We start from the raw sequence: 57,209 nt of genomic DNA on the forward strand, positions 1-57,209 counted from the left end.
CACTCGGAGCGGGGCTGATCGGGCCTCGGTTCGCCGATCGCGTGTCAGGTCACCGGATGAAGGGCAGCGGGGGCAGGGTGACACCGTCCGGCAGCCCCACCTCGTAGTCGCCGAGCGATCCCGTGGTGACGATCGCCGCGTTCGCGGCCACCGCCACGCCGCCCGCGGCACCCGGTTCTCCACCGCGACCGTTGGGGGTTGTCGGGCCGGGAGCCGGCGGCGCCTCGGGAACGGCGACCGGGGCGGGCGGCGCCATGGGCATCCCGGGCAGCGGCGGCAGGACCAGCCCGAGGTCCATGACCGACTGCCCGATCATCGGGGCGGCGGCGATCGACCCACCGACGAGGACGACGGGCAGCAGGATCGGCAGTGACCCGACCGCTGAGCCGACAGTCGAACCCAACGGGGCCAGGGATGCGGTTAGGGATCCGACCGGGGCGAGCGAGCCTTCCACGGAACCCGGCTCCAGTGACCCCATCGGGAGAGAACCCTCCACCGAACCGTCGTCGAGCGAGCCGGGCTCCAGCGACCCTTCCAGGGAGCCGTCCAGCGACCCGGCCTCGGAGCCCACCGACAGCGGCGCCAGTGAGGCGGGATCGAGCGACCCCGGCTCCAGCGAACCCTCCAGAGACCCGGCCTCGGAGCCCACCGACAGCGGGGCGAGCGACCCGGCGACCGACGCGAGGGGAAGCTCGAGCGACCCCTCGAGGGAGCCTGCCTCGGACCCCGCCGACAGGGGCTCGAGCGATCCGGGCTCCAAGGACCCGGGCTCCAGGGACCCGGGCTCCAGGGACCCGGGCTCCAGGAAACCCTCCAACGAGCCCTCGTCCAGCGAACCCGGCTCAAGGGACCCCTCGCGCGAACCCTCGTCAGACCCGGCGGACAGCGGCGCGAGCGACGCCGGATCGAGCGACCCCTCGCCCCCCTCCGAACCGAGCGCAAGGAGCACCGTCAACGCCACGAGCGAACCAGCCTGGACGGATCCCGGCTCGAGAGATCCCTCGTCCGAACCCGCCGACAGCGGCTCCAACGATCCCGGCTCCAACGATCCGGGCTCCAGCGATCCGGGCTCCAGCGAACCCTCGAGCGAACCCTCGTCGGACCCGGCGGACAGCGGCGCGAGCGACGCCGGATCCAGGGAACCCGGCTCAAGGGAGCCATCCAACGAACCCTGTCCCAGCGAACCGGGGTCGAGGGAACCGGGCTCGAGGGAACCGGGCTCGAGCGAACCCTCGAGGGACCCCCCTTCTCCGGATCCCGCCGACCCGAGCAACAGCTCGAGATTCAGTCCCAGCCCGAGGTCGAGCGACCCCTCCTGGGCGCCTGCGACCGCCGGGGAGCCGGTTGCCGCGAGAAGGGCCGCGCCGGCAACGGCCGCCGCACGAATGTGTAGTGCACGTTTCGATGACATCTTCGGTCCTCTGTTCGGTCGGTGTCTCCACGCGGGATCGCTAGCACCAATCCCCCTGTCTCATACCCACATCGTGGAAACTCAGGATAGTGTTACGTTCGTCACAGTTCCACCGGTGCGGCGTAGATTTACTCTCGCCGTCGTCGGCCAGCCACCCAGCACCGCCTAGGCTCGGCGGGTGACCACCCCGCCTGACGCCCCGTCTCCCCGGATTCGACCGCTGCGTCGGATGGCGGACGGGACCGTCAAGCAGATCAACCCGTTCACCGGCACCGAGGTGTGGACGGTCCCGGGCCGAGGTAACCGCCCCGTCGACCATCACCCCGGCGAGGTCCGCCCGGTGGACCCGGTGGCCCCCGAGGCCCACTGCGCGTTCTGCGTGTCCCGCCTTCGCGAGACCACCCCCGAGAAGTCCCGCCTTATACGCGCCGGCGACACCTGGACGACGCTCGACCAGGTGGCACCGGACCGACTCGACCTGACGACGCCCGAGTTCCGACTTTTCGGAAACCTCTTCGAGATCGTCTCGCTCGACTACTGGAAAGCGGTCCACGGCTACCGGATCCCGGCCGGGGCCGCCGCGCATCAATCCGCCTACCTCGGGACCGAGGCCGGTGTCGAACACGTCCGTTCGCTGGTCCGGAACCGGATCGCCGCAGCGCAGGGGGATCCGTCGGTCGCCGATGCCATGGGGACCGCGGAACTGGCCGCCCGCTCGGAGAGCTTCTTCGGTGGCTGCCACGACGTCGTGGTGGCCCGACGTCACCTGGTCGACGGGGCCGTCTCCACCGACAGGTACTCCTCGTCGGGGTCCCTCGACCCGGACGAGCACCACCAGTTCATCGCCTTCACCGTCCGCGCCATGCGGAAGCTGTACCTCGACAACCCCCACGCCCGGTACGTGTCGGTGTTCCAGAACTGGTTGCAGCCGGCGGGCGCGTCGTTCGCCCATCTGCACAAGCAGCTCGTGGCGATCGACGAGATCCCCGCGAAGACCGCTCGCGAGGTGGCCGCCCTCGACCGGGAGCCGGACCTCTACGCCACCCTCGGGGTCGGTCTCGCGGTCTCGGAGGGGCTGGTGGTGGCGGCCAACGAGCACGCGGTGGCGGTTGTCGGGGTGGGGCACCGCTATCCCGCCCTCGTCGTCTATTCGCGATCAGCGGCGAGTGATCCGTGGGAACACTCGCCGGAGGAACTGCGCGGGGTCTCCGATCTGCTGCACGCCTGCCACGCCGCCACGGGCCCTCTGGTGCCGACAAACGAGGAGTGGCACACCCGACCGCCGGGGGTCGACGCCCCCATGCCGTGGCGGATCGTGCTCAAGTGGCGGATCTCCACCCCGGCCGGGTTCGAGGGGGCGACAGGGATCCACGTCAACACCATCGACCCGTGGGCCCTGCGCGATCGGGTCGCGCCGCGACTGGAGGAGTTGCGCGCGTCGGGGCTGATCGCCGACATGGCGCTCGGGGACGAGTGCGGGGAGCCGACGATCAGATAGCGCGACGCGCCCGCCCCCGGGGGAGCCCGGCCGCGGTGGCTTCTCGGATGCCCGGTACGGAGGCCGGGATCACCACGGGCCCGGAGAGCGCCGGGTCGAGCAGCATCGCGGTGGGCGTCTCCTCCGAACCCATGTTGATGCTGCGGCAGAGCTCGTAGGCGTCCTCGTCCCGCCAGATGTTGACCCAGTGCACCTCGAGCCCCTCCCGGGCGGCGCGCCGCCGCAGTGCGGAGGAGTACGGACACCCGGGACGCCACAGGACCACCACGGCGTGTTCGGTACAGGCGCTGCGCACCGACTGAAGGGGCTCGTGACCGGTCATCCTGAGCGGGGAGTTCCACAGTGCCACCACGGTGGTGAGCGCCAACACCAGCAGCGCCGGTGCGGCTCCGTGACCGAAACCCACGATGATCCACGCGAGCGCACACCCCACTGCCACGACGGCCACAGGGCCGAACCAGTGGCCGGGGACGATCTCGCGCCCCGCCCGTGCGAAGGGGTGTGTCACGCGCACGACCATACGCGTCCGCGTTCCGTGTTCGCCCGCGCATTGACCGAATTGTGATGCGTCCACGATCGGTTCCCGGTCTGTCGCGGGGGGAGGTAGCGTCGATGCGATGACGGACTCGCGCCCGCCGACCCCGGCCCCGCAGGCCAGCACCCGGAAGGTCCGCGACCTCACCGGACCCGGGATCACCACCGCGTTCGGGATGGAGGGAACCGACCTGGGGATCACCGCCCGGACGCCCTCCGGACGCCTGCTCGCCGTGTTCGGCGACACCTTCGCGGGGGCGGGGGTGGGCGCACCCCACGTGGGTCGACCCCACCCCGGGATCGCGCAGTGCACTCCCACCACCGACGAGCGGCCCGGGCCGGGGAATCCGGACTGGAGGTCCCCCGTCGGTCTGTTCGCCGACGACTTCGATGCGTCCGGAGGCCTGGTGTGGACGGGCGCGGCCGGAGCCGGCCCACCGGACTACGCGGGCCAACTCCTCGACTACGTCCACGGCCGGGGCTGTTCCACGATCCTCCCCGGCGACGTCCTGACCGTGGGGGACACGATGTATCTCCACGTCATGGTCAACGAGGGTCTCGGGACGGTCACCCGGACCGAGATCCACCGCTCCGTCGACGACGGCCACACCTGGGAGCCGACCGGCGTCACCTTCTCCCCACTGCTCGAGGGCGGGCACCGTCAACTGTGGACCTGGGAGTCGGGCGGAGACGGATTCGTCTACGTCTTGTCGACCGGTTTCCAGCGGGACAAGGGGGTCATCCTCATGCGGGTCCGTGAGGAGCAGCTGGCCGACCCCGGCGTCAACGGATGGCAGACGTGGGGATTCCGCGACGGGGCATGGGCCTGGGGCAACCCCACCACCATCGTGCTGCCGGGCCGTATCGGCGAGATGTACCTGCGGCGGTGCGAGGACTTCTGGACCCTCACCTACTTCAACGCGGAGCACTACCGGATCGACTGCCTCACCTTCCCGCACATCGGCGCGGACCTTCTCGACGGCTCGGTGACCGCCCACACCACACTCCTGCACGGCTGCGCCTGGGGTGACGAGTCCGACGGCTCCGATCCGGCCGCCGGCCCGGCGCGGGTCGCCCAGCTCTACTGCGGCTGCCCCGTACCCGGATCCACTCCGGAGCGGTGGCACCTCGTCGTGAGTCAGTGGAACACCCACGACTCGGCCGTGGGCCCGGCCGGCTGGCCCTACCGCTCGATGCAGTTCGTCAGCTCCATTCCCCGCCCGCCGGGCTCGCCCACCCCGCGCTGACCCGCCGCTGACCAGTCGCGGTCGCGCCCGCCCCGCCTCAGGCCCAGGGCAGGGGCCCGAGATTCCGCTCCGCCCACTCCCGGACGGCGTCGGCGGAGCGAATGTCCAGCTCGGTGGTGCCCACTTCGATCGCCTCGGGCCAGGGGGCCAGGCCCGCGAGCTGTCGCCCGAGCACCGCCACGGTCGCTTCCGACGGGTCCGAACCCGCGCGCCGCCGCTGTTCGATCCGCCGGACCAGTTCCCCGCGCGGAGCCGTACACGCGACCTCCACGAGTTCGGCGTGCGCGTCGGCGGCAACGGTCTCCGCCTCGGCGCGGCGGCGGGGGTCCAGCCAGGTGGCGTCGAGGACCACGCTGCGCCCCATCGCGAGCATGTCCCCGGCCACGTCGAGCATCCTGGTGTAGACGGCGGCGATCGCCTCCTCCGAGTACCGCCCCCCGCCCTGGTCCGCGGGGACGTCGGAGCGCAGGTCATCGGACCGGAGAAGCTCGGCCTTCAGGGCTACCGCCAGTGGTGCGGCCAGCGTCGATTTGCCCGACCCGGACACCCCTCCCACGAGAACCAACCGGACGCGGGCCCGCAGGAGGGCGTCGACGGCCCGGTCCGCGAGTTTCAGGGCGTCCCGCGCCTGCGCCCCTGCGCTCCCCGATTGGTCGGCCCGGATGGCCGTGACCTTGGACCGGACCAGCGCGCGGTACCCGATGTAGTGGTGGACGAGGGACGACGGGGCATCGTCCCCCGAGAAGTCCCGATACGCCTCGAGAAAGGCCTCGGCGAGGTCTCGAGCCCCCAACCTGTCGAGGTCCATCGCCAGGAATCCCGCGTCGAGCACGGCGTCCCCGAACCTCAGCCGGTCGTCGAACTCGAGACAGTCGATCACCCGGGGCCCGTCGTCCTCGAGGTAGATGTCGGCAGCGAGCAGATCCCCGTGCCCGTCGACCACCCGGCCGGCCCCGACGCGTGCGCGCAGGAGTCGCTCCCTTCCGCGGAGGTACTCCCCCGCGAGCCACTCCACGTCGTCGACGATCTCCGGTGCGTCCTCGCCGACGCTCAGCCGACGCAGGAGTCCGATCGACTCACGCCACAGCCCGGCCACGGCGTCCGGCGCGCCCATGGCCGCGACCTCCTCCGAGCGGGGACTCGCGGCATGCAGGTGGTCGAGCTGCCGACCCACCTCCTGCACGCCCGCCACGAGATCCGGATCGTCGGCGCGACTCGTGCCCGCCGCCCTCGAGCGGACCAGTGCTTCCAGGCTCCGCCGGGAGGGGAGTCGGCGCATCCGGACCACGTGGTCGATCACGTCGCCGTCGGGCCCGCGGACCTCGAGTACACCGCCGTAGACGTCCGGTGCCAGCCGACTGTTGAGCTCGACCTCCCGTCGGCTCTGCTCGGCGCGGGCCCCGACGGTCGTGTTGTCGAGGAAACCGAGGTCGATCCGCTTACGGACTTTGTGAGCCTCGTCACCATAGAGAATAATGAGAGCGCTGTGGGTCTCGACGACGGCAGGCGCCCCGTCTGCTGCCGGATCCGCGTCCGCAGGCGTGTCCATAACCCCAGCCTAGGCAGGTGCGACCCGGTTCGCTGCCAACCCCGCGACACGGGAGAACGCGCCCGGATGGAGGCCAGTGACCGAAGTGTTACCTCAAGGAACACTCAGCATTTGACCCCCTGACAGGGTCGGTGTCCGCTTGTAGTGTCGCCGACGCACCTCGCTTTCGATCGAGGTGCCCGCGATGAGAGACATCGGGGTCAATGAAGATGGGAGCTGTTCAGTACATGACGAACACCCACCGGAAGACCACCAACCGTACGACTGCCAAGATCGCCGCCGTCGGCGCGTTCGGACTCGGTGCCGCCATCGCGTTCCCCGGGTTCGCTGCCGCGCAGGAGGCCCCGAACGGGAGCCTTGAGGGACTCGCGGGCGACACCGGGAGCCTCACGGAGATCGCCGGGGAGAACGGCAGCCTGGCCGACCTCGGCCTCGGGACCGACCTCGCCGTCGACCTGGGCAGCCTCGCCTTCAACCTGAACCTCGATGCCGAGGCCTCCAACCCGGGCTCGGTCGAGCTCGGCAGCCTCGGCGTCTCGCCCAACACCGGCAGCGCCCTCCTCGACGGCGGCACCGACGCGGGCACCGGATCGCTGGACACCGGTTCGCTCGGTGCGGGCAGTGCCGACGAGGGCACCGACACCGCCACGGGCTCCGTCTCGGGCTCGGCTGACGAGAGCACCGACACCGCCACCGGCTCCCTCTCCGGCTCCGCTGACGAGGGCACCGACTCCGGCTCCCTCTCCGGCGAGCTCGCCGGTCTGAGCTCCGGCGCAGAGGCCGGCGCGGACCTGGGCATCGACGCCGGACTGTTCGCCGGCTCGCTGGGCTGACCCAGCAGCATCCGGTCACGCCGGATGCGCCCCCACGGCCCGGGGTCGTGGCTCCCGTCGGGGGTCACGACCCCGGGCCGTCGTGTGTCCGCTGACACGATGGGGAATGATGCAGTGGTGACGATCGTCGTGGCTTGCGGGGCCTTCAAGGGCTCTCTCACCGCTATCGAGGCATGCCACCACGCTGCCGCAGGTGCTCGCCGGGCCCATCCGGACACCGATGTGGTGGTGAGGCCGGTCGCGGACGGGGGCGGCGGCAGTCTCGAGGTGATGGTCGCCGGAGGTGCCCGCGAGGTGCGCGTGACCGCGTCCGGTCCCACGGGAGAGGCCGTCGAGACCTCCTTCGCCGCCATCGACCCCGACACCGCTTTCGTGGAGATGGCCGACGCCTGTGGGTTGCTCCGCCTCCCTGGTGGCCGGATGCGGCCCCTCGAGTCATCCAGTCGGGGCGTGGGCGAGGTTCTCCTGGCCGCGCTCCGGTCGGGCCGCGGCAACATCCACCTCGGCATCGGCGGCAGCGCCTCCACCGACGGCGGTACGGGCATGCTCTCCGCGTTGGGAGCCCGCTTTCTCGACTCCTCTGGCGCCGAACTTCCCGACGGTGGTGGCGCACTCGTGGACCTCGACCACGTCGACCTGGACGGACTCGACCCCGGGGTCCGCGCCTCACGCATCCTGGTCGCCTGCGATGTGGACAATCCACTGCTAGGTCCTCTGGGAGCGGCCCGCGTCTACGGGCCGCAGAAGGGGGCCTCCGCCGCTCAGATCGAGGTCCTCGAGTCGGGGCTGGCCCGCCTGGTCGAGGTCCTGCGCGGCCAGGGCCTCGCGGTGGATCCCGATGCGCCGGGCTCCGGTGCGGCGGGGGGCGTGGGCTTCGCGGCGCGGGAACTGCTCGACGCGTCCCTGGACCCCGGGTTCGAGGTGCTGGGCACCCTCACCGGCCTCGAGGACGTGGTGTCCGCCGCCGACCTGGTGGTGACCGGCGAGGGTCGCCTCGACGACCAGACGATGCACGGCAAGACCCCCATGGGAGTCGCGGCGCTGTGCCGCTCGCACGCGGTGCCCGTGGTGGCCGTGTGCGGACGCCTGGACCTGGGCGCGGACCGCGTGGCCGAGGCCGGGTTCGCGGCAGCGGCCGCCCTCACCGAGCGGGAGCCGGACCTCGCCAGGTCAATCGCCAACGCGGGCCCGCTGTTGGAGGACGTGGCCGCCGAGGTCGTCGCGCGCATCCTGCCCTGAGGGGCGTCACCGGCCACCCTGCCGACGACTCCGCCCCCTATTGTCGGGCGTCCGGCCGTCCCGTCACGGTCACGGCCGCTGCGACGCGGTCCTCGACGAGCATCCACATCCGTAACCGGTCCCCGGACCGGATGCGCCGGATCGTCATCACGGCCCCCGGCACCACGGGCCGCGAATACTCGATCACGATGCGGTGGCGTCCTCGCAGCAGGTCCTGGTGATCCAGGAGTTCGTCCTCCACCGCGTCGAGGTAGGCGGCGTTGTTGAGGTGCTGGAGCAGATCGAAATCGGTGCTGCGCAGTACGTGGGGTCGGTCCACCGGCAGATCCCGTCCCGGGGCCTCGGTGGGCAGGGGCTCGGTCATGGCGGCCCACCGCAGCCGGTGGTCCTGGGTGGAGGCGGAGAGGGTGGCAAAGCCCTCGTTGCTGATGCGGGCGGGCACGCCCTCGGCGTTGACGTTGATCCAGAACGCCTCGGTCTCCACCAGCCCGTCGGGTCGCGTGCCTGCGTCATCGGGGCCGGCCTGCGGGTCCGCCGTCAGGCGCACCCGCATGTTCGCCCACCGCGTGGAGAGTCCCGAACACCAGCGGTGGAGGTGAACGGTGGCCGGCCAGGTGATCGGTTCGATCACGTCGATGACGGTCCGCCGCACGATCCAGTACGGGTCGGTCCGCGCGTGCCCGGTGAACTCGAGATCGTCGCCCGCCACGTCCTGCAGGTACCGGGCGATACTGTCCAGTCTCAGCCTGCGCCGTGGGTCGACGTCGCCTGTCCGCACCGTGCGGGAGGTGGAGAACCCCGACTCGGCCGAGGGTGGCGGGGAAAGCGGACCCAGGCCGTCGTCCTGTTCCGGGTCGTCCTGTTCCGCGTGGTTCATCGGTGTGGTCCTCTCGCCCAGGGTCCCGGTGTCCGCGACCGGTGCGGCCACCGTAGGCGCCCCGCCGCAGGGAGTCGGGCACGGGCGCAGGGGGGATGGTCCATGATGGGGACACCGACAGAACCGGAGGTCGACATGCGCAAGTGGCTCCTCGGCGCCCCCGTCGCGGCCCTGGCCGCCGTCGCGGCCTCGGACCTGCGACAGACCAGGTACCCGATCCTCCGGACGTTCCCCGTGCTCGGGCACGCCCGGATGGCCCTGAGTTCCATCGGGCCCGAACTGCGCCAGTACATCGTGGCGGGCAACGACGAGGAGCGCCCGTTCACCCGTGATCAACGCGCCTGGATCCAGGAGTCGGCGGAGGGGCGGGCCACGACGTTCGGGTTCGGCACGGACAACAACATCGAGTTCCTCTCCGGATACCCGATCATCAAGCCGCGCACGTTCGCCGGGGTCACGGTGTCCGCCCACGCGCACTCCGCCGAGCAACTCCAACTCCCGCCGGCCAAGATCCTCGGCGCCGCCCGCGGCCGGGCCCGCGCATTCCGACCCGAGTCCCTGGTGTCGGTCTCCGGGATGAGCTACGGCGCTCTGTCGGCTCCGGCCCTCGAGGCCCTCAACCGCGGGGCCGCCCTCGCGGGAGCTCTGCAGAACACGGGCGAGGGTGGGCTGAGCCCCTACTATCAGAAGGGCGGTGACCTGGTCTTCCAGATCGGCACCGCCTACTTCGGGGTCCGCGACGCCGACGGCCGTCTCGACCTCGACGCGCTGGTCGCCCTCACCGAGAAGCACCCGATCAGGGCGATCGAGATCAAACTCAGCCAGGGTGCCAAACCCGGGCTCGGCGGCCTGCTGCCCGCCGCCAAGGTCACCGCGGAGATCGGGCGGATCCGCGGGGTCCCCACCGACCGCGAATGTGCGAGCCCCTCCCGACACACCGCCTTCCACGACGTCGACTCCATGCTCGACCTGGTCGAGGAGATCGCCGAGCGCACCGGCCTTCCGGTGGGCATCAAGTCCGCCGTCGGCGAACTGGAGTTCTGGGAGCAGCTGGCCTCCGCGATGGTGTCCCGGGAGCGCGGTGTCGACTTCGTCACCATCGACGGCGGCGAGGGCGGTACCGGAGCCGCTCCCCTCGTCTTCACCGACGCCGTGTCACTCCCGTTCCGGCTAGGCTTCTCCCGCGTGTACCGGGTCTTCGCGGAGGCCGGGCTCACGGACGACGTGGTGTTCGTGGGCTCGGGCAAGCTGGGGATCCCCGAGAACGCGGTGGTCGCGTTCGCCCTCGGCGTGGACATCATCGCCGTCGGTCGCGAGGCCATGCTCTCCATCGGCTGCATCCAGGCCCAGAAGTGCCACACCGACCGCTGCCCCACCGGCGTGGCCACACAGAACCCGTGGCTGGCCCGCGGAGTGGACCCGACGGACAAGGCCGTGCGGTGTGCGTCCTACCTCCGGTCGTTGCGACGCGACCTCGTCAAGGTCTCCGGCGCCGTCGGCGTGCCCCACCCGTCACTGATCGGGCCCGAGGACGTGGAGCTGGCCGACGGCACCCGGGAGTCGACGACCCTCGCGGAGATCTACGGATACCGGCCGGGATGGGGCCTGCCCGGGCCCGCGGACATCCGGCGCATCACCGATCTCATGTCCGCCAGCGGTGCTGCCGAGCACACCGCCGCCTACACGCCCCCGGGGCTCTGACCCACCCCTCCCGACCCTTCCGCCATCGAAAAGAGCGTTCCGCGCAGATCTACTCGACCGATGTGTGCGGAACGCTCTTCCCGACGGCCGCAGGCGGGGCCCAGCCACCACGCCGACGGCCGCGGGCGGGGCCCAGCGACTAGGCCGATACGCCGGCCCTGAGGAGCCCGAGTTCGCGGTTGAGGTTGGCGTGCGCCTGCTTCTCCCAGAGGTCGCGGCCAGCCCGCGTGAGGAAGACCGACTTCCGCTCCAGCAGTGCCTCCAGGGAGGCGATCCGCCCGGCCACGAACCGCTCGCCCGGCACGTGCGCGAATTCGTGGCGGACGTCCTGCGAGTAGGTGTCGTACGTCTCCGGGTCGGCCCCGAGGACCGCGAGATCGGCATCGGAGAGGACCGCGCCGTTGAGGTCCCCGGCCTCGACCCGGTGCCCGCCCATGAGCCGCACGAGGCGCGACACCTCGTCGACGGGGGCGGCCGGGTCGAGCGCCTTCTCGGTGAACGCCGCAGACTTGTCGTTGTTCTCCGACTCCGTGGGGTCGAACACAGCGGTGTGGAACCAGGCGGCCAGCCGGACGGCGGTCCCGTCGAACGCCTCGCCGTCCGACTCCAGGGCGTCGACGGCACGCAGCACCGCGCGCAGGTGCGTCTCGTTGTGGTAGCGACGCCGCGGTTCGTTCCACCGCTCGAGCAGATCCGAGCGCAGCCCGGGCGTGAGGAACTCGACCTCGGCGTCGAGGGGATCAACGGGTGCCGGACGGTCGGTATCCATGACCCGATGTTACCGCCGGACCCCGTCTCATCTGCGCGAATCACCAACCGCGACACCGGGACCGGCCCCACCACACCTCAGTCCTCGAAATCCGCCCCCGTGCGCGGCGGGAACCCCGCCAACGCCTCCTGCTCGGCCGCGTCGAACGTCCGGGCCCGGGACAGGAACCGCCTCCCGGTCGGATTCTCGAGGCTGAAGCCCGAACCCCGGCCCGGGATCGCGTCCAACACCAGCTGCGTGTGCTTCCAGGTCTCGAACTGGGAGCCCGAGATCCACACGCGCACCCGGGCTTCACCGAGGTCGAGCTCCCCCACCAGCACGTCGCGCTGGCCCACCCGGAACTCCCCGTCCGGGTAGCACATGGGCGCCGACCCGTCGCAGCACCCGCCCGACTGGTGGAACATCACCGGGCCGTGCCGGCCGACGAGCTCACGGATGAGCTCGGCGGCCGGCTCGGTGACCACGACGCGCGCCGGGAGACCGGGCGGCGCCCCCTCTGGCGGGAGGGCCCGCGCCGCGATGGGCACGCTCCCGCCCGAGGGGAGTCCGCAGACATCGTCCATCGCCGGTCCCTCCTCCTGTAACCCGCCGCGACTCAGAAGAAGCCCTGGGGCTTGCCCGAGTAGCTCACCAGCAGGCACTTGGTCTGCTGGTAGTGGTCGAGCATCATCCGATGGTTCTCGCGTCCGATGCCGGACTGCTTGTATCCGCCGAAGGCGGCGTGCGCCGGGTACTGGTGGTAGGTGTTGGTCCACACCCGGCCGGCCTGGATGGTGCGCCCGGCCCGGTAGGCGGTGGTGCCGTTGCGCGACCACACGCCGGCGCCCAGGCCGTAGAGCGTGTCGTTGGCGATCATCATGGCGTCGTCGAAGTCCGTGAACGAGCTCAGGCTGAGCACCGGCCCGAAGATCTCCTCCTGGAACAGACGCATCTTGTTGTGGCCGCGGAAGACGGTCGGCTGCACGTAGAAGCCGCCCGCGAGGTCGCCCTCGAGCTCCGCGCGCCCGCCGCCGGTGAGGACGTCGGCGCCCTCCTGCTTGCCGATGTCGATGTAGGACAGGATCTTCTCCAACTGGTCGTTGGAGGCCTGCGCGCCGAGCATCGTGTCGGTGTCCAGCGGATTGCCCTGCGTGATCTTGTTGGTGCGCTCGATCGCGAGCTCGCTGAACTCGTCGAAGACCGACCTCTGCACGAGCGCGCGTGAGGGGCACGTGCACACCTCGCCCTGGTTGAGGCCGAACATCGCGAAGCCCTCGAGCGCGGCCTGACGGAAGTCGTCGTCGGCGTCCATGACGTCCTCGAAGAAGATGTTGGGACTCTTGCCGCCCAACTCGAGGGTCACCGGGATGAGGTTCTCCGAGGCGTACTGCATGATCAGGCGCCCGGTGGTGGTCTCACCGGTGAAGGCGACCTTCCGGATCCGGGGGTTGGAGGCCAGCGGCTTGCCGGCCTCGGTGCCGAAGCCGTTGACCACGTTCACGACGCCGGGCGGGAGCAGGTCGCCGATCACGGACATGAGGAACAGGATCGACGCCGGGGTCTGCTCGGCGGGCTTGAGCACCACGCAGTTGCCCGCGGCCAGGGCCGGCGCGAGCTTCCACACGGCCATGAGGACCGGGAAGTTCCAGGGGATGATCTGGCCGACCACGCCGAGAGGCTCGTGGAAGTGGTACGCCACGGTGTCCTCGTCGATCTGCGAGATCCCGCCCTCCTGGGCGCGGATACAGCCGGCGAAGTAGCGGAAGTGATCGATAGCCAGCGGGATGTCGGCGGCCAGGCACTCGCGGATCGGCTTGCCGTTGTCCCACGACTCCGCCAGGGCGAGGGCCTGGAGGTTCTCCTCCATCCGGTCGGCGATCCGGAGCAGGACCAGCGACCGCTCTGCGGCGGAGGTGGCGTTCCAGCCGGGGGCGGCGGCCCACGCGGCGTCGAGGGCTGCCTCGATGTCCTCGGACGTGCCGCGGCCGACTTCGCAGAAGACCTGGCCGGTGATCGGGGTGACGTTCTCGAAGTACTCGCCCTTGACGGGAGCCACCCACTCGCCGCCGATGAAATGGTCGTAGCGGTCCTGGTAGGTCATCACCGAACCATCGGCGCCGGGCTGTGCGAAAACGGGCATCGTGCCCCTCCTTCTCCTCCGCGCGACCCCCGTGGTCGACGCTGTGATGTAGGACACTATGCGCGCCGGGGTTGCAGCAACGTTGCACGAGGTTCGGATCGGGCCGCGCCCGGGTCCGCACTGCCCGTCCGGGCAGGTCCGCACCCGTTCGACCTGCCGGAATCCACTGTTTCCCCTCGCTGCGGGCCCCCCGGTGGCCCTAGCGTCGGCCCCCATGCAGACCACAGCCACACCCCCGGGGCTCCGGGAGATCTCGGCGGTCCGGGGCGGACCGGGCCGACGGTTCGGGGCGTTCACCGTGCTCGCGGACGACCGTCGGGTGCGGATCGGGCACGATCTCGACGACGACGAGGTGAGCGAGGCACTGATCCCGGCCATGTCCCGCGATCTGCTCGCCACCGGGGTCCTGCACACCGTCGACGAGTTCCACCGGGCGGTGACCGCGCTCGTGACCTGCCGCGACGGGAGCTGGGACGAGTGCTGGTCCGCCTACTACCGGTCGTCGATCTCGGCGCTGTCCCGTGGCGACTGCCCGTTCTCCCCGGTCCATGACCGGGCGGTGGCGGAGATGGACGGCGACTCCGCGGTGGAGATCGGGTGCTGCTTCGGATTCCTGTCCCTCCGCCTCGCCCGGGAGGGCGTGAGGACCGTCGCGGTGGATCTCGACCCGTCCGTCCTCGGGCTCCTCCGGTCCTGCGCGCCGGCCGACGGACCGCTGCCCTCCCCGGTCTGCCTCGACGCACGGACGACCCCGCTGGCCGCGGGTACAGCGGACACCGTCTACCTGGTCCACGTCCTCGAGCACCTGGACGACCGCGAGGGGTGGGACATGGTCCGCGAGGCGCTTCGCCTGGCGCGGCGACGCGTGGTGATCGCCGTGCCCTTCGAGCCCGTCGCCGTGAGGCAATACGGTCATGTCCGGACCTTCGACATCCCCACGCTGGCCGCGCTCGCCGACCGGATCGTGTCGCTCTGTCGCAGCTGGTCCCCCGGGGTGCGGACGCGGGTCGACGAGCACCACGGCGGATGGCTCGTGGTCGACAAGTGACCCGCCCCGTCACCCCATCGCCAAGAGCGTTCCGCACACGTTTGCCGAGAAGAGGGTGCGCGAAGCGCTCTTCTCGTTGGGCCGTCCGGCCGGTGGAGGCCACTCGGGCGGGGCGGCGGGCTCGGTGGAGGCTGCGGGCTCGGGCGGGGCGGCGGGCGGGCTCGGGCAGGACGGGCGGGTGCGGGGCGGTCAGAGCAGGCCCTGCCGACTGGCCACGTACACCGCCTCGGCGCGCCGTGAGACCTTGAGCTTGCGGAGGATGTTGCTGATATGGAACTTGGCGGTGGTGGCCGAGATGAACAGCGTCTGACCGATCTCCTTGTTGGACATCCCCTCCGCCAGCAGCGTGAGGACCTCGATCTCCCGGGCCGACAGGGCCTCGGACGCCGAATCGACCCCTCTGAGCGCGTCCACGACCATGGAGGCGGTCCGCGCGTCGAAGGCGCTCTGCCCCGCCGACACCGACCGGACGGCGGTCACCAGTTCGGTGACGTCCACGTTCTTGACCACGTATCCCCGCGCCCCCGCCCGGACCGCCCGCACGACGATCGCCTTGTCGAGGAAGGTCGTGAGCACCAGCGGGGCGACCTCGGGGAACAGGTCGCGGACCGCCGCGCAGAGGCGCAACCCGTCCAGTTCGGACCCGCTGCCCAGCTTGAGGTCGATCACCGCGACGTCCGGGCGGGTCGAGTTGATGACCCCGAGGGCCGCGTCCGCGGTCGACGCCTCACCGACCACCTCGAGATCGGGCTCCCGCTCGAGCATCAACCGCAGACCCTCGCGGAGCACCGCGTGGTCGTCCACCAGCACGGTGCGGATCGTGCCCGGCGGGGTCGTCGGGCCGGTCGCCGGCGGGGTCGCCGGGCCGGTCGCCGGCGGGGGCATCGGGCCGGGACTCACCGGACCGGCCCCCGGGCCGCCGCGTCGAGGCCCCCGACACCGGGCGCCACCACGGTGATCGCCACCCCGCCCGCGTCGGACCCCGAGATGCGCAACACCCCTCCCACCATCTCCGCCCTCTCCCTCATGTTCACCAGACCGTGGCGCTCTTCCGGGGACCCGGTCCGCACGGCCTCGAGCAGGCCCCGCAGATCCTGCGGTCGCCCCACGCCGTCGTCCTCCACGGTGAGCGCCACGGCCTCGTCACCGAAGTCGAGGGTGACCACCACGCCGCTGCCCCGCGAGTGCCGCGCGGCGTTCGAGAGCGCCTCGCCGGCGATCCGGAGGAGCTCGTGCTCGATCCCGGGGGTCGTCGGCACCTCGTCGCCGAGGACCCGGACCTCGGAGGACATGGTCGACGGGACGTGGAGGCGGCACAGGTCCTCGATCAGCCGGCTCAGCCGGCCGTCCCCGTCGTCGATCGTGCGCAGGGCGTAGATCACGGATCGCAACTGGTCGACGGCCTGGTCGGTCAGGTGTACCGCCTTCTCGAGCAGGGGCCGCTGCCGGTCGGCGTCTCCCACCGCGTCGAGTCCGAGTTGGAGGTGCATCCCCGCGCCGAGGACGAGCTGGGACACGCTGTCGTGGAGTTCCCGGGCCATCCGGGACCGTTCCACGTCGAGGATCCGCTGGCGGTGCGCGGCGTCGAGCTCGCGGTGGGCGATCTCGAGCTCGGAGTTCCGCCGGGAGAGCTCCACCACGTGCCCCCGGGCCTCCTCGTACGCCTCCTCCGCCCGGGCGAGGAGCATCTCCTTGTCGCGGAACAGCACGGAGTTGTGCAGTGCGACCGCCGCCTGCGCGGCGAGGATCCGCAGGACCACGGTGTCGATGTCGTCGGCCTGCCTGCCCGGGTGACGCCACGACGCCAACCCTCCGATCACCCCGCCGTGCAGGATCAGCGGAACGGTGACCGCCTCCGGCCCACCGGCGTCCGCGACCTCGGCGGACCGGCCGCCGCGGAGGACCGCCAGGAGAACGTTGACCACATCCTTGGGCAAACCCTCCGGCACGGGCGCCAGGTCCCGTCCCTCGAACGCGACGAACCGGCCCTCGGGGTCCACGATGACGTGCCGGGGTTCGACTGACGGTAACTGACCGTCCCGCAGGGCCACCAGCGCCCACTCGGCGTCGAGTTGGTCGTAGGCGACCTTGAGGACGGACAGCATCAGCTCCTCGGGCCCCTCGGCGGTCCGCACCAGCGCCCCCGAGACGCGATCGAGCGCGTGCATGGAGCGGCGCAACCTGGACTCCGCCGCGCGGTACTGGTCGAAGAAGCTCCTCTTGACCGACCGGAGGCCCAGGAGCGAGTCCAGGTCCGTCGGCCCCTCGGTCATGACGCCTCCCGGTACAACCGTTCGACGTCCTCGAGGGTGACGGGACGCGGATTGGTGGCCATGCACAGATCGCGCAGGGCGTGAGCGGCCAGGGTGGGAATGTCCTCGCCCCGGACCCCCAGGTGAGTGAGCCCGGTCGGGATCCCGACGGACTCCGCGAGGTCCCGGAAGCGGTCCGCCACCCGGTCCGTCACCTGACCGGCGCGCGACCCCACGGCGACGCCGGCGGCGCGGGCCAGATCCGCCATGCGGTCCGGGTCCATCACCGCCCCGTTGTGCCGGACCACATGCGACAGCAGGATCCCGTTGATCTGGCCGTGGGACGCGTCGTACCGACCGCCCACCGGATGGCTCATCGCGTGGACCGCCCCCAGGACGGCGTTGCTGAAGGCCATCCCGGCCTCGAGCGAGGCGAGCGCCATGCTCTCCAACCGGTCGCGACCGTGCCCTCCCCCGTTGCTCCCACCTCGCCCGAACCGGTCGAGCGACCGTGCGCACAGTTCGACGGACCGGAGTGCGTGGGAGTCGGTCAACGGCCCCGCTGCGCGCGAGAAGTAGGCCTCCACCCCGTGCGAGAGCACGTCGACCGCGGTGGCCGCGCGCACGTCCTCGGGGACGGTGGCGTGCGTGCCCGGGTCGATGACCGTGACGTCCGGCACCAGCGAACGGCTCACGATGGTCACCTTGGTCAGGCGGTCCGAGTCGTTGACCACGCAGAACTGGGACACATCGGCGCCGCTGCCGGCCGTCGTCGGCACCGCCACCACCGGGGGCAGCGGCAACCGGACCCGGTCGACACCCTCGTACTCGAGGACGTGCCCGCCGTTGGACACCACCAGCGCGACCCCCTTGGCGGCGTCGATCACCGACCCGCCCCCCACCGCCACGATCACATCGCACCCCGAGGAGTGGTAGGTCTGCGCACCCTCGAGGATCTGTGATGCGCGCGGGTTCGGTCGAACGTCGGACCACACGACCGGCTCGGCACCCCGCGACGTCAGTTCGTCCACGACGGTCCCCGGCCACGGGGTGAGTTCGAGCCACGGATCGGTGACGACGAGGGGGCGACGGGCCCCCAGCCCCATGGCGGCGGTCGCGGCCTCGGGCAGGGCTCCGAAACCGAAGAGGATCTCCGGCGCGTGGAACTTGGCCACCCGGCCTTCCGCGGACATGACCTCACGATAGGCCCGGGCCATGTCAGGCGAGCGAGCTTCCCAGCAGACCTGCCCGTTCGGACAGTTCCGCGGGATCGCGCGCGGTCACCACCCCGTCCAGGTACCGGGCGTACCCGCTCAGCCCACAGCTCGGCCGGTTCCAGTACCTCCGGGCCTCCGGGGTGATCCACGCCATCCGGTGGGCTCGCCTGCTGATCCGCCCCACCAGGTCCTCCCGCGGATCGAGGCCGTTGCTCCGTCCGTCACCGACCACGAGGACGGAGGTCCGGGCGTCGATCAGGTCCCCGTGGCGGTCGAGGAGCTCGGCGAACACCCGTCCGTAGTCACTGCTCGCCTCCAGATCCAGACCGGGCGCGGCCAGCACGGTCGCCAGCGCCTCCGCGCCCGACGAGGACAGGAGGTGGTCGGTGACGTCGACGGGTCGGTCGACAAAGGCGACGACGGAGCATCGGTTGACCTTCTGATGCAGGCTCTGGGCCAGTCGCAGCACGAATCCGGTGACGGGACGGACCGAGAGCGAGACATCGACGAGGATCAGCAGCTTGAGCGGTCCGGGCACGCGGGTGCGGTTCATGAGGGTGAACGCCTCGCCGTCCGTGGCCCAGGCCCGGCGCAGTGTGGAGCCCGAGTCCAGCAACCCGCGCGCGAACGGTCGCGAACGCCGGCGGGGCGCTCCCCGGATCCGGCGCATCACCTCGTGTGACGCGCGCTCGAGGTCACCGTCATCGGTTCCCTCCGCGCGTCCGCGATCCTCGTCGTCGTCACCACCCCCACCGGGTCCACCGTCGGTGACGTCGTCCGTCAGGCTCCTGAGGAACTCCACGACCGCGTCGACGAACATCCCCACCTGGTCGCCCGGCGGTGGCCCGCCGTCCCCACCGCTCCCCGCATACACCTGGCGGGCGTCGTAATCATCGAGGGTCCGCAGGACATCGAGCGCGTCCCCCCAGTCCAACGACTCACCGCCGGACACCGAGAGCGCGGAGGACCCCATCTCCCCCACCCGGTCCGACGACGCGCGGTCCACCTCGATCTCGTAGGTGACCGACGACCGCCACTGCTGCGCGCCCTGTTCGACGGCGAACTCCTCCTCTCCCGTCGCGGTCGAGAAGTCGGAGTCGTCGTAGTGGATGTCCTCGTCACGACGGGCCGTGTCGTCGCCCTCGACCAGGTCACCGATCTCGGCCGGGTCCAGGTCCGACGGGGTGAACGGCGACGCCCCCTCAGAGTCCAGTTCCAGCTCGTCGGGCAGTGCCCCCGCCTGCGGATCCTCGCCTCGGGCGCCGGCGGCGACCTCGGTCCGGGCCGCGGGCACACCGAGGAAGAAGCGGTCGAACACCGCGTCGAAGACCCGGTTCTCCCGCTGGTACTTGACCGTCACCGCACGGAGCGCCGGCCGCAGCACCTCGGGCCGCGAGGCCCCCAGCAGCGCGAGGACCGTCCGCACCTCCACCACCTCGGCCGGGGACACGGCCACCCCGCGTTCCCTGAGGAGACGCCCGAACGCCACGGAGACGATGTCGAGGACCTCCGGGGGCGAGACGCAGGGCCCCGTCCCGGCCGTCATCGTCGTCCGATCCCACGCCCGACCGCGCTGCGGGCCCGGCCGGCCCCGAACGCGGCGGAGGTCGACGCCCCGGTCGCGTCGGCGGCCGCCCGCATGCCCCCGCGTCCGCCGGTCGACTCCTGCGCCGCCTCGACCCCACCGCCGGGCACGCCATCGATCGCGTCGCCGGGCACCCCGCTGAGCACCCCGCGCGCGGCGTCGTCGTCGGACCGGTACTTCAGGAGCGAGGCGGCCAGCACCCAACCGAGCTCCGGACTGTCCGGTTCCCACACGGACGCGGCCCGCGCCGCGTCCACCACCTCGGAGATCGACGGGGCCTTGCGCAGGGGCATCTCGCGCAGTCGGCGCGCCTTCTCCACCACCTCGGCCGCCACCGGTTCCGGTACCTCCGGCGCGCGGGACCGGACGATCTCCGTCTCCCTCGCGGCGTCCGGGAAGTCCACGTGGAAGTGCAGGCACCGACGCTTGAGGGCGCTGGACAGCTCCCGCGTGTCATTGGAGGTGAGCACCACCCAGGGAGTCGTTCGCGCGCGATAGGTCCCGAGCTCGGGGATCGTCACCTGCTTCTCCGCGAGCACCTCCAGCAGCATCGCCTCGAGCGACTCCTCGGTGCGGTCGATCTCGTCGATGAGCAGGACGACCGGGTCTTCTGAGGTGATGGCCTCGAGCAGCGGCCTGGTCACCAGGAAGTCCTCGCCGTGGATCCCCACCTCCATCTCCGCCAGCGCGGCCGAGGCGGCGGCGAGGTCCTCGTGCACCTGCAGTTCGGCCGTGATCCGGTCCCGGAGCATCTGGACGTGCAGCAGCTGCTTGGCGTAGTCCCACTCGTACAGCGCCCGGGCGTCGTCCAGGCCCTCGTAGCACTGCAGCCGGACCAACCGACGCCCGAACGCGGTCGCGAGCGACTTGGCCAGCTCGGTCTTCCCCACGCCGGCCGGGCCCTCCAACAGCAGCGGCCTGTCGAGGACCGTCGCCAGGTGCACGACGGTCGCCAACTCCCGGTCGACGATGTACCCCGTCGCCCGGAGCGCCTCCTGCAGGAGGTCGACGTCGATCACCGCGTCAGCGGGTCCCGCCTCGTCGGGGCGGTCTGCGATGACATCCATGGTCGGGCCCTTTCCGTGCTCGCCGATCAGTACGAGCCGGTCATGGCGTGCTCGACCATGGGGATGAGGGACTCGACCGTGGACTCGCGCGGGTTGCCCGGGGTGCACGCGTCACCCATCATGTGCTCGGCGATCCTGCGGACGTTCTCCGCGGAGGTGTCGATCCTGTCGCCCTTGCCCTTGTACTTGCCCGTGTCCATCTGGTTCTTCTCGTACAGCCCGGGCGTGATCTGGCTGAAGTTGTCCGGGATGCCGACGTCCTTGGACAACCGGATGGCGGCCTCCACCGCGGCGTCGGCCGCCTGGACGGTCGTCATGTTGCGGGTATCCACGCCCATCTGCGGGGCGAGTTCGGCATATCGCCGGTAGCGGGACGGCAGGTTGTACTCCCACACCCGGGGCAGAGCGATCGCGTTGTTCAGACCGTGGTGCGTGTCGTAGTACGCGCTGATCGCGTGGGACAGCGAGTGGATCATGCCCAGTCCGCCCGAGTTGAACGCCTGGGTGGCGATGTACTGCGCGTTCATCATCCCCGTGCGTGCCTCGAGGTTGCGGGGGTCGTACACGGCCGTGGTGAGGTTGTCCGCCACGAGCTTGGTCGCGTACAACGCGTTGCCCAGCGAGGGGGCGAAGTCGAGTCGGGACACGTACGGCTCCGAACAGTGCGCGAGGACGTCGAAGCCGCAGTACGCGGTGAAGTGCTGGGGGCAGGAGTAGTAGAGGAGCGGGTCGTCCATCGCCAGCGAGACCAGGCTGGCGTCGTCGAACGCGACCCACTTGTGCGGGTGGTCCATGTCCGAGGTGTCGGTGATGACGTACGCCCACGAGGTCTCCGCACCGGTTCCTGCGGTGGTGGACACGGCGATGTGCGGCGGGTTCTCGAAGTTGGTGGACTTGGAGAAGCCCTGGAACTCGTTGATGTCGCGGCCGTCGTGGGCGATCACCACGCGGGCGCCCTTGGCGGCGTCGTGGCTGGAACCCCCGCCCACCGAGATGATGCCGTCGCACTTCTCCGAGTTGTAGAGCGCGGCGGCGTCCATGACGTTGTAGTCCTTGGGGTTGGACTCGACCTTGTCGAAGACCACGACGTCGAGGCCCTGGTACTCGATCTTGCCCTTGAGCTCCTCGATGATCCCCGATCCGCGCAGTCCGGTGGTCATGATGAGGACGCGGGTCATCCCCAGCTTCTTGGCCTCCACGCCCAGGATGTCGTGCGCCCCCACCCCCAGCAGTGCCTTGGGGAGCGGGTGGAACTCCTTGATCGGCATGTCCCAGATCTGATTCAGTTCGATCGCCATCGTGCGCCTCCTGCTCGAGCGATCCCCACCATCGGCGGGGCGGTGTGTGTGACACCGATCACTCTCGCCCCGAGACCGCCCCCTCCGGAACAGCCCTCGGCACGTTCTGCCCACCCGGCACGCCACGGACGGTCCGGTCGGCCCCGCCTCACCTACCCGGGTGGACAGGTAGGCCCCGAATCGACACCGGCGGCAGCCCGCCGGGCCCCTCACGCCCCGAAGCGCTGGTCGAGGACACGGCACCGCGCCTCCGCCGCCGCCACCGTGGAGGCGTCCGCGTAGCGCGATCGCGCCAGGCCCCGCCACGCGGCGAGGTCCTCGCGACCGGCGCCGGCGACCCAGGCGCGGAGGACGGGGAGCCGATCCGCGGACAGGACCGCCGCGCGCACCATCGAGTGGATCTCCAGTCGCAGGTCGGCCACGCCGGGAGCGTCCGATGACGGCAGGAGCGGTCCCGGATACGCGGCGACCGCCCTCATGACGTCCCCGCACCCGAGCGCGTCCGTGACGTCACGGACGTCGGTGGCGAGCGCGCCCGGCGCCAGGCGGTAGGGCCTCGACCCCACCACATCCGTCCCGAGCACCCGCCGCAACCGGGAGACCTCGGCACGGACGCTGACCTCGTCCAGGCGGTCGTCGGCGAGCAGCTCCGCGAGCGCGCCACCGGTCAGCCCCTCCGGATGGGCGTCGAGCAGCACGCAGATCTCGGCGTGCCTGCCGGTCAGGACGCGACCGTCGATCCCGGGGACGTCCCCGTCGAGGACCCCCGCCCCCGGACCGAGGACCCGCAGCCGCAACCGCCCGCCGTCGGACCGGTCGGCAGCGGTCGGGCGGGGCACGACGAGACCGGCGGCGGTGCGCAGCTCCCCCTCCGCGAGCATGACCGTCGCCCGGATCAGCGCGAGCATCTGGTCCGAGGCGGCGCTGCTCGGACCGGTCACATCGATGAGCCCTATCAGCTCACCCGAGCCGGGGTCGTGCACGGGAGCCGCCGCACAACTCCACTCGTGCGCCATCTCGAGGTAGTGCTCGGATCCACGGACCCGCACCGCCGTGTCGTGCCTGAGCGCGAGGCCCGGCGCGTTGGCCCCGACCGCCTCGTCCGTCCAGACGGCCCCGGGGATGAACGCCATCGACTCGGCTCGTGACCTGACCCCCCGGTCGCCGATCACCCGCAGCAGCCGCCCGCGCTCGTCCGCGACGGCGACGATGTGTCCGCTCGACACGACGCCCGGGACGAGGACGGACTCGACCACCGGCAGCACCGACGCCATCCGGTGTTGCGCCACGTGACGAGAGAGGTCCGGCCCCTCCAGCTCGACCGACGGCGCGACCACCGTGGGGTCGATACCCCGATCCCTGCTGCGCTCCCACGACTCGGCCACCAGCAGGCTCGCCGCGGGTCCCGTGCCCCCGAACATGCCTTCAGTGTAACTCGTATCACACTATCGGCGATTTCGAACCTGACGGCCCCCTCATAAACGGATCCAAATAGACCGTGCTGGAGACGGGCGGCGACGAACCCTCTACACTTGCCAGTGATACAGGCCACACATGACCTAAGGATCGCCATGACGACCGAGTTCGCCACCCCTCCCGCCACCAAGTCCTTCCCCGTCGAGAACCTCGGCCGGCTCGTGTTCAAGAACGCGGAGGAGGCCCCGAACGACGTCGCGGTACTGCGACTCGTCGGAACCGACTGGACAGAGGTCACCTGCGCCCAGTACCTGCAGGAGGTCAAGGGGGTCGCCAAGGGCCTGATCGCCCGGGGCGTCCAGCCCGGTGACCGCCTGGCCATCATGAGCCACACCCGCTACGAGTGGTCGCTCATCGCCTGGGCCGCGTGGGCGGTCGGCGCCGTCACCGTCCCGATCTACGAGACCTCCTCGTCGGCCCAGTGCGACTGGATCCTCACCGACTCCGGCGCCACCTTCGCCGTGGTCGAGGATCTCGAACTCCGCGAGGTGATGACGTCCGGCACCGAGTGGAGCGGCGACATCATGGTCATCGAGAACGACCTGGTCGCACAGCTCACCGCCTCGGGAGCGGACATCTCCGACGAGCAGGTCGAGCAGGCCTCGCTGGCGATGGGCCACGAGGACCGGTGCGCCATCATCTACACCTCGGGCACGACGGGCAACCCCAAGGGCTGCGAGATCCTGCACGGCGGGTTCGGTGGCGTCGTGGTGGCCGTTGAGCAGCAGCTCCAGGACGCGTTCGTCCCCAACAGCCGCACCCTGATCTTCCTGCCGCTGGCCCACGTCCTGGCCCGCATCCTCGAGGTGGCCTGCTTCTACAAGCGCGTCGCCGTGGCCCACGAGCCCGACACCACCAAGGTCGTCGAGCGACTCGCGGAGGTCCATCCGACCTTCCTCGTGTCGGTCCCGCGCGTGCTCGAGAAGGTCTACAACTCCGCGGCGGGCAAGGCGGAGGCCGCCGGCGGCGCCAAGGCCAAGATCTTCAAGGCCGCGGTGCAGACCGCGATCGACTACTCCACGGCCATCGAGGGCGGCGGGAAGCCGTCCACGGGCCTGGCGCTCAAGCAGAAGCTGTTCTCCAAGCTCGTCTACTCGAAGCTGCACGACGCCCTGGGCGGCGAGTGCAACCGCATCATCTCCGGCGGCGGCCCCCTGGGCGCCCGTCTCGGCCACTTCTACCGCGGCGCCGGCTTCGACCTCCTTGAGGGCTACGGCCTCACCGAGTCCTCGGGCGTGCTGACCGTCAACCCGGTCGGCCAGGCGAAGATCGGCACCGTGGGTCGGCCGATCCCGGGCGTGACCATCCGGATCGCCGAGGACGGCGAGATCCTGGCCAAGGCCAAGACCTTGTTCAACGGCTACTGGCAGAACCCGAAGGCCAACGAGGACTCCTGGACCGGCGAGTGGTACCACACCGGCGACATCGGCGAGCTCGACTCGGACGGTTACCTGTCGATCACCGGCCGCAAGAAGGACCTCATCGTCACCGCCGGCGGCAAGAACGTGTCGCCGTCCCAGATGGAGGACCTCCTCTCGGCCGATCCGCTGATCAGCCAGGCCGTCGTGGTGGGTGACAACCGCAACTACATCGCCGCGCTGATCACCATCGACCAGGAAACCTTCCCGGCGTGGCGGGACAAGCACGGCAAGACCGGCGAGGTGGCGGACCTGCTCCAGGACGGCGAGCTGGTCGGCGCCATCCAGGACGCGGTGGACCAGGCCAACAAGTCCGTCTCCCGCGCCGAGTCCATCCGCAAGTTCAAGATCCTCGCGGCGGAGTTCTCGGTGGAGAGCGGTGAGCTCACCCCGACGCTCAAGCTCAAGCGCAACGTCGTGCACGACCGCTTCGGCAGCGAGATCGAGGCGCTCTACTCCGACAACTGAGTCCTCGACCGGTAGCGCCCGGGCCCCACGGGGTCCGGGCGCTGCGGCATTTCGCCGGCCCCGTCATTTCACGCGGGCGTGGTCCGGACGATCGCGGGATCACGTACACTTGCCGATAGACAGATCGGTTCATTCTGCAGAACGGAACTCACCAATGGCGAAGATCTATTCCGACATCAGCGAGACCATCGGCCACACGCCCCTGGTCCGCCTCAACTCCCTGACCGACGGCCTCCAGGCCACCGTGCTCGCCAAGCTGGAATCCGCCAACCCGGCCGCCAGCGTCAAGGACCGCATCGGCGCCGCGATCATCGACGACGCGGTCGCCTCCGGCGCCCTCAAGCCCGGTGGCACCATCGTCGAGGGCACCTCCGGCAACACCGGTATCGCGCTGTCCATGGTCGCGTCCGCGCGCGGGTTCAAGGCGGTCCTGGTCATGCCCGACACCATGTCGGTCGAGCGCCGGGCCGTCATGCGTGCCTACGGGGCCGAGCTCATCCTCACCCCGGGCTCCGAGGGCATGAAGGGCGCGGTGGCCAAGGCCGAGGAGATCGCCAACACCCGCGAGAACGCCGTCCTCGCCCGGCAGTTCGCCAACCCGGCCAACCCGGACGTCCACCGTCGGACGAGTGGTCCCGAGGTCTGGGAGGACACCGACGGAGCGGTCGACATCTTCGTGGCCGGCATCGGGACCGGCGGCACCATCACCGGCGCCGGCGGCTACCTCCGCGAGCAGAAGTCGGACATCCAGATCGTGGCCGTCGAGCCCAAGGACTCCCCGCTGCTCACCGAGGGCAAGGCCGGACCGCACAAGATCCAGGGCCTCGGCGCCAACTTCGTCCCCGAGATCCTCAACCGCGAGATCTACGACGAGGTCATCGACGTGACCCTCGACGACTCGCTGCGGATCGCCAAGCGCCTGGGCAGCGAGGAGGGCATCCTCGCGGGCATCTCCTCCGGCGCGAACGTGTGGGCCGCGCTCGAGCTGGCCAAGCGCCCCGAGAACGCCGGCAAGACCATCGTCGTGATCGTGTGCGACTACGGCGAGCGCTACGTGTCCACCATGCTGTTCGAGGACTACCGCGACTGATGACCGACCCGACTCCGTCGTCCGCGGACGCGCCCGCGGCGGGCTTCCTGCGCACCCTGCGCGAGGATCTCGCCGCGGCGCGCGCCCACGACCCGGCGGCCCGGGGTGATGTCGAGAACGCGATCGTCTACTCCGGCCTGCACGCGATCTGGTCCCACCGGCTCTCCCACCGCCTGTGGGTGGCCGGCGGGGCCGGTCGGTTCGCGGCCCGCGTCCTGAGCCAGTTCACCCGGTTCCTCACGGGGATCGAGATCCACCCCGGGGCCACCATCGGTCGACGGTTCTTCATCGACCACGGTATGGGCGTGGTCATCGGGGAGACCGCGGAGATCGGTGACGACTGCATGTTGTACCACGGGGTCACCCTGGGGGGCGTCTCGCTCAAGCACGTCAAGCGGCACCCCACCCTGGGTGACCGCGTGACCGTCGGCGCCGGGGCCAAGATCCTGGGCCCCGTCGAGATCGGCTCCGACTCCTCGGTCGGCGCCAACGCCGTGGTGGTCAAGGACGCCCCGGCCAACTCGATCGTCGTGGGCATCCCGGGCGTCGCCAAGCCCGCCAAGGAGTCGAAGGAGACGCTGCGCGACGCGCAGTTCTACATCGACCCCGCCATCTACATCTGATCCACGCGACTCCGGCCACCCCGACGACGCTCCTGATCGCGTTCGCGGGGTGGCCCGAGTCGTCTGGCGAGGGTTAGGATCGCCGTCATCGCACCGCGGGATCGAGGTGATCGTGACCATGACGACGACGATGCGAGCCTGGGTGGTCCGCGACCCGGGTCCATTGGCGGAGTCGCCCCTGGACTTCGTCGACACGCCCGTCCCCGAGCCCGGGCCGGGAGAGGTCTTGCTCCGCGTCCTGACGTGCGGGGTCTGCCGCACAGATCTCCACGTCGCGACCGGTGACCTCCCCGCCCGCCGACCGCGCGTGGTCCCGGGACACGAGATCGTCGGCGAGGTCATCGGATCGGGGCCGGGGTGCGGTCGGTTCGTCACCGGTGACCGGGTGGGGGTGCCCTGGCTGCGGGGCACCTGCGGGAGGTGTGGTGCCTGCCGGTCAGGACGCGAGAACCTGTGCGCCCGGTCCCGCTACACCGGATGGGACGCCGACGGTGGTTACGCGGAGTTCACCACCGTTCCCGAGGCCTTCGCCTACGCCCTGCCCGAGGGGATCGACGACGTCTCGGCCGCACCGCTGCTGTGTGCGGGCATCATCGGCTACCGCGCGCTCAAGCGGGCGGCGCTGCCGCCGGGCGGCAGGCTGGGCATCTACGGCTTCGGCGGTTCGGCCCATCTCACCGCGCAGCTCGCGCTCGCGCAGGGGGCCGAGGTCCACGTGCTCACCCGGGGCGAGGGCGCGCGCCGGTTGGCGCTGGAGCTCGGCGCGGCCTCGGCCGGTGGCGCCGGCGAGCGCCCCCCGCTCCCGCTCGACGCCGCGATCCTCTTCGCCCCTGCGGGCGAGCTCGTGCCGGTGGCCCTGGCGGCACTCGCCCCCGGCGCGACCCTGGCCGTGGCCGGCATCCACCTCTCCGACATCCCCCGGCTCGACTACCAGCGGCACCTGTTCCACGAGCGGACCGTGACCAGTGTGGAGAGCAACACCCGTTCCGACGGCGAGGAGTTCCTCGCCCTGGCCGAGCGTCTCGCCCTGCGCCCCACCACCCACGAGTACCGGCTCGACGAGGCCGGCCACGCCCTCGCCTACCTGGACGCGGGGGACGTCCGCGGCGCAGGTGTCCTGCGCGTGGCCCACCGGTCCACCGAACAGCGCGACCGCCGGCCTGCCGGGCCTCCGGCTGACCGCGGCGGCGGCTGAACCCGGCACCCGCTAGCCTCTGCACCATGGGACGACGGACGAGTCGTCACCCGGCGCGCAGGATCATTGCCGACGGTGACCCCAGAGGAGAGGTGGCGACCCTCGCGGTGGAGGAGCCGCTGGAGATCCGGCTCGGCGGGCGCCCCTACGTGGTCACCATGCGCACCCCGGGTGACGACATGGACCTGGCCGCCGGGTACCTCGTGTCGGAGGGAGCGATCTGGCACCGCGATCACCTCCCGGAGATCTGCTACTGCACCACGGTGAGCGGCCGCACCGAGCAGGACTACAACACCCTCACCGTGACCCTGTCCCCCGATGTCCCGGAGCCCCGGTCCGTCCGCGCGACCACCATGACCAGCTCCTGCGGGGTGTGCGGGGTCGACTCGGTCGCGGACGTGCGCACGGCGACCCACTTCCCCGCCGGGCCGGCCACCCCCCTGGTCGGAGCCGAGATCCTGCTCTCCCTGCCCGACCGACTCCGCGAGGGCCAGGTCGTCTTCGGCCGCACCGGCGGGGTCCACGCAGCGGCGCTGTTCTCCCCGGACGGCGAGTTGCTCTGCCTGCGCGAGGACGTGGGCCGGCACAACGCGGTCGACAAGGTGGTGGGCTGGGCTCTGCGCGAGGGCCGACTCCCGCTGCGGGAGACGATCCTCCAGGTCTCCGGGCGCGCCTCGTTCGAGCTCGTGCAGAAGACGTCCATGGCGGGGATACCGGTGATCTCCGCGGTCAGCGCCCCCTCGTCGTTGGCCGTGGACCTTGCCGCGGAGACCGGGGTGACGCTGGTCGGGTTCAGCCGGGGTGACCGCGCGACCGTCTACACCCGTCCGGAGCGCATCGGGGTCTGAGAGGCCTGAGAGACCTGAGAAACCTACGCGTACCCACCGGGGCCACCCCTGCACCGGAGCCACGGCTGCGCCGTGATGTGTTCGGGCGCACAATAGGCCCATGAGCCTGATCCCCCACATCCGTCGGTCCGCGCCCACTGCCGACATCGATGAGACCCGGATCCGGATCGGCGAACCCGAGACCAGTGCGGCGGGCCTCAAGGCCGTCTCGGTGGCGCTCGAGCGGGGGATATCGCAGGCCGGAGTGTCGCGGACGGCCCGTGCGATGGCCCGCCTCAACCACCGCGGCGGCACGGACTGCCCCGGGTGCGCCTGGCCCGAGTCCATCACGGGGCCGCGCAAGCCGGCGGAGTTCTGTGAGAACGGCGCCAAGGCCGTGGCTGAGGAGTCCACCACCCGGACAGTGACCCCCGAGTGGTGGGCCGCCCACCCCATCCGCGAGCTGCGCGACAAGACCGAGTACTGGCTGGGTAACCAGGGCCGGATCACCGAGCCGGTCGTGCTCAGGCCCGGCGACGAGCACTACTCACCCATCTCCTGGCGGGACGCGTTCGCACTCATGGCAGAGCACGTGAACGCCACGTCACCGGGCCGCTGCGTGTTCTACACCTCCGGCCGCACCGCCAACGAGACCGCGTTCATGTACCAGCTGCTCGCGCGGTCGATCGGCACCAACAACCTGCCCGACTGCTCCAACATGTGCCACGAGTCCTCCGGGTCGGCCATGACGCCCACGATCGGCATCGGCAAGGGGACGGTCTCGCTGGAGGACTTCGATCACGCGGACGTCATCCTCGTCGTCGGACAGAATCCCGGCACCAACCACCCACGGATGCTCTCCGCCCTCACCGACGCCCGGCGGCGCGGCGCCCGCGTGGTGGCGGTCAACCCGCTGCCCGAGGCCGGACTGCTCGGGTTCGCCGACCCCCAGTCCCCCACGGGGATCGCCAAGAGCCTGGTCGAGGGCGGCGGTGAGACGGTGGCGGACGATTTCCTGCAGATCAAGGTGGGTGGCGACCTCGCGCTGTTCCAGGCGGTGGGCCATCTACTCCTGCGGGCCGAGGAGGCGGCGCCCGGGACAGTCGTGGACCGGGAGTTCGTGGACACGTGCACCGAGGGGTTCAGCGCCTACGCCGCCGCGCGTGCCGACCTGGACTGGGACACCACCGAGCGGGCCACCGGGCTGCGACGCGACCAGATCGAACGCCTGGCGACCCTGCTGGTGCACTCGCGGGGGACGATCATCTGCTGGGCGCTGGGACTCACCCAGCAGCCCCACTCGGTCGACACTCTGCGCGAGATCGTCAACCTCCTGCTGCTGCAGGGGAACTTCGGCAAACGCGGGGCCGGCGCCTGCCCCGTCCGCGGGCACTCGAACGTGCAGGGCGACCGGACCATGGGGATCTGGGAGAAGCCGGGCGCGGTGTTGTTGGACGCGCTCGACGACGAGTTCGGCATCGACTCGCCGCGTGAGCACGGATACGACTCGACGGAGACGCTCGAGGCGTTCGAGCGCGGCGACGTGGACGTGTTCGTCTCCATGGGCGGCAACTTCGCCAAGGCGTGCTCGGACACCGACGTGCTCGAGACGGGGATGCAGCGCACCGGGTTGACCGTGCACGTGTCGACCAAACCCAACCGGTCCCATGTGGTCCACGGTCAGACGTCGCTCATCCTCCCGACGCTCGGGCGCACGGACCGCGACGACCGTCATCCGGGGGGCGCGCAGTTCGTCTCGGTGGAGGACTCGATGTCGGTCATCCGCTCGTCCCAGGGACGGCTGGAACCGGTGTCGGACCAGCTGCTCAGCGAACCGCAGATCGTCGCGGGCATGGCGGAGGCGATCCTCGGCCACGACCACCCGGTGGGGTGGCGCGCGATGGCGGAGGACTACGACGTGATCCGCGACCACATCGCACGAGTGATCCCCGGGTTCTCGGACTACAACCGGCGGGTGCGACAGAAGTCCGGTTTCGTGCTGCCCAATCCGCCGCGCGACACCCGGTCCTTCGCCACCCCGTCCGGGCGAGCCCACTTCACGGTGTCGCCACTGGAGTGGTTGGAGGCGCCGGCCGGGCATCTGGTCCTGCAGACCATGCGGTCGCACGACCAGTACAACACCACCTATTACGGACTCGACGACCGCTACCGGGGCATCTCCGAGGGGCGCCGGGTGATCCTCGTGAACCCGGATGACCTACGCGACCTGGGCCTCGCGGACCGCCAGCTGGTCGACGTGGTGAGTGTGTTCACCGGCGCGGACGGTGTGACCAGCGAGCGTCGCGCGGAGGAGTTCCGGCTGGTGTCCTACCCGACGGCCCGCGGCTGCTGCGCGGCGTACTTCCCGGAGGCCAACAACCTGGTCCACCGGCAGAACGTCGCCCGTGAGTCCAACACGCCCGGCTTCAAGGCGGTGACCGTCCGGTTCGAGCCGCGCAGCGAGCGCTAGCGAGCGTAGCGGCGAGCAACCGGCGCGCGGACTCCGTCCGGTTCGAGCCGCGCAGCGAGCGCTAGCGAGCGTAGCGGCGAGCAGCCGCATCGGCGGCCGCCGCATCCCCCGCCCCCGATTCACCCTTCGCGACGTAGCCCCGCCCGGGGGCCACGAACAGCAGCACCACCGCAGCGCCCGCCGCGACCAGACCCAGCGCGAACAGTGCGTCGGAGATCCCGGTCACGAAGACCTCGGCGGCGGCGTCGACTATCCCCTGGAGCGCCGGCCCGGCCACGGCGACGAACTCCACCGCACCGGCGAACGAGCTCTCCACCGCCTGCCGCCCGGGCTCGGGCACGCCGGGCAGGACGTCGACGATCCCGCTCGCGTAGCGACCGGCCAGGATACTGCCGGAGATCGCGATGCCGATGGCGGCGCCCACCTCGCGCATCGCGTCGTTGACGGCGGCGGCGACGCCCTGTTCGTCGACGGAGATGTCGGAGACGATCGCCGAGGTCGCCGGCGCCGTCGAGAGCCCCAGACCCACGCCCGCCGCGAGCATCGGCCACATGATGTCCCAGTACGTGGAGTCGACACCCAGCCGGGAGAGCAGGATCATCCCGGCCGCGATCGCGCCGACGCCCACCACGGAGACGACCCGCAGCCCGACCACGGCGGTGATGCGGGGCGATACCAGCGAGAACACCAGAACCGGCAGCGCCATCGGCGCCAACGCCAGGGAGGCGGCGATCGGGTCGTACCCCTTGACCAACTGCAGGTACTGGACGATCAGCAGGAAGAACCCGAAGATCGTCAGGAACTGCATCCCGACGGAGATGGAACCCGCGGCGAAGCCCCGCCGGCGGAAGTACCGCACGTCGAGGAGGGGGTCGGTGGCACGCAGTTCGACCAGGACGAAGGCCAGCAGGCTGGCCGCGGCCACGATGAGGGTGACGACGACGAGGGGGTCGGAGAAACTCGTGTGCGCACCCTCGATGAGCCCAAAGACGACTCCACCGACCGCCAGCGCCGAGAACACGGACCCCAGCACGTCCGGCCGACCGTGCCGGGACGCCACGGATTCACCGATCGTGAGGGCGGCCAGGAGCACCAGCAGACCGATGCCGGAGTAGACCACGAAGATCGCTTTCCACGACCACACCTCCAGCATGACCCCCGAGCTGAGCAGGCCGACGATCCCGCCGATGCCTGCGAACCCGGCCCACATCCCCACTGCGGAGCCGCGACGCTCGGACGGGAAACCGGCGGTGAGCAGGGAGAGCGTGGAGGGCATGACGAACGCCGCGCCCACTCCGGCCACCGCCCGCAGGATGATCACCCAGAGCGGCGAGTCCAGCCAGATGGGCAGGGCCGAGGACACGGTAAACAGGGCCAGCCCCACGATGAGGGTGGCCCGACGGCCGAAGCGGTCCCCCAGGGCTCCCGCGGTGAGCACGAGCGCGGCGAGGGCCAACGTATAGGAATCGACGATCCAGGTGAGCTGGGCCTGGGTCGCCCCGGTGGCCACGGCGATGTCCGGAAGGGAGGTGTACAGCGCGGACATCGTGGCGACGACCAGCGACACCGCCACGATGTTGACGAACAGCAGCCAGCGGCGCCGTCCGGTGGTCAGTTCCAGCACGTGGGCTCCCAGGGGTCAGGGTCGGCGGGGGTCAGGGTCGGCAGGGGTCGCGGTCGGGCGGTCTCGAGAAACGATACCGCCAGTATCGGTTGGGTCCCCACACCGTATACCACCGGGGGCCGTCACAATGGACCCATGAAGTCTCCGACCGATCCGCGCCGAGCACGTTCGCGGGGCAAACTCCTGGACGCCGCGGTCGATCTACTCCTGGCGGGCGGCGCCGCGGCGGTCACGGTGGACGCGGTCACCCGGGTCTCCGGCGTCGCCCGGACCACGCTGTACCGCAACTTCCCCTCCACCGATTCCCTGATCGCGGAGGCGTTCCGACGTCTCCTGCCGACGCCGGAGGCACCACCGAGCGACGCCCCGATACGCGAGCAGATGATCCAGCTGGGCACCTCCATGGCGCGGATGATCCAGGACGCGCCCCTCCAGCAGTCGATGTGGGGATGGCTGGCGATGGGCCGGGGAGCCGGGAACGACGACGAGGTGGGCGAGCTGCGCCGCGGGGTGGTGGACTCCTACGCCGCACCTCTGCACACGATCCTGTCCGCCGCGGAGGCCGACGGCACCCTGATCCCCGGTGATCGCGACCTGGCGGTGGCCCAGATCGCCGGGCCGGTGGTCCTCGCGCGCATGATCGGACTGCGTCCGTTCACCGAGACGGACATCGAGATCCTCGTCGACGACTTCCTGCGCAGCCGCCTGGCGGCCGACTCGTGACCGATTCCGTCGGGGCGATCGTCCTGGCCGGTGGCCGCGGGAGCCGGCTCGGGGGCGCCGACAAGTCCGGCATCACGATCGCGGGCCGACCGATGCTCGAGACCGTGGTCGGTGCTGTCGCCGCTGTGGTGGGCCCCGTCGTCACCGTGGGACCCGGTGGCGACACCCGCGAGGAGCCCGCCTTCTCGGGTCCGGTGGCCGGGATCGCGGCGGGACTGGCGGCGCTTGCTGACCGGGTCGATCTCGTCGTCGTCGTGGCCTGCGACCTCCCCGACCTCGACGCCGACACCCTTCGCCGACTCGTCGCCGCCCTGGACCGGCCCGCCGCCGATTCCACAGGGCGGCCCGCCGCAGAACCCACCGGGCGGCCCGCCGCCGCGCTCGCCGTGGACGCCGACGGCCGCGACCAGTACCTGCTCGCCGTGTGGCACCGCCGCGACCTCGCCTCGCGGCTGGAGGCCCTGGGCCGATCCGGAGGGCTGGCCGGGCGACCGGTCCGGGCGCTGTACGACGACGAGGTGGTCACCCGCGTGACCGTGGGCGCTCCCGCGCGGGACGTCGACACCTGGGCCGAGGTGGCCGCCTCCGGGCCCATCGCGCTGGCCCACGTGAGGGCCGTCCTGCGCGCGGGGCTCACACCACTGCCGACGACCGCGCGCCCTCCCCTCGAGGCTGCCGGGGCCGTGCTCGCCGCACCGCTTGTCGCAGCCGACCCCATGCCGCGGGAGCCCGTGTCGGCGATGGACGGGTACGCCCTGGCCTGCGAGGGGCCGTGGCGGTTGACCGGCCGGGCTCGCCGGGCCGGGGACGACTCGCCCGCCGGACTGGTCGCCGGGACCGCCGCTCCCATCGCGACCGGCGCGCTCGTCCCGGCCGGGAGCGACAGGGTGCTGCGCCATGAGCTCGTCGAGGTGACGCGGGACGGTTCCGGGCCCGCCGTGGTGACGGCACTGCCCCGCGCCGCCGGACAGAACGATCTGAGACCTGCCGGCGAGGACTGGGCCGCCGGCCACGAGCTCGCCGACGCGGGGGCCACGCTGGACCCCGCGCTGGCCTCCGCGGCCCTCTCAGCGGGCCTGACCTCGGTGACGGTCCGTGGTCCCGTCCGCGCGGTCGTGGTGACGACGGGTGACGAGATCCTGCCCGCCCACACCCCGTCGCCACTGCCACCGGGCCGGATCCGCGACACCGTGGGCCCGCTTCTCGTCGAGGTTCTCGGGCGGGCGGGGTTGGCCTGTTCCGGGCCACCCGGTCACTGCCCGGACACCGCCGAGGCCATGGACGCGGTGCTCACGGGCCGCGCCGGATCCGCGACGTCGGACGCGGACGTCGTCGTCCTGGTCGGGGCGACCGGCCGCGGGGTGGCCGACCACCTGCGCCCCGCCCTCGACCGGGCCGGCGCGACGATCGTGCTCGACGGGGTCCGGGTCCGGCCCGGGGGGTCGCAGCTCGTCGCGGCGCTGCCCGACGGCCGCGTCCTGCTGGGCCTGCCCGGCAATCCCCTCGCGGCGGTGAGCGCCGCTGCGACGACGGGCCGCGCGCTCGTCGACGCACTCACCGGGAGGTCGCGCCCCGAGGTGCTGGTCCCGGTGCCCGGACTCGACCGGGCGGCCGCCCCGGGCCGGACGAGGATCCTCCCGGCCCGCCCCGACGGAGCCGGCGGATGGTCGCTGTCCGCCCGGGTCCGCACCGCCCACCTCGCCGACCTGGCAGGCGCTCCCGCGCTCGCCGTGGTCCCGGAGGGCGCGGCGTCGGGCGATCTCGTCGAGATCATCGACTGGATCTGAGGTGGGGTACACGATCATCGCCGTGGCGTTCGGTCTCGCCGCCACCGCGGTATACGCGCTGGTGGTGGGCGCGATCGCTCGATACCCCTTCGCCCGGATACAGCACCTGTAGGACGGGCGCAGCCGGACGCTCCAGGACGGGATGACGACCGGGTCGTGTTAACGTCAGTTCGCCAGCATGACCCTCAACGGGTCGCGGGAACCCGGTGCGACTCCGGGACTGACGCGCAGCGGTATGGGTGATGGCGGGGCACGATGCCACTGGATCGCAGGATCTGGGAAGGCGCCCAGTCCAGACGACCCCGAGTCCGAATACCGGCTGGCCCTCGCGGTCCCCACCGCCAGGTCATGATCGGGCTTCGCGTTCCAGGCCCGCGACCTCGGAGCACACCCATGCGTAAATCAGGCCTGCTCGCCCTCGCCGGCGCCGCCGCCCTCGTCCTGACCTCCTGCGCCACCGACGACCCGGACGCCACCGCCGGCCCCGCGGTCAGCCCGATCGAGAACTGCGGGCAGGAGGTGACCGTCGACTCGGTCCCGGAGCGGATCGTCTCGCTCAACCAGAGCTCGACGGAGATCCTGCTCGCCCTGGGCCTCGCCGACCGCATGGTGGGCACGGCCACCTGGACCGACCCCGTTCTGGGCGAGTTCGCCGACGCCAACGCCGGCATCCCGCGACTGGCCGACAACGCGCCGTCGATGGAGTCCGTCCTCGACGTGGAACCGGACTTCGTCACCGCCTCGTTCGGCAGCACGCTCGGCGAGGGCGGTGTCGCGACCCGCGAGCAGTTCCATGAGCTGGGCGTGGGCACCTACCTCTCCCCCGCCGACTGCGTCGGCAAGATCGCCGACTCCGGGGACGGAGTGCGCGAGCAGCCGTTCACCCCGGATCTGCTCTACCGGGAGATCACCGAGCTCGCGCAGATCTTCCAGGTCGAGGAGGCCGGCGAGGAACTGGTGGCGGACCTCCAGCTCCGGCTCGACACTGCGCAGGAGGGGGTGAACGCGACCGGCGTCTCGGCGATGTACTGGTTCGCCAACTCCGAGTCGCCGTACCTGGCCGGCTGTTGCGGGGCCCCGGGTCTCATCTCGAACACCCTCGGCCTGAGGAACGTCTTCGACGACACCACCCAGGAGTGGCCCCAGATCAACTGGGAGGTGGTGGCCGAGCGCGACCCCGACGTGATCGTCCTCGGCGACCTGACCCGCCGGAGCCAGACCGCCGAGACCGGGGCCGCCAAGATCGCCTATCTCGAGTCGAACCCGGTGACCCGGGAGATGTCGGCCGTCCGCGAGAGGAGGTTCATCGAACTCACCGGCGCCGAGATGAACCCCTCGCTCCGCACGGTCTACGGGGTGGAGACCGTCGCCGCGGGCCTCGACGAGCTCGGGCTGGTCGGTGAGCAGGATCCATCGAACTGAGCAGATGCCCAGCGCCCCTCCGGTTCGCGCCACCAGGCGGGCTCCTCTCCGGCACCCGGCCGCCCTGGCCTTCCTGTGGCTCGCCGGCGTGGCCGTCCTGCTGGTCTCCACGGCACTCGTCCTGACGATCGGCCCGTCGGGCCTGACGGCCGGCGACGTGATGCAGTCCGCCCTGGCGCGCCTCTCCGGAACGGAGTCGGGACTGACGCGCATCCAGGAGGGGATCATCTGGAACCTGCGGTTGCCCAGAACCCTGATGGCGGCACTGGCCGGCGCGGGGCTCGCCCTGTGCGGGGTGATCCTGCAGTCCCTGCTCCGCAACCCTCTGGCCGACCCGTACGTCCTCGGAATCTCCTCCGGTGCCTCGACGGGCGCGGTGCTCATCGTGGTGCTCGGTGTGGGCGCGGGGGCGGTCGGGCTCACGACAGGCGCGTTCGTCGGGGCGCTGGCCGCCTTCGGGTTCGTCCTGCTGTTGGCCTTCGCCTCCGGCGGGACGACCGACCGGGTGGTGCTCGCCGGGGTCGCCGCCACCCAGTTGTTCTCGGCCGTGACCTCGTTCGTCGTCTACACCGCGGCCGACGCCGAGCAGACCCGCGGCGTGCTGTTCTGGCTGCTCGGCTCGCTGTCCTCCGTCCGGTGGACGGACGTGGCCGTGTGCGGCGCCGTCGTGCTCGCCGGTCTGCTGGCGTGCCTGCTGCACACCTCGAGCCTCGACGCCTTCACCTTCGGCCGGGACGCGGCGGCCGCGCTCGGCGTGAACGTGGCCCGCACCCGGCTCGTCCTCATGGTGGTGACCGCCCTCATCACCGCGGTCATCGTCAGCACCTGTGGTGCGATCGGGTTCGTCGGCCTGGTGCTGCCGCACGCCGCGCGGGCCGTGGTCGGCATGCGGCACCGCGTCCTGGTGCCCACGGCGGCGTTGATGGGAGCGGTCTTCCTGGTCTGGATCGACGCCGGCGCCCGGACCGTCCTCGCGCCGCAGGACCTGCCGATCGGAGTGGCCACCGCTCTGATCGGCGTGCCGGCGTTCGTGGTGCTTTTGCTCCGCAAGGGCAGGGCCCGATGACGACCAGGCCCCCGGAGGGGCAGGGGGCGCCGACCCTCGAGGCCCGGGGCGTGTCGTGGTCCGTCCGCGGTCGACCCATCCTGAGGGATCTCTCCCTGGCACCGGAGCCCGGGACGATGGTGGGGGTCCTCGGCCCCAACGGCTCGGGCAAGTCCACTCTGCTGCGCGTCATGACGGGCCTGCTGCGGCCCTCGACCGGTCGCGTCCTGTTCGACGGCACAGACATCCGGAAGCTGCCCCGCAGGCGAGTCGCCCGGCACGTGGCCTTTGTCGAGCAGGAGGTGGCCACCGACCAGAACCCGACGGTGCGGGACGTGATCGAGCTCGGTCGCATCCCGCACCGCGCCGCGTGGTCGGGCCCCGGCACGCAGGACGAGGAGGCCGTACTCCGCGCCGCCGCCACCACCGCCCTCACCGAGCGTCTCGACCAGCGGTACGCCACCCTCTCGGGCGGCGAGCGGCAGCGGGTGCAGATCGCGCGGGCCCTGGCCCAGGAACCGGACGTGCTCGTGCTGGACGAGCCGACCAACCACCTCGACATCCGCCATCAACTAGACCTGCTGGCGCTGGTCAGGGGCACGGGGGCGACGGTGGTGGCGGCGCTGCACGACCTCAGCCTCGCGGCCACCTAATGCGATCGGCTCGAGGTCCTGTCCGGGGGGCGCCTCGTGACCGGGGGCCGCCCGTCCGAGGTGCTCACGCCGGCCCTGATACACCAGGTCTACGGAGTTCGGGCCGAGGTGGTGCACGACGGGCCGACGGTGCACGTCCGGTATCTCGCCCGCTGACCAACGCTCCCGGTGATCAGCGCTTGCGGTTACGGATCTTCTCCGCGAATTCGCGGGCCTTGCGCTGGTTCTCCGGCTTGGACGCCTCACGCTTGACCACGTCAATGGCCTTGAGTGCGACTCCGGTCTTCAACGCGTTTCTCAGGAACGCCATCGGGCACCTCCATCATCGGGGAGCGCCAGTCTAGGCAGGGCACCGACCGTCCGCGACCGGCCGCGAGATCACCGCTGCCGGCGCAGCAGGTACACGTCCATCACCCAGCCGTGCTCCGCGCGCAACCGCTCGCGCGCGTGCCGGAGCTCGGCCAGGACCTCCCCGACACGCCCCGAGACCAGGCACTCACCCCGGTCGCCGAGGTTGCCGCCCCACCAGATGTGCCAGTCGGCCAGGTGATCCAGGGGCAGGTCCGCGTTGAGCATCACCACCACGTTATCCGCGCCGCCGGCGACCACCTCCGCCAGACGTCGACCGGTGGTCACGGTGACCGTCCCGCCGATCTCGTGCAGGACCAGCCGGTGGCGGGCGGCCAGGACCTGCAGCGCGGAGATACCGGGTATCACCTCAACGTCGAGGTCGAGCCGGCCACGGGCGAGGATCCGGTCGACGATCCGCAGCGTGGAATCGTAGAAGGCCGGATCACCCCACACCGGCACCGCCACGTCGCCGGGCCGGTCCGCCAACACCCGTTCCCAGGCCAGGGACCGGGCCTCATGCCAGTCCAGGACGACGCCGCGGTACCCCGCCTGGGAGGAGGTCGACGACGACGAGCGGTCCCGCTCCGGATCGGTGACGCCCACCAGCTCGAGTCCGGGCGCGTGCCGGGCGAGCAGTCGCTTGCGCAGGTCGACCAACGGATCGGCCGGACCCTTCATGGCAGCGAGCGCATACCCGGACGCGCGCAGGGCGGCGACCCCCTCCACCGTGATCTGATCGAGGCCGCCCGATCCCATGCCGACGACCCGCAGCCGCCGCAGCCGATCCCGCGTCTCCCCGATCGGCGCCTCACTGATCGGCACATCTGGGCCGTTCGCGTCGCCGGAGGTGCCGTCAGTCGCCATGCGACTCCTCGAGGTCGCCCTCGACGTCCAGGTAGACCTGCCGCATCCGGTCCATGATGTCGGCGTCCGGCCGGGCCCACAGCCCGCGGTCCGCGGCCTCGGAGAGCCGCTCGATCATCCCGCGCAGCGCCCAGGGATTGGACTGGCGTAGGAACTCCTGGTTGGTCTGGTCCAGCACGTACTCCCGGGCCAGCGAGTCGTACATCCAGTCGTGCACGACCCCGGCGGTGGCGTCGAATCCGAAGAGGTAGTCGACCGTCGCCGCCAGCTCGAAGGCCCCCTTGTACCCGTGCCGCTGCATGGCCGCGATCCACCGGGGGTTGACCACGCGAGCGCGGAACACCCGGACCGTCTCCTCCGCCAGCGACCGCGTCCGGATGGCGTCCGGGGTGGTGGAGTCCCCCACGTACGCGCGGGGTTCGGCGCCGGTGAGCGCGCGCACGGTCGCGATCATCCCCCCGTGGTACTGGAAGTAGTCGTCCGAGTCGGCGATGTCGTGCTCGCGGGTGTCGATGTTCTTCGCGGCCACCGCGATGCGCCGGTAGTTGGTGCGCATGTCGTCCGCGGCCGGCACGCCGTCCAGATCGCGGCCGTAGGCGAAGCCGCCCCAGCGGGTGTAGACCTCGGCCAGGTCGCGGTCGTCCCGCCAGTTCCCGGCCTCGATCGTCTGCAGGATCCCGGCGCCGTACGACCCCGGCGCGGAACCGAAGATGCGGGTGGTCGCGCGCCGGTGATCCGAGTGCTCGGCCAGGTCCGCACGTGTGTGGGCGGCGACGTAGTTCGACTCCGCGGGCTCGTCCAGGTCGGCGACCATCCGGACGGCGTCGTCGAGCATCGTGATGACGTGCGGGAACGCGTCCCGGAAGAAGCCCGAGATACGGACGGTCACGTCGATGCGCGGCCGTCCGAGCTCCGCGGCCGGGACCACCTCGAGACCGTTGACCCGGCGGGAGGCCTCGTCCCACTCAGGCTTCACCCCGAGCAGGGCCAGGACCTCGGCCACGTCGTCGCCGGAGGTCCGCATGGCCGAGGTGCCCCAGATCGACAGCCCCACCGAGCCCGGGTACTCCCCGGTCTCCGCGAGATGGCGGTCCAGCAGCGAGTCGGCCATCGCCTGACCGGTCTCCCAGGCGAGCCGGGACGGGACGGCGCGGGGGTCGACCGTGTAGAAGTTTCGGCCGGTCGGCAGCACGTTGACCAGGCCCCGCAACGGCGACCCCGACGGGCCGGCGGGCACGAACCCGCCGCCGAGGGCGTGCATCACCGCGTCCAGCTCGTCCACTGTGGCGGCCAGTCGAGGCACCACCTCGCGGGCGGCGAACTCCAGGACGCGGCCGACCTCGTCGTCGTCGTCGTCATTTCCCAGCCCCGCGGCGGCCAGCACCTCCGGTACCGCCGCGGGGTCCCAGCCCCGCGCGTCCATGGCCTCGACCAGCTCACGGGCCCGGGCCTCCACGCGGTCGACCTCCTGGGTCGGGGCGTCCTCGGTCAGGCCGAGGGCGCGGCGCAGGCCGGGAACGGCGCCGAACTCGCCGCCCCACACCTGCGAGGCCCGCAGGATGGCGAGCACCAGGTTCACCCGGGCCTCGCCGTCCGGCGCCTGACCAAGCACGTGCAGTCCGTCGCGGATCTGGACGTCCTTGATCTCGCACAGCCACCCGTCGACGTGGAGCAGGAAGTCGTCGAACTCCTCGTCCCCGGGCTGCTGCTCCAGGCCCAGGTCCTCGTGCATGTGCGCGGACCGCATGAGGGTCCAGATCTGCGCGCGGATGGCCGGCAGCTTGGCCGGGTCCATGGACGCGATGTTGCCGTACTCGTCCAGCAGCTGCTCGAGGCGGGCGATGTCGCCGTAGGCCTCGGCGCGCGCCATCGGCGGCACCAGGTGGTCGACGATCGTGGCGTGGGCGCGGCGCTTGGCCTGCGCGCCCTCGCCGGGGTCGTTGACGAGGAACGGGTAGATCAGCGGCAGGTCCGCGATCGCCGCGTCGGTCGCGCACGCCGCCGACAGCGCGGCGTTCTTGCCCGGCAGCCACTCCAGTGAGCCGTGCTTGCCGATGTGGACCAGCGCGTGGGCGCCGAACCCCTTGGCGAGCCACCGGTAGGCGGCCAGGTAGTGATGGGAGGGCGCGAGCTCGGGGTCGTGGTAGATCGCCACCGGGTTCTCGCCGAATCCGCGGGGCGGTTGGATCAACAGGACGACGTTGCCGGCCGCGATGGTGGCCAGGACGATCTCGCCGGCGTCGTTGACGAACAGCTGACCGGGTGCCTCACCCCACGCGTCGACCATCTCCGAGCGCAGCGACTCCGGGAGGTCGGCTGTCCACCGAAGGTAGTCGTCGGTGGAGATGCGGACATGACTGTCGGTGAGCTGCGCGTTGGTCAGCCACTCCTCGTCCTGGCCGCCCGCGGCGATCAGGGCGTGGATCAGGGCGTCGCCGGCGGCGGTGTCGTCGGCGTAGGTTCCGTCTGCGGCGGAGTCCGTGCCACCGTCTGCGATGTCGAGGAACCTCGCGACGGGCCCGTCCGCCGGACCCAGGTCGTAGCCCTCGTCGCGCATCCGACGCAGCAGCCGGATGGTCGAGACCGGGGTGTCCAGGCCGACCGCGTTGCCGATCCGGGAGTGCTTGGTCGGGTAGGCCGAGAGCACCAGCGCGATCCGACGATCGGCCGCGGGCACGTGGCGCAGCCGCGCGTGCGAGACCGCGATCCCCGCGACACGGGCGCAGCGCTCGGGGTCGGCGACGTAGCGGGGCAACCCGTCGGCGTCGATCTCCTTGAACGAGAACGGCGCGGTGATGATGCGGCCGTCGAACTCGGGGATCGCGATCTGGTTGGCCGAGTCCAGCGGGTTGACGCCGTCGTCAGAGGCCTCCCAGTCCTCCCGACTCCACGTGAGGCACAGTCCCTGCAGCACGGGGATGTCGAGCACGGCGATCCGTTCGACGTCCCACGTCTCGTCCTCGCCGCCCGCGCTCACCGCGCCGGGCGTGGTCCCGCCGGCCGCCAGGACGGTGACGATCACCGCGTCGAGCGTCCCGAGCGCCTCGAACAACTCGTCGGGGGCCGAGCGCAGGGAACCGGCGAACACGGGCACGCCCACGGCCTGCCCGGTGGCGTCGATCGCGTCGGCGAGAGCGTGCGCGAATCCCGAGTTCCCGCTCACCTCGTGGGCGCGGTAGTAGAGCACTCCCACGCGGGGGATGCTCCGCGACTGGTCGGTTCCGCTCGCGGGGGCGGCGGGGCCCGGCCGCGGCGGCATCCCCCACACCGGGACGGCCTCCGGGGGTTCGAACCCGGTGCCGGTGAGCAGCACGGTGTCCGAGAGGAAGGCGTGGAGCTGGGCGAGGTTCCGCTCACCCCCCTCGGCGAGGTAACGGTGCGCCTCGGCCGCGATACCGATCGGGACAGTGGACAGCTCCATCAGGTCGGCGTCCGGGGCCTGCTCGCCGCCCAGGACGACGACGGGTCGGCCGCTGGCCATCACGGCGTCGAAACCGGGTTCCCACGATCGGCGGGACCCGAGGATCCGGACCACGATGAGGTCGGCGCCGGAGATCAGACCGGGCAGGTCCGTCTCCACGTCGATCCGGGACGGGTTGCCCAGCGTCCAGTCGGCCCGGGAGGCGCGAGCGGAGAGCAGGTCCGTGTCGGAGGTGGACAGCAGGGCGATGCGGGGTGCCTGTGGTGGTGCCGACTCAGTGGATGATGCTCTGGACTCAGTGGGTGGTGCCGTGGCGTCCTCAGGGGACGCCGAACGCCGGTCATGGCGCATGTTCTTCTCCAAACCCTCGTGGAACATGACGCCGTGGCCGGTCTCCTGGCTTTCGCATCGACGCCGTGCGACCGACCTTCCCGGGCCGTGGCCCAGTGGTCTCCGCCCCGAGTGGGACGGACGAGGGTCGCTCGACTCCGCGACTACAGTGGCGAGGGCCGCGCCGGCTTTTCCTCCGGCTTCCCGAGCACCACGGCACCGGCGAGCCTATCCGGCCCGATCCCCGTACGGGTGCCCGGCCGTCGGCTCCCCGCTCCACGCGGCTGACCCCCGGGTGCCACACTGTGGCCCGTGAGCGAATCCGGACCGACCCGCCGCACCCGCACCCGCACCGACTTGTGCCCCGGCGTGCATCGCCCGTGGCCCGCCGAGGACGGGGCCCTGGTCCGGCTGCGCGTCCCGGGCGGCCGGGTGTCGCCGGGGTCACTCGTCGCTCTGCACCGGGTCGCCGCCGGATACGGCGACGGCGAGGTCCACGTGACGACCCGCGCGAACCTGCAGCTGCGGGCCTTGCCGATGAATGAGGACGGCCGCCTCGACGACGAGGTCGTGGCGGCCATCGCCGCGACCGGCCTGCTGCCCGCACCGGCGCACGAGCTCGTCCGCAATGTGCTCGTCTCCCCGCTCACCGGCCTGGTCGGGGGCAGGGCCGATCTGCGCCCGGTGACCGACCGGCTCGACGCCGGTCTCCGGGCGGATCCCGGTCTGGCGGGGCTCTCGGGCCGCTTCCTCTTTGTCCTCGACGACGGCCGCGGTGACCTCGTGAACCGGCCCGCGGACCTGGGGTTGGCGGCCCTCGACGCCGCCACCGTGCAACTCCGGGCGGGCGAGGACTGGGCGGCGGTCGTGCCCGTCGAGGAGGCGGCCGACCGCCTGGTCGACCTCGCCCGCGACTTCGCCGCCGCCCGCGGAACCGGCCCCGACGCGCCGTGGCACGTGCGTGAGCTCCCGGAGCCGCTCGCCGCCGCCCGCCCGGGCGACGAGCGGCTTCCCGCCCCCGCCCCGGCGATGCCGTACGGCCCGGTCCCCGGCGCCCCGGGACGGATCGAGCACATCGGGGCCCCGGGGGGCGTCCTCACTCGCGCCCTGGTCGATCGCCTCACCGGCGAGGACGTCACCGAGCTCATCGTCACCCCGTGGCGCGGCGTCCTCACCGTGCGCACGTAGACTCGCCGCTGTCCCACGGCGAGGAACCCGGTGCGAGTCCGGGGCGGTTCCGCCACTGTGAGGCCCGGTCGCCGGGCCGCCAAGCCAGATACTGGCCGCGGGATCGACGCGCCCTCAAGGTGCGCCGCCTGAAGACTTCTGACCGGGGCGAGAACCCCGAGGAGGACCCATGCCTGCTGTCCCCAGGCCGCCACGCCGCTACGACTACGTCGACGACGGACCCGCGATCTACATCGACTCGTTCGCCACGATCCGTCGCGAGACCGACCTGTCGCGCGTGCCGCAGGATGCCGAGCGACTCGCCGTCCGGATGGTCCACGGGACCGGGCAGATCGACCTCGTCGACGACCTGCGGGTCCATCCGGGACTGGTGGGGGCCGCGCGATCGGCGCTCGAGGCCGGAGCGCCGATCCTTTGCGACGCCCACATGGTCGCCTCCGGGATCACCCGGTCACGGCTCCCCCGGAACAACGACGTGGTGTGCCTGCTGTCCGATCCCCGCGTGCCCGAGCTGGCCCGACAGATGGGTACCACCCGCTCCGCCGCCGCCCTCTCCCTGTGGGGCGGGCGACTCGACGGCGCCGTGGTGGCGATCGGCAACGCCCCCACCGCCCTGTTCCATCTGCTGGAGCTGCTGCTGGACGGCGCGCCCCGGCCCGCCGCAATCATCGGGTGTCCGGTGGGGTTCATCGGCGCCGCGGAGTCCAAGGCCGCGCTCTCCGGCTTCGCGGAGGACCACGGGATCGAGATCCCGTTCGTCACCGTCCACGGTCGACGCGGCGGGTCCGCGATGACGGTCTCCGCGGTCAACGCCCTCGCCCAGGAGGCCGAGTGAGCGCCGGGCCGGCGGGGCGCCTGTATGGAATCGGCGTGGGCCCCGGCGACCCCGAGTTGATGACCCTCAAGGCCGCCCGGTTGATCGGCGCCGCAGACGTGGTGGCCTACCACGCCGGCCGCGGCAAGGACTCCAACGCACGGCGGATCGCGGCTGGCCTGATCCCCGCCGGTGCGGTGGAGGAGGTGCTGGAATACCCGGTGACCACGGGTCTGACCGACCACCCCGGCGGGTACGCGGGGGCGATCGCGGACTTCTACGACCGGGCCGCGCACCGTCTGGCGGAGCACCTCGCGGCCGGACGGGTCGTGGTCCTGCTCGCGGAGGGCGACCCGCTGTTCTACGGCTCGTTCATGTACATGCACGACAAGCTCGCGGGCCGGTTCGTGACCGAGATCGTGCCCGGTATCCCGGCGTTCGCCGCCGCGACCGCCGCCGCGGCCACCCCCCTCGTACGTCAGACTGACGTGCTCACCGTCCTGCCCGGGACCCTCCCGGAGCCCGAGCTCGCCCGCCGCCTCGCCGACACCGACGGGGCGATCATCATGAAGCTCGGTCGGAACTTCCCGGCGGTGCGCCGGGCCCTGGAGGCCGCCGGGCGACTCGAGGGCGCGGTGTACGTCGAACGCGCCTCGACGGACGCCGAGGTGCACCACCCCGTCCGCGACGTCGACCCGGAGAGCGTGCCGTACTTCTCGCTCATCGTGGTCCCGGGCGACTCCCAGCAGGTGGACCCGTTCGGGCGGCGCCCCTCGCCACTGGGTGAGAGTTCCGTGCGCGACCCCGCCCCGGAGGGCCAGCTGCACGTGGTCGGACTGGGACCGGGTCCGGACCAGTGGCTCACCGCCGAGGCCCAGCGGGTCCTGGCCAAGGTCGACCACGTGGTGGGGTACGCGCCCTACGTCGACCGTGTACCCCAGCGGGCCGGGCTCACCCGCCACTGCTCGGGCAACACCGTCGAGGTGGACCGGGCCAGGCTCGCGCTGGACCTCGCGCGCTCCGGCGAACGCGTGGCGGTGGTCTCCGGGGGCGACGCGGGCGTCTTCGGCATGGCGGCCGCGGTCTTCGAAGCCGCCGAGGACCCGCTGTACGCCCGGATCGACGTGCGGGTCGCGCCCGGGGTGTCCGCCGTCCAGGCGGTCGCCGCGCGGGCCGGGGCCCCCATCGGCGCGGACTTCGCGGTGATGAGCCTGTCCGACCGGCTCAAGCCCTGGGACGTCATCGCCCGACGCCTCGACGCGATCGCCGCCGCGGACCTGGTCCTGGCGGTCTACAACCCCGCCTCGCGCTCGCGCACCCGCCAGGTCGCCGACGCCCGCGACGTCCTGCTCCGGCATCGCGCCCCGGACACTCCGGTGGTGGTGGGCCGGGACGTGGGCCGGGACGAGGAATCGCTGACCGTCACCACTCTCGCCGAGCTCGACTGCGACGCGGTGGACATGAAGTGCCTTCTCATCGTGGGCGCGTCCGGGACCCGCGTCACCGAGTCGGGGCGGGTGTGGAGCCCGCGGTTCGTGCGGTCGTGAGCGCCGATCCCGTCCGTGATGCGCTGTGGCAGATCCTCGCCACCCGCCGCGACCACCGCCACTTCCATCCCACCCCGGTGCCGCGCGAGACCGTCGAGCGGCTCCTCGAGGTCTTCGCCGTGGCCCCGAGCGTCGGGCTGAGCCAACCCTGGCACGTGACCGTGATCGAGGACCGCGCCGTGCGCGAGGCCGTCCACGAGGGATTCCGCACCGTACGCCGCGCCGAGTCCGAGCGCTTCGACGGACGGCGACGGGAGCTCTACGACTCCCTGCGTCTCGAGGGCATCCTCCAGGCACCGGTCGGGCTGGTCGTCAGCCACCTGCCGCCCGCCGGGCCGGTCCTGGGCACCACGAGCGTCCCGGCGGCGACCGAGTACAGCGTGGTGGCCGCCATCACGCTGCTGTGGCTGGCCGTGACCGCCGAGGGCCTGGGCATGGGCTGGGTGAGCCTCGTCGACCCGGACCACCTCTCGGACAGCGTGCCGCTGCCCGAAGGGGCCCATCCCCTGGCATATCTCTGTCTGGGCCACCCCGCCCTTGAGCTGGACGAACCGTTGCTGCAGACCGTGGGGTGGGGGCGCAGGTCACCGCTAGCGGTGGACTGGGTGTAGATCCGGGTCAGGAACCGTCGAAGGCCTCCCGTAGCGCATCGCACTGCGCCCGGAAGAAGTCCCTACTGACCCCGGCGCGGGTGACGACCAGGTCGAAACCGTGGAACGCGCCCGGAACGGGGACGAATTCGCAGTTCACCCCGGCACGCTCGAGTCGATCTGCGTAGGCCTTGTCCTCGTCGAAGAACAGATCCACCGTACCGACGCCGATCCACGCCGGCGCGACACCGGTCAGATCAGGGTGGCGGGCCGGGCTGGCCGTGGACGGGTCGACCCCGCCCAGATAGCTCGCCCAACCGAACCGATTGGATCGTGCGTCCCATAGTCGGTGTCGCGGGTCGCGGGTGTCGGTCCGGTCGTCCAACATCGGGTACGCGAGCAGTTGCAGTACCGGGTCGACGGGGCCGTCATCCCGCGCCCGGATCGCCAGCGCGGCCGCGAGTCCGCCACCGGCGCTCGCGCCGCCTACGGCGATCCGGCGGGTGTCGATGCCGGGTTGAGCGGTCAGCCATCCGAGTGCCGCGTGACAGTCGTCGAGCGCCGCCGGGAAGGGGTGTTGCGGCGCCAATCGATAGTCGACCGACACGACGGTCGCACCGGTTCTCCGCGCGAGAGCCCGGCAGAGCACGTCATCCTGCGCCGCAGACCCGACGAGGTATCCACCGCCGTGGATCCACAGCAGGCCTGCCGAGGGTGACGAGGGATCACCAGCGGGGCGGAAGACGCGCACGCTCGCACCCGACTCGAGCTCATGGGTCTCGGTTCCCCGTAGGCCCGGCAGCAGTGTCGCCAGCTTCTGCACCGCCGGCAGGGTCCGCGGTCCCACCACTCGCGAGGGCAACACCAGTGACGCGAGCTGGAGATCCGGATGGTACTGACGGCGGTCGCGGATGCGGCCGAGGAACGGGATGCGCATGGTTGTCCTCTGTAACGGATGAGACTTCGTGGGGTGGTGGAACTCGGATCGGCTGGGTGTCGGGTCAAGGTGAACTGATCAACCGCGCCGACCCGTCCTCCACGAGCAGCGCCTGGTCGTCGTTCACCAGGGTCAGCGGGTAGGTGCTCCCATAGGTCTCCACGAGCCGTGCGATGAGCTCGGGCGGGTAGGGCGGGAGCGCGCCGTCCGCGTGGGGGATCACCACGGTATCGACCAGCCCGAGCCCGCTGCGGTCGGCGAGGTCGGGAGCGGCGGAGGGGTCGTCCATGAGGCTGACCGGATCGATACCGGGTCCGGTGACGACCGATCCGGCGCTCGAGCCGATGTACGGCAATCCCGCCCGCACCCGCCCGGTCAGGACCGCATCCGCACCGTGTCGGCGCAGCGCCGCCAGGAGCACGAAGGTGTTGCCGCCGGCCACGTACACGGCGTCGAGTCCGTCGAGAGCGGCGGCGGACCCGCTCGTGTCGTCGATGTCGGCGGCGGTGATGTCGGTCAGGACGTAACCCAGGTCCGCCAGCTGCGCGCGTTCCGCGGCGACGAACCCGGCCCCCGCGTACGGGCTCGCGGCGTCGTTCAGATACCCGATGCGCACCGCGGGTGCGGGCCGGTTGACGTGCTCGGCGAGTAACGCGGGGACGGCGCCCACGCCGAGGGACAGCAGGAGCAGATTCATGTCGCCACTCTACGAGCCACTCGGGTGCGCGAGGAGGTGCGCCGCCGACGCCGGGACGACCGGCACGGACCCGATGGGGATCACCTAGTTTCTCATCCTTTGACGTCCACGTAACAGTGCGGCAACGCACCACCGTTTGACTACTTCCGATCAAGTGATCGATTTGAAGGAGTCACATGGAACCCGCCCCGCGCCCGGCCCCCGCGGCCTACCGGCGCCACCTGTTCCACTCCCGCGACTCCGTCCCCGACCAGTGCTCGGACGTCGTTTGGATCCAGGGTGACCAGTACTTCTGCGACGCTCGGCTCTCCACCGACGCCGCAGGCTCGACGCACTTCCGCATGGGTTTCGCCGGACGACTCGAGTGCACGGACGCGGCCACCGGCGAATTCGAATGGGTCCACGCCATCGCCGCCGGAGAGGCCTTCGGCTCCGCCGACATCGGTCAACTCTTCGACGTGCCGGGGTGGGGCCTGCTGGAGGTGGGCCGACAACTCGACTACGTCGAGCTCTGGCAGCGCTGCTCAGACGAGTCCGGCCCCGTGTGGGAGGCCCGAGGGGTCGACGAGCACGGAACCGAGGCCCTGCTCGTCTGCGTCGGTGACCGCTTCGGTCTCGCACTGGGCGCCGACGCCTCAGGCAGTCGGCCGGCATCGGTGCACATCGGGTCACGGACCGACCGGGGCTGGCTCGCGCGGTACTCGTCGTGGTCGGCGCCCGAGCCTCCCCTATTCTCCCTCTCCCCTCGATCCGACGGCTGCTTCGCACTCTCCTGGCAGGCCGGCGAGCTCTCCAGTGCCCCCACGTTCTTCGACCCGATCCACCCAGCCCGACCAACCCACCCAGGAGCCGACAATGCCTGACCCCCACCGTCCCACGATCGACTTCGAGTCGATCCCTGTCATCGATGTGTCCTCGCTCGCCGATCCTGACGGGCCCTCAGCCGAGTGTGTCGACCGACTCGGCGAGGCCGCCCGGGGCGTCGGGTTCCTCCTCATCGTCAACCACGGCGTAGCCGACGAGACCTTCAGCGCCATGCACGAGGCCTCGCAACGGTTCTTCGCCCAGCCCGAGGCCGTCAAGCAACAGGTGTACATCGGCGACTCCACCAACCACCGCGGTTACGTCCCGGTCGGGGAGGAGGTCTTCGCCGGCGCCACCCCCGACCTCAAGGAGGCCTTCGACCTGTCCATCGATCTGCCGGCGGACCATCCGGAGTACGTGGCCGGCAACCCGCTGCTCGGGCCGAACCAGTGGCCCGACGTGCCGGGGTTCCGGGAGGCGGTGATGACCTACTACGACGAGGTGTTCGCCCTCGGGTCGCGGCTCCTCGCGGCGTTCGCCCGGTACCTCGACCTGGATCCCGACACATTCCTCGGGTCGGTGACCCAGCCGCCCTCGCAGTTGCGGCTGATCCACTACCCGTACAACCCCGACGCCGAGGACCGGCCCGGAATCGGAGCGCACACCGACTACGAGGCGTTGACCCTGCTCAAGCCCACCGCTCCCGGGTTGGAGGTAATGAACGGCCGGGGAGAGTGGATCGAGGTGCCGTACCGCGAGGACGCGATCGTCGTCAATATCGGAGACCTGCTCGAGGTCTGGACCAACGGAGCCTTCGTCGCCACCTCCCACCGGGTCCGGAAGGTCTCGCAAGAACGGTATTCGTACCCGTTGTTCTTCACGGTCGACTACGACACGGTGGTCGCTCCCCTGACGTTCCCCGGGTCCCACGACTCCGCCTACGAGCCGATGCACTCAGGCGAGCACCTGTTCGCCCAGACCGCGCAGAGCTTCGCCTACCTGAGGAGGCGGATCGCGGACGGTGAGGTCGCCCTCCCGGAGGGCGCGCGTCCCCTGTACTCGCTCGGTCGCGAGCACGCTCTGGTGGGTGAGTCCCGATGATCAGTCTCGCCATTGGCGGCACCGTCGCCCTGCTCGTCGTCCTCGGTCTTCTTTCCTCCACGAGGGTGCGGGGGGAGAACCGCAACTTCGCGGTCGCGGGGCGCACACTAACCGTGCCACTCGTCGCAGTTCTCCTGATGTCCCAGGTGGTCGATTCCAACGCGACCGTCGGCGCGGCCGACCTCGCGGGCGGCTTCGGATTCTGGGCCGGCGCCGCGTTGCCGCTGGGACTCGCCGCCTCGTTCCTACTGATGGGGCTCTTCGTGGCCGAGAAGGTCCGCGAGCGCGAGCTGTACTCCCTTCCCGAGTACTTCCGACAGACCTTCGGACGCACCGGTGAGATCCTGACGGCGGTCCTGACCGTCACGAGCTTCGGCATCCTCATGGCGGGCAACCTTGTCGCCCTGGGACACATGATGGATCACTTCATCGGAGTGCCCTACTGGGTCGCGATCGTGTTCGTCACCGTGGCGATCCTCGCCTACACGATGGTCGGTGGGATGTTCGCGTCCGTGTACACGGGCCTGTTCCTCATGGTGGTGATGGGGGTCGGGTTCGTCGGGCTGACGCTGTGGATGTTCCTCGGCCCCGGGTACACCGCTCCCGAGGGGCTCGGCATCTCGGGTCTGGGCCAGCTAACCGTCTCCGCCGAAGGTGCGGTGATCAACTGGGCGACGCTCTTCGCCCTGGGCTTCGGCAACCTGGTGGCCATCGACCTCATCCAGCGGGTGTCCTCCGCGCGCACCGCCCGGGGCGCCAGGCGTGCGAGCCTGATCGCGGCCGCCGGAACCGTGGTCCTCTGTGTCCCCTTGGCCGCGGTCGCCGTGGCCGGGGCGGGCCTGCTCGAGGACAACGCCTCCGAGTCGCCGATCCTGTTCCAGCTCCTCACCGAGCTGGTACCGACCCCGATCGCGATGTTGGTCATCGCGGCCCTGTTGGCGGCCTCGCTCACCACGGTCAGTGGAATCCTGCTCGCGACCTCGTCCATCGTGGTCGGCACCGTGCTCGACACGCGCAAGCTGCGACTGACCCCGCTCCAGGCCTCGCGGTGGGCGATGGTCCCCGTCGCTGCGATCGGCGTCGTCGTCGCACTGCGGGTCAACCACACCGGAATCCTCCTCACCCTGACCTTCGACCTGCTGTGCGCGACCATCGTGGTGCCGTTCCTGCTGTCCCTGTGGACCCGCCTGGTCAGCACGAGGGCACTGGTGATCTCGGCGGCGCTGGGACTGGGTGTCCGGCTCGGGTTCTTCGTCTTCACCCCGACGATCTACGGGGTGGACAACACCCTGCTGTACTTCCCGAACGAGGTGATCACCACCAGCGTCGACGGCTGGACTACGTTCCTCGCCGCGGCCGTGTCCTTCGTGGTCTACATGGCGGTAGCCGCCACCGACACACGGTCCGACACCCGGACGTCAGCGTCGGCACCGGCCGTCGACGAACCGGCACCGGAGCGGGGCGTCGAGGTGCCCGCCAAGGCCTAGCGGCCGTCGTCAGCCGGCAGATCCCGGGCCCGGGGAATCGAGAGCAGCGAGAATCTCGGTCCCCCGGGCCCGGGTCTCGTCGGTGAGGAGGTCCGGGACCCGCGCCAGAGTCAGCGCGGCATCGGCGACCCGTGCCGGCGTGTCGGCCGGTATCGGCGACCGCGTCCGTCGCCGGTAGGTGATGACGTTCTCCACCAGTCCGACGAGCATCGCCACGTCGACGTCGGTCGCGGGCTCCCCCGTCGTGCGTTCGAGCAGCACCCGGTAGGCCTCGTGCAGTGAGTCGCGGACGTCGTGGAACTCGCTGAACTGGTCGCCGTCGAGAGCCGGTTCGAAGTACAGCACACCCAGGTTCTGCGGATCCTCGTGCAGCAGTCCCGCATCGGCGTATGCCAGGGCCCACAGCAGCACGTGTCCCGGGGCATCGCTGACGAGCAGCCGGTCGGCGATCCGGTGGGACGGGATCACCGTGCCGAGCACCAGCCGGAGCAGTATCTCGTCCTTGGACCCGAACCAGTGGTAGACGCTGGCTTGCTGCAGTCCTGCGCCCTCGGCGATGGCCCGGGTGCTGGTCCGGCCGAAGCCCTTGGTGACGAACAGTTCCCCCGCAGCGTGCAGGATGTCCTGCTCGCTGCCGAGTCCGGTCGGCGACCCGGGGGTGCGGCGCGGCCGTCCACGAGTGCTGGTCACCTGGCAGAGGGTATCAATGCCTGATCAGAGGCACCTACCTCTGGTCGTCGACGGCAGAGCGCACCTGCGAGATGAACAGCAGGACCGGCGGAGCCGGCCATGAAGAGCATCAGCGAGACCACCGCCCAGCGGCAAACTGGGAACTAGCCCAGCGGCGAACTGGGAATTACCCGCGGGCGGCCACTGCGTGCCTGGCGGCCTCGACCAGGTGCTCCGCGGCGCGGCTCATCTTCTTCAACTCCGCGACGGTCAGATCCTGATGCGTGTAGGCGACCTTGTTCTTCAAGTTGAGCAGAGTGTTCAGGTGTCTCTCGGATCCGCTGTCCGCCCGCTTGAGTAAGGCGACGGCCTCACTGTGGTTGCCGGTGTTGGAATGCAAGCCCAGACGCACACAGCACATGACATCCGAGGCGGCAATGCCCGCGTCGACGTACAGGTCCCCGGCGGCGTTGGGCATCTCCTCCCCGAGATGATCCGCAGCGTCGAGAAACTCGGATGCCTTGGACATGCGCCCTGCGGTGACCACCGCATCGCAGTTCCGTTGCCCCGCCATCACGACCTCCTTGCCGATCGCACCTGCGAGATGAACCAGGCCCGTGTCCCCGCGACGGTCAGGCCCTCCCGTGACACGTCATCGAGGAGGGGTTCGGCTGCGTCGGCTGCGGCGCGGAACTCGTCTTCGGCGAACTCGACGATCCGGCCTTCGTTGCCGGTCCACGCGGTAATTAGCCGGGCGAGTTCAGTCACCCGCTGCTCCCACACGTCGTTCTCGCTGTCGGTCGCGCGCACCAGCAACACGTCGATGTCGCTGTCCAAACCCATGCGTCCCGTCGCCGCCGACCCGAACACCGCGCCGTACCGCAATGCTGTTCCCCACTCGCGCAGGTGGTGCTCGAGGCGGTCCAGGAAGGTGGAGTTCAGCCGCGACAGCTTCACGATCGGTTCGGTCGCGAGGTGCTCGGTGTTGAGGCGGTAGGTGTGGGTCCGGCCCACTCCTTCGTGCAGCACCACACCCTGAGCAGTGAGGCGGTTGAGCACTTTGCGGATTCCCTCCCCTGACGCGGTGGAGAGGATCCGCTGGATCTGGCTGACCGTGAACGTGGCGTCCGCGCTAGCCAGGACCGCCAGCACGTCGCCGTCCAGTGTCGGCGTCACGGTGGCAAACGGCTTGTTCAGCTGCACGATCCACACCCCTCTCCAACTAAAGTTAGAGTATCACAACTATAGTTGGAGTGCCGGATGGCGTCGTTGCGGTGGTTTCTGTCGAGCACGAACGGGGAAGTCAGTGCTCGTCACAGACACTCCTGCCGCCCTGCGCCCTGCCCTCAGCCCGAGACCTGCCGACGCCTGAACCCCACCAGTCCCGCGACCCCGAGCGCGCCGGCCATCACGAGGACCAGCAGGAACGGCGCCGGGGCGAACTCCTCCACCGGGACCGCGGCGAGATGGTGCAGCGGCGAGAGCGACCGGAGCCACCCGGGAAAGTCCAGCAGGTCGGCGAAGTTGGCCACCAGGAACATCAGCGCGACCACCGCCCAGCCGACGGGCGCCGTCCACCGGGGCGCCCAACCGTAGAGCACCGCGCAGACCCCCAGCACCAGCAGGACCGCCGGGCTGGCGCCGAGGTGCGAGCCGATCACCCCGCCGACGAGCAAGGCGTCACCGGTGACCACGGCGGCGGCGAGCGCAGTACAGACCCCGGTGACCGCCAGGATGAGCACTGCGCCGCAGGCCACCACGGCGAGGTGGGCGCCCACCCACGAGGCCCGGCTGACGGGCGTGGCGAGGATCAGGTCCGCACGGCCCCTGCCCTCCTCGTCGCGAAGGGACTGCATCGCGTACACCACGTACGCAGCGGCGAGGACGGCGATGAACGTCCCGAGGAAGGACACGTACCCGTCGACCAGGCCCCGGGCGCCGAACATGTCCTGCATCGCCTGCGGCATGTCCCCGCTCGCACTGAGCATGGCGTCGGTGAACGCGCCGTTGACTGTTCCCAGGACCACGATGGCCGCGCCCCACCCGAGAAGAGCACCGCGCTGGAGCCGGGCGGCCAGGCCCACCGGCCGCCCGAGCGACCGGCCGGCGTGGGCGGGCCCGGGGCGGGGGGCGAGGAGACTCGCCCCGAAGTCGCGTCGTGACTGCAGGACATAGGCGGCGGCCGAACCGACCACGGCGACGACGACGAGGGGCAGCAGCGGCCACCAGCGGTCGTACACGTAGGGAGCCGTCTGGGCGGGCCACCCCAGGGGCGAGGCCCAGGACAGTGCAGAGCCTCCGACGGCCGCCATGTCACCGAGGGCTCGGAGGAGGAAGGAGACCCCGAGCACCAGCCCGGCCATCCCCGCCGCCGCCCGCGAGTACGCGCTGAGCTGCGCGGTCACCGCCGCTATTCCGGCGAACGCCATCCCCGTGAGCGCGGTGCCCAGCCCGATGAGGACCGAGCCGAGCGGGGCGTATCCCATAGCGATCGACAGGCCCGCGACCACGGCGAATGCGAGGGCGTTGGTGATCGCGGCGACGATCAGGGTGGCGGTCAGGGCGGAGTGTCGGCCGGTGACGTTGGCGCGGACCAGCTCGGCGCGGCCGGTCTGCTCCTCGACGCGGGTGTGCCGGGTGACCAGCATGATGTTCATGAGCGCGGCCAGGAGGAACAGGTACGGGGCGTAGCCGGCGGCGAAGAACCGCTCGAAGGTGGGGGCGTCCATGCCGAAGGCCGGGCCGGTGAACATTCGGCCCACCGGCTGGGTGAACAGGGGCACCACCGCGGCCAGGTCGTCGTCCGTGGGCGCCAGCTGCGGGAGGGCCGCGCCGATGTACACCACGAACAGCCCCAGGCCGCCGACCCAGGCCGGGAGCTTGATCCGGTCCCGGCGCAGGAAGAACCGGGCGAGCGTGCCGGTTCCTGCCAGCGGGGAACCGCCACCCGCGGCATGCGGGCGCTCGCGGGCGGGAGCGGTCGCGGTGGTCATCGCGCTACCGGTCATCGCGCTGCCGGTCATCGCGCTGCCGGTCATCGCACTGTCCCGGCGTCAGCAGCGTCGCCGTAGTGGCGCATGAGCAGCTGCTCGAGGGTCGGCGGGTGGGCGACCAGCGAGCGGACGCCCAGTGGTGCGAGTGCACGGACGGCCTCGTCGACTCTGTCCCCGTCGACCTGGAAGCGGACCTCGTCGTCGTCGATCTCCACATCGTGGACACCCTCGACCCGCCGCAGATCGCCCGCCGGTCGGTCCGTACGGGCGACCATCGTGGTGCGGGTCATGTGGCGCAGCTCCTCCAGGCTCCCGGTCTCGACGGTGCGACCCTGCCGCACGATGGAGATG

At 71.2% G+C, this 57,209-nt stretch carries 49 protein-coding genes and 3 riboswitches (1 of these 52 only partly in view); of the genes, 24 read left to right on the forward strand and 25 right to left on the reverse strand.

Annotated features, from left to right (window positions below; translation table 11 throughout):
* Positions 1-49: 49 nt before the first annotated feature.
* A complete protein-coding gene (locus H483_RS32535; protein WP_017837525.1) occupies positions 50-1,411 on the reverse strand; it encodes a hypothetical protein in 1,362 nt (453 codons plus the stop codon).
* Between the two features lie 229 nt (positions 1,412-1,640).
* On the opposite strand from H483_RS32535, the gene H483_RS32540 reads away from it, so the two are divergent.
* Positions 1,641-2,909 (forward strand): DUF4921 family protein, encoded by a 1,269-nt coding sequence (locus H483_RS32540; RefSeq protein ID WP_017837526.1) that lies wholly within the window; start codon positions 1,641-1,643, stop codon positions 2,907-2,909.
* Here H483_RS32540 and H483_RS32545 read toward each other — a convergent pair.
* Complete coding sequence (locus H483_RS32545) at positions 2,902-3,417, reverse strand: hypothetical protein (protein ID WP_238556327.1); 516 nt, start codon at positions 3,415-3,417, stop codon at positions 2,902-2,904. The two genes, H483_RS32540 and H483_RS32545, sit on opposite strands and share 8 nt — an antisense overlap.
* A gap of 109 nt (positions 3,418-3,526) precedes the next feature.
* Between H483_RS32545 and H483_RS32550 the strand changes: the two genes are divergently transcribed.
* Complete coding sequence (locus H483_RS32550) at positions 3,527-4,690, forward strand: DUF4185 domain-containing protein (protein WP_017837528.1); 1,164 nt, start codon at positions 3,527-3,529, stop codon at positions 4,688-4,690.
* A 37-nt stretch (positions 4,691-4,727) separates the two neighbouring features.
* Here the strand turns inward: H483_RS32550 and H483_RS32555 are convergent, their stop codons facing one another.
* Positions 4,728-6,239: a bifunctional aminoglycoside phosphotransferase/ATP-binding protein gene (locus tag H483_RS32555; RefSeq protein WP_017837529.1), complete on the reverse strand. Its 1,512-nt coding sequence runs from the start codon at positions 6,237-6,239 to the stop codon at positions 4,728-4,730.
* 227 nt (positions 6,240-6,466) lie between these two features.
* Here H483_RS32555 and H483_RS40475 point away from each other — a divergent pair, with 227 nt between their 5' ends.
* Positions 6,467-7,072, forward strand: a complete 606-nt coding sequence (locus H483_RS40475) for a hypothetical protein (protein WP_042329944.1) — start codon at positions 6,467-6,469, stop codon at positions 7,070-7,072.
* Between the two features lie 99 nt (positions 7,073-7,171).
* Complete coding sequence (locus H483_RS32565; protein ID WP_031265006.1) at positions 7,172-8,311, forward strand: glycerate kinase; 1,140 nt, start codon at positions 7,172-7,174, stop codon at positions 8,309-8,311.
* Between the two features lie 37 nt (positions 8,312-8,348).
* Here H483_RS32565 and H483_RS32570 read toward each other — a convergent pair whose 3' ends face one another.
* Positions 8,349-9,188 (reverse strand): acyl-[acyl-carrier-protein] thioesterase, encoded by an 840-nt coding sequence (locus H483_RS32570; RefSeq protein WP_081615211.1) that lies wholly within the window; start codon positions 9,186-9,188, stop codon positions 8,349-8,351.
* A 135-nt stretch (positions 9,189-9,323) separates the two neighbouring features.
* On the opposite strand from H483_RS32570, the gene H483_RS32575 reads away from it, so the two are divergent.
* The gene (locus tag H483_RS32575; RefSeq protein WP_017837533.1) at positions 9,324-10,889 is read left to right on the forward strand and encodes an FMN-binding glutamate synthase family protein; all 1,566 of its coding nucleotides are present in this window, start codon (positions 9,324-9,326) and stop codon (positions 10,887-10,889) included.
* A gap of 139 nt (positions 10,890-11,028) precedes the next feature.
* Here H483_RS32575 and H483_RS32580 read toward each other — a convergent pair whose 3' ends face one another.
* The 3 genes from H483_RS32580 to H483_RS32590 all read right to left on the reverse strand — a co-directional run bounded on the left by H483_RS32580 (position 11,029) and on the right by H483_RS32590 (position 13,777).
* Positions 11,029-11,658, reverse strand: coding sequence for a hypothetical protein (locus H483_RS32580; RefSeq protein WP_017837534.1), 630 nt, complete (start codon positions 11,656-11,658; stop codon positions 11,029-11,031).
* A 77-nt stretch (positions 11,659-11,735) separates the two neighbouring features.
* Entirely contained in the window at positions 11,736-12,221 is a 486-nt protein-coding gene (locus H483_RS32585) for a DUF779 domain-containing protein (RefSeq protein ID WP_017837535.1), read from the reverse strand.
* Positions 12,222-12,253: 32 nt separating this feature from the next.
* Positions 12,254-13,777, reverse strand: a complete 1,524-nt coding sequence (locus H483_RS32590) for an aldehyde dehydrogenase family protein (protein WP_017837536.1) — start codon at positions 13,775-13,777, stop codon at positions 12,254-12,256.
* 214 nt (positions 13,778-13,991) lie between these two features.
* Between H483_RS32590 and mftM the strand changes: the two genes are divergently transcribed.
* Positions 13,992-14,825 (forward strand): mycofactocin oligosaccharide methyltransferase MftM, encoded by an 834-nt coding sequence (gene mftM, locus H483_RS32595; RefSeq protein ID WP_017837537.1) that lies wholly within the window; start codon positions 13,992-13,994, stop codon positions 14,823-14,825.
* A gap of 189 nt (positions 14,826-15,014) precedes the next feature.
* Here mftM and H483_RS32600 read toward each other — a convergent pair whose 3' ends face one another.
* The 7 genes from H483_RS32600 to H483_RS32630 all read right to left on the reverse strand — a co-directional run bounded on the left by H483_RS32600 (position 15,015) and on the right by H483_RS32630 (position 23,665).
* Positions 15,015-15,710 carry a response regulator transcription factor gene (locus tag H483_RS32600; RefSeq protein WP_017837538.1) on the reverse strand — a complete coding sequence of 232 codons (696 nt, stop codon included), beginning with the start codon at positions 15,708-15,710 and terminating at the stop codon, positions 15,015-15,017.
* Positions 15,711-15,721: 11 nt separating this feature from the next.
* Positions 15,722-17,098 (reverse strand): ATP-binding protein, encoded by a 1,377-nt coding sequence (locus H483_RS32605; RefSeq protein WP_017837539.1) that lies wholly within the window; start codon positions 17,096-17,098, stop codon positions 15,722-15,724.
* A complete protein-coding gene (locus tag H483_RS32610) occupies positions 17,095-18,270 on the reverse strand; it encodes an iron-containing alcohol dehydrogenase (protein ID WP_152427997.1) in 1,176 nt (391 codons plus the stop codon). Before H483_RS32610 ends, H483_RS32605 begins: the two co-directional genes overlap by 4 nt.
* A gap of 25 nt (positions 18,271-18,295) precedes the next feature.
* Positions 18,296-19,840 (reverse strand): VWA domain-containing protein, encoded by a 1,545-nt coding sequence (locus tag H483_RS32615; protein WP_017837541.1) that lies wholly within the window; start codon positions 19,838-19,840, stop codon positions 18,296-18,298.
* Positions 19,837-20,946: a MoxR family ATPase gene (locus H483_RS32620; protein ID WP_017837542.1), complete on the reverse strand. Its 1,110-nt coding sequence runs from the start codon at positions 20,944-20,946 to the stop codon at positions 19,837-19,839. The genes H483_RS32615 and H483_RS32620 overlap by 4 nt, the downstream gene beginning before the upstream one ends.
* 26 nt (positions 20,947-20,972) lie before the next feature.
* Positions 20,973-22,244 (reverse strand): NDMA-dependent methanol dehydrogenase, encoded by a 1,272-nt coding sequence (gene mdo, locus H483_RS32625; RefSeq protein ID WP_017837543.1) that lies wholly within the window; start codon positions 22,242-22,244, stop codon positions 20,973-20,975.
* A gap of 209 nt (positions 22,245-22,453) precedes the next feature.
* Positions 22,454-23,665 carry a GAF domain-containing protein gene (locus tag H483_RS32630; RefSeq protein ID WP_017837544.1) on the reverse strand — a complete coding sequence of 404 codons (1,212 nt, stop codon included), beginning with the start codon at positions 23,663-23,665 and terminating at the stop codon, positions 22,454-22,456.
* Positions 23,666-23,815: 150 nt separating this feature from the next.
* On the opposite strand from H483_RS32630, the gene H483_RS32635 reads away from it, so the two are divergent.
* The 6 genes from H483_RS32635 to H483_RS32660 all read left to right on the forward strand — a co-directional run bounded on the left by H483_RS32635 (position 23,816) and on the right by H483_RS32660 (position 31,811).
* Positions 23,816-25,606 (forward strand): long-chain fatty acid--CoA ligase, encoded by a 1,791-nt coding sequence (locus H483_RS32635; protein ID WP_017837545.1) that lies wholly within the window; start codon positions 23,816-23,818, stop codon positions 25,604-25,606.
* A gap of 154 nt (positions 25,607-25,760) precedes the next feature.
* Positions 25,761-26,696 carry a cysteine synthase A gene (cysK, locus tag H483_RS32640; protein WP_017837546.1) on the forward strand — a complete coding sequence of 312 codons (936 nt, stop codon included), beginning with the start codon at positions 25,761-25,763 and terminating at the stop codon, positions 26,694-26,696.
* Positions 26,696-27,319: a serine O-acetyltransferase EpsC gene (gene epsC / locus H483_RS32645; RefSeq protein ID WP_017837547.1), complete on the forward strand. Its 624-nt coding sequence runs from the start codon at positions 26,696-26,698 to the stop codon at positions 27,317-27,319. The genes cysK and epsC overlap by 1 nt, the downstream gene beginning before the upstream one ends.
* A 130-nt stretch (positions 27,320-27,449) precedes the next feature.
* Complete coding sequence (locus tag H483_RS32650; RefSeq protein ID WP_193746888.1) at positions 27,450-28,514, forward strand: zinc-binding alcohol dehydrogenase family protein; 1,065 nt, start codon at positions 27,450-27,452, stop codon at positions 28,512-28,514.
* A gap of 26 nt (positions 28,515-28,540) precedes the next feature.
* A complete protein-coding gene (gene fdhD / locus H483_RS32655; RefSeq protein WP_031265013.1) occupies positions 28,541-29,362 on the forward strand; it encodes a formate dehydrogenase accessory sulfurtransferase FdhD in 822 nt (273 codons plus the stop codon).
* Between the two features lie 100 nt (positions 29,363-29,462).
* The gene (locus H483_RS32660; RefSeq protein ID WP_017837550.1) at positions 29,463-31,811 is read left to right on the forward strand and encodes an FdhF/YdeP family oxidoreductase; all 2,349 of its coding nucleotides are present in this window, start codon (positions 29,463-29,465) and stop codon (positions 31,809-31,811) included.
* A 61-nt stretch (positions 31,812-31,872) separates the two neighbouring features.
* Here H483_RS32660 and H483_RS32665 read toward each other — a convergent pair whose 3' ends face one another.
* Positions 31,873-33,435, reverse strand: coding sequence for an MFS transporter (locus tag H483_RS32665; RefSeq protein ID WP_017837551.1), 1,563 nt, complete (start codon positions 33,433-33,435; stop codon positions 31,873-31,875).
* A 135-nt stretch (positions 33,436-33,570) separates the two neighbouring features.
* Here H483_RS32665 and H483_RS32670 point away from each other — a divergent pair, with 135 nt between their 5' ends.
* The 5 genes from H483_RS32670 to H483_RS32690 all read left to right on the forward strand — a co-directional run bounded on the left by H483_RS32670 (position 33,571) and on the right by H483_RS32690 (position 39,065).
* Entirely contained in the window at positions 33,571-34,158 is a 588-nt protein-coding gene (locus H483_RS32670; RefSeq protein ID WP_017837552.1) for a TetR/AcrR family transcriptional regulator, read from the forward strand.
* The gene (locus tag H483_RS32675) at positions 34,155-35,945 is read left to right on the forward strand and encodes an NTP transferase domain-containing protein (protein WP_017837553.1); all 1,791 of its coding nucleotides are present in this window, start codon (positions 34,155-34,157) and stop codon (positions 35,943-35,945) included. The genes H483_RS32670 and H483_RS32675 overlap by 4 nt, the downstream gene beginning before the upstream one ends.
* A 157-nt stretch (positions 35,946-36,102) precedes the next feature.
* A riboswitch (cobalamin riboswitch) is annotated at positions 36,103-36,284 on the forward strand.
* A gap of 54 nt (positions 36,285-36,338) precedes the next feature.
* On the forward strand, positions 36,339-37,367 hold the full coding sequence (locus tag H483_RS32680) for an ABC transporter substrate-binding protein (protein ID WP_017837555.1): 1,029 nt from the start codon (positions 36,339-36,341) through the stop codon (positions 37,365-37,367).
* A gap of 4 nt (positions 37,368-37,371) precedes the next feature.
* Positions 37,372-38,433 (forward strand): iron ABC transporter permease, encoded by a 1,062-nt coding sequence (locus H483_RS32685; RefSeq protein ID WP_017837556.1) that lies wholly within the window; start codon positions 37,372-37,374, stop codon positions 38,431-38,433.
* The gene (locus H483_RS32690) at positions 38,430-39,065 is read left to right on the forward strand and encodes an ABC transporter ATP-binding protein (protein ID WP_371204592.1); all 636 of its coding nucleotides are present in this window, start codon (positions 38,430-38,432) and stop codon (positions 39,063-39,065) included. Before H483_RS32685 ends, H483_RS32690 begins: the two co-directional genes overlap by 4 nt.
* Positions 39,066-39,237: 172 nt before the next feature.
* On the opposite strand, the gene H483_RS39660 is transcribed toward H483_RS32690, so the two are convergent.
* The 3 genes from H483_RS39660 to cobN all read right to left on the reverse strand — a co-directional run bounded on the left by H483_RS39660 (position 39,238) and on the right by cobN (position 44,079).
* Positions 39,238-39,375 carry a hypothetical protein gene (locus tag H483_RS39660; protein WP_017837559.1) on the reverse strand — a complete coding sequence of 46 codons (138 nt, stop codon included), beginning with the start codon at positions 39,373-39,375 and terminating at the stop codon, positions 39,238-39,240.
* 68 nt (positions 39,376-39,443) lie between these two features.
* Complete coding sequence (gene cobF, locus H483_RS32695) at positions 39,444-40,280, reverse strand: precorrin-6A synthase (deacetylating) (RefSeq protein WP_017837560.1); 837 nt, start codon at positions 40,278-40,280, stop codon at positions 39,444-39,446.
* Positions 40,270-44,079 (reverse strand): cobaltochelatase subunit CobN, encoded by a 3,810-nt coding sequence (gene cobN / locus H483_RS32700; RefSeq protein WP_017837561.1) that lies wholly within the window; start codon positions 44,077-44,079, stop codon positions 40,270-40,272. The genes cobF and cobN overlap by 11 nt, the downstream gene beginning before the upstream one ends.
* Positions 44,070-44,262, reverse strand: a riboswitch (cobalamin riboswitch). Its footprint overlaps the gene before it by 10 nt.
* A gap of 81 nt (positions 44,263-44,343) precedes the next feature.
* On the opposite strand from cobN, the gene H483_RS32705 reads away from it, so the two are divergent.
* The 4 genes from H483_RS32705 (at position 44,344) to bluB (ending at position 48,191) form a co-directional block, all read left to right on the forward strand.
* Entirely contained in the window at positions 44,344-45,219 is an 876-nt protein-coding gene (locus tag H483_RS32705) for a hypothetical protein (RefSeq protein WP_017837562.1), read from the forward strand.
* A gap of 22 nt (positions 45,220-45,241) precedes the next feature.
* Positions 45,242-45,311, forward strand: a riboswitch (cobalamin riboswitch).
* 77 nt (positions 45,312-45,388) lie between these two features.
* The gene (locus tag H483_RS32710) at positions 45,389-46,054 is read left to right on the forward strand and encodes a precorrin-8X methylmutase (protein ID WP_017837563.1); all 666 of its coding nucleotides are present in this window, start codon (positions 45,389-45,391) and stop codon (positions 46,052-46,054) included.
* A 59-nt stretch (positions 46,055-46,113) separates the two neighbouring features.
* Positions 46,114-47,580 carry a precorrin-2 C(20)-methyltransferase gene (locus H483_RS32715; RefSeq protein ID WP_042329952.1) on the forward strand — a complete coding sequence of 489 codons (1,467 nt, stop codon included), beginning with the start codon at positions 46,114-46,116 and terminating at the stop codon, positions 47,578-47,580.
* The gene (gene bluB / locus H483_RS32720; RefSeq protein WP_238556328.1) at positions 47,577-48,191 is read left to right on the forward strand and encodes a 5,6-dimethylbenzimidazole synthase; all 615 of its coding nucleotides are present in this window, start codon (positions 47,577-47,579) and stop codon (positions 48,189-48,191) included. Before H483_RS32715 ends, bluB begins: the two co-directional genes overlap by 4 nt.
* 7 nt (positions 48,192-48,198) lie before the next feature.
* On the opposite strand, the gene H483_RS32725 is transcribed toward bluB, so the two are convergent.
* Both H483_RS32725 and H483_RS32730 read right to left on the reverse strand, forming a co-directional pair.
* Positions 48,199-49,107 carry an alpha/beta hydrolase gene (locus H483_RS32725; RefSeq protein ID WP_017837566.1) on the reverse strand — a complete coding sequence of 303 codons (909 nt, stop codon included), beginning with the start codon at positions 49,105-49,107 and terminating at the stop codon, positions 48,199-48,201.
* A 64-nt stretch (positions 49,108-49,171) separates the two neighbouring features.
* The gene (locus tag H483_RS32730; protein WP_017837567.1) at positions 49,172-49,804 is read right to left on the reverse strand and encodes a Type 1 glutamine amidotransferase-like domain-containing protein; all 633 of its coding nucleotides are present in this window, start codon (positions 49,802-49,804) and stop codon (positions 49,172-49,174) included.
* Positions 49,805-49,980: 176 nt separating this feature from the next.
* On the opposite strand from H483_RS32730, the gene H483_RS32735 reads away from it, so the two are divergent.
* From H483_RS32735 to H483_RS32745, 3 genes are read left to right on the forward strand one after another with little or no spacing between them, the layout of a single operon-like run.
* A complete protein-coding gene (locus H483_RS32735; protein WP_017837569.1) occupies positions 49,981-50,667 on the forward strand; it encodes a hypothetical protein in 687 nt (228 codons plus the stop codon).
* Positions 50,660-51,709, forward strand: a complete 1,050-nt coding sequence (locus H483_RS32740) for an isopenicillin N synthase family oxygenase (protein WP_017837570.1) — start codon at positions 50,660-50,662, stop codon at positions 51,707-51,709. Before H483_RS32735 ends, H483_RS32740 begins: the two co-directional genes overlap by 8 nt.
* Positions 51,706-53,196, forward strand: a complete 1,491-nt coding sequence (locus H483_RS32745) for a sodium:solute symporter (protein WP_017837571.1) — start codon at positions 51,706-51,708, stop codon at positions 53,194-53,196. Before H483_RS32740 ends, H483_RS32745 begins: the two co-directional genes overlap by 4 nt.
* A 9-nt stretch (positions 53,197-53,205) precedes the next feature.
* On the opposite strand, the gene H483_RS32750 is transcribed toward H483_RS32745, so the two are convergent.
* From H483_RS32750 to H483_RS32770, 5 genes are all read right to left on the reverse strand, one after another.
* A complete protein-coding gene (locus tag H483_RS32750; RefSeq protein ID WP_017837572.1) occupies positions 53,206-53,886 on the reverse strand; it encodes a TetR/AcrR family transcriptional regulator in 681 nt (226 codons plus the stop codon).
* A 166-nt stretch (positions 53,887-54,052) separates the two neighbouring features.
* Positions 54,053-54,439 (reverse strand): hypothetical protein, encoded by a 387-nt coding sequence (locus tag H483_RS32755; protein ID WP_017837573.1) that lies wholly within the window; start codon positions 54,437-54,439, stop codon positions 54,053-54,055.
* On the reverse strand, positions 54,439-55,068 hold the full coding sequence (locus tag H483_RS32760) for a nucleotidyltransferase domain-containing protein (RefSeq protein WP_031265018.1): 630 nt from the start codon (positions 55,066-55,068) through the stop codon (positions 54,439-54,441). Before H483_RS32760 ends, H483_RS32755 begins: the two co-directional genes overlap by 1 nt.
* A gap of 143 nt (positions 55,069-55,211) precedes the next feature.
* A complete protein-coding gene (locus H483_RS32765; RefSeq protein WP_017837575.1) occupies positions 55,212-56,903 on the reverse strand; it encodes an ABC transporter permease in 1,692 nt (563 codons plus the stop codon).
* Positions 56,900-57,209, reverse strand: the 3' end of a protein-coding gene (locus H483_RS32770) for an ABC transporter ATP-binding protein (protein WP_031265020.1). It continues 602 nt past the right edge of the window; the window shows 310 of its 912 coding nt (coding positions 603-912); its start codon lies off the right edge, out of view; it ends in the stop codon at positions 56,900-56,902. The genes H483_RS32765 and H483_RS32770 overlap by 4 nt, the downstream gene beginning before the upstream one ends.

Origin of the sequence: Dietzia sp. UCD-THP (assembly GCF_000349585.1) — a bacterium.
Lineage (GTDB): Bacteria > Actinomycetota > Actinomycetes > Mycobacteriales > Mycobacteriaceae > Dietzia > Dietzia natronolimnaea_A.

Coding starts and splice junctions, on each gene's coding strand:
- H483_RS32535 (WP_017837525.1), bottom strand. CDS start 1,411: ATGTCATCGAAACGTGCACTACACATTCGTGCGGCGGCCGTTGCCGGC.
- H483_RS32540 (WP_017837526.1), top strand. CDS start 1,641: ATGGCGGACGGGACCGTCAAGCAGATCAACCCGTTCACCGGCACCGAG.
- H483_RS32550 (WP_017837528.1), top strand. CDS start 3,527: ATGACGGACTCGCGCCCGCCGACCCCGGCCCCGCAGGCCAGCACCCGG.
- H483_RS32555 (WP_017837529.1), bottom strand. CDS start 6,239: ATGGACACGCCTGCGGACGCGGATCCGGCAGCAGACGGGGCGCCTGCC.
- H483_RS40475 (WP_042329944.1), top strand. CDS start 6,467: ATGACGAACACCCACCGGAAGACCACCAACCGTACGACTGCCAAGATC.
- H483_RS32565 (WP_031265006.1), top strand. CDS start 7,172: ATGGGGAATGATGCAGTGGTGACGATCGTCGTGGCTTGCGGGGCCTTC.
- H483_RS32570 (WP_081615211.1), bottom strand. CDS start 9,188: ATGAACCACGCGGAACAGGACGACCCGGAACAGGACGACGGCCTGGGT.
- H483_RS32575 (WP_017837533.1), top strand. CDS start 9,324: ATGCGCAAGTGGCTCCTCGGCGCCCCCGTCGCGGCCCTGGCCGCCGTC.
- H483_RS32580 (WP_017837534.1), bottom strand. CDS start 11,658: ATGGATACCGACCGTCCGGCACCCGTTGATCCCCTCGACGCCGAGGTC.
- H483_RS32585 (WP_017837535.1), bottom strand. CDS start 12,221: ATGGACGATGTCTGCGGACTCCCCTCGGGCGGGAGCGTGCCCATCGCG.
- H483_RS32590 (WP_017837536.1), bottom strand. CDS start 13,777: ATGCCCGTTTTCGCACAGCCCGGCGCCGATGGTTCGGTGATGACCTAC.
- mftM (WP_017837537.1), top strand. CDS start 13,992: ATGCAGACCACAGCCACACCCCCGGGGCTCCGGGAGATCTCGGCGGTC.
- H483_RS32600 (WP_017837538.1), bottom strand. CDS start 15,710: ATGCCCCCGCCGGCGACCGGCCCGGCGACCCCGCCGGCGACCGGCCCG.
- H483_RS32605 (WP_017837539.1), bottom strand. CDS start 17,098: ATGACCGAGGGGCCGACGGACCTGGACTCGCTCCTGGGCCTCCGGTCG.
- H483_RS32610 (WP_152427997.1), bottom strand. CDS start 18,270: ATGTCCGCGGAAGGCCGGGTGGCCAAGTTCCACGCGCCGGAGATCCTC.
- H483_RS32615 (WP_017837541.1), bottom strand. CDS start 19,840: ATGACGGCCGGGACGGGGCCCTGCGTCTCGCCCCCGGAGGTCCTCGAC.
- H483_RS32620 (WP_017837542.1), bottom strand. CDS start 20,946: ATGGATGTCATCGCAGACCGCCCCGACGAGGCGGGACCCGCTGACGCG.
- mdo (WP_017837543.1), bottom strand. CDS start 22,244: ATGGCGATCGAACTGAATCAGATCTGGGACATGCCGATCAAGGAGTTC.
- H483_RS32630 (WP_017837544.1), bottom strand. CDS start 23,665: ATGTTCGGGGGCACGGGACCCGCGGCGAGCCTGCTGGTGGCCGAGTCG.
- H483_RS32635 (WP_017837545.1), top strand. CDS start 23,816: ATGACGACCGAGTTCGCCACCCCTCCCGCCACCAAGTCCTTCCCCGTC.
- cysK (WP_017837546.1), top strand. CDS start 25,761: ATGGCGAAGATCTATTCCGACATCAGCGAGACCATCGGCCACACGCCC.
- epsC (WP_017837547.1), top strand. CDS start 26,696: ATGACCGACCCGACTCCGTCGTCCGCGGACGCGCCCGCGGCGGGCTTC.
- H483_RS32650 (WP_193746888.1), top strand. CDS start 27,450: ATGCGAGCCTGGGTGGTCCGCGACCCGGGTCCATTGGCGGAGTCGCCC.
- fdhD (WP_031265013.1), top strand. CDS start 28,541: ATGGGACGACGGACGAGTCGTCACCCGGCGCGCAGGATCATTGCCGAC.
- H483_RS32660 (WP_017837550.1), top strand. CDS start 29,463: ATGAGCCTGATCCCCCACATCCGTCGGTCCGCGCCCACTGCCGACATC.
- H483_RS32670 (WP_017837552.1), top strand. CDS start 33,571: ATGAAGTCTCCGACCGATCCGCGCCGAGCACGTTCGCGGGGCAAACTC.
- H483_RS32680 (WP_017837555.1), top strand. CDS start 36,339: ATGCGTAAATCAGGCCTGCTCGCCCTCGCCGGCGCCGCCGCCCTCGTC.
- H483_RS32685 (WP_017837556.1), top strand. CDS start 37,372: ATGCCCAGCGCCCCTCCGGTTCGCGCCACCAGGCGGGCTCCTCTCCGG.
- H483_RS32690 (WP_371204592.1), top strand. CDS start 38,430: ATGACGACCAGGCCCCCGGAGGGGCAGGGGGCGCCGACCCTCGAGGCC.
- H483_RS39660 (WP_017837559.1), bottom strand. CDS start 39,375: ATGGCGTTCCTGAGAAACGCGTTGAAGACCGGAGTCGCACTCAAGGCC.
- cobF (WP_017837560.1), bottom strand. CDS start 40,280: ATGGCGACTGACGGCACCTCCGGCGACGCGAACGGCCCAGATGTGCCG.
- cobN (WP_017837561.1), bottom strand. CDS start 44,079: ATGTTCCACGAGGGTTTGGAGAAGAACATGCGCCATGACCGGCGTTCG.
- H483_RS32710 (WP_017837563.1), top strand. CDS start 45,389: ATGCCTGCTGTCCCCAGGCCGCCACGCCGCTACGACTACGTCGACGAC.
- H483_RS32715 (WP_042329952.1), top strand. CDS start 46,114: ATGACCCTCAAGGCCGCCCGGTTGATCGGCGCCGCAGACGTGGTGGCC.
- H483_RS32725 (WP_017837566.1), bottom strand. CDS start 49,107: ATGCGCATCCCGTTCCTCGGCCGCATCCGCGACCGCCGTCAGTACCAT.
- H483_RS32730 (WP_017837567.1), bottom strand. CDS start 49,804: ATGAATCTGCTCCTGCTGTCCCTCGGCGTGGGCGCCGTCCCCGCGTTA.
- H483_RS32735 (WP_017837569.1), top strand. CDS start 49,981: ATGGAACCCGCCCCGCGCCCGGCCCCCGCGGCCTACCGGCGCCACCTG.
- H483_RS32740 (WP_017837570.1), top strand. CDS start 50,660: ATGCCTGACCCCCACCGTCCCACGATCGACTTCGAGTCGATCCCTGTC.
- H483_RS32745 (WP_017837571.1), top strand. CDS start 51,706: ATGATCAGTCTCGCCATTGGCGGCACCGTCGCCCTGCTCGTCGTCCTC.
- H483_RS32755 (WP_017837573.1), bottom strand. CDS start 54,439: ATGGCGGGGCAACGGAACTGCGATGCGGTGGTCACCGCAGGGCGCATG.
- H483_RS32765 (WP_017837575.1), bottom strand. CDS start 56,903: ATGACCGGCAGCGCGATGACCGGCAGCGCGATGACCGGTAGCGCGATG.